The sequence below is a fragment of the Paenibacillus sp. FSL K6-1566 genome (assembly GCF_038050475.1).
Taxonomy (GTDB): Bacteria; Bacillota; Bacilli; order Paenibacillales; family Paenibacillaceae; genus Paenibacillus_AQ; species Paenibacillus_AQ lactis.
This window is the reverse complement of the sequence record NZ_JBBOSR010000001.1, coordinates 5,407,189-5,464,518: the sequence shown is the minus strand read 5'-3', so window position 1 is coordinate 5,464,518 and position 57,330 is coordinate 5,407,189. Positions and strand designations below refer to the sequence as shown.

Sequence of the window (57,330 nt, the reverse complement as noted above, 5' to 3'; positions counted from 1 at the left end):
CCTTGCCAAATCAGGAAAGGCTGTGTATTTTAAAGTTAACATAAAACCGAATAGGGAATACGGGTGCTTGAGTGAATCAGGCTGAGATTGCAGCTGCTATCCGCTGTTGACCGTTAATCTGAACTGGGTAATGCCAGCGTAGAGAATATCCGCCCCTGCTTATACTAGGGCCTAATTTCCGTCTGCGCGTTTTCCAGACGGTTTTTTGTTGTGTTTTTTTTTCATTTCAAAAAATAGCGATGGAGAGGGGAAGTTGTACGATGGAAACGATGAGGCAAGGCATAATGGGGGCTCAACCCAGAAAAGGGCTTAGACTGAGCGATATTTTGGTGACGGTGCTTGTATCGCTGGTGCTGGGCGTGGTGTATCACTTTTGGGGATCGGTATACAACCTGCTGAAGCCGCTCTTTTTCGAAGCGGACGAATTGCTGTACGGCATGTGGTTCGCCGCGGCGACGCTGGCCTATCTGCTGATCCGGAAACCTGGCGTGGCGATCATTGCAGAGGTTGCGGCCGCGCATGTCGAAGTGCTGTTCGGCAGCGGGTGGGGGCTTACGCTGCTGATGTACGGCTTGATTCAAGGCTTGGGTGCCGAGCTCGTATTTGCCGCAACCCGTTACCGCAGCTCTTCCGCCTTCACGGTGGCTCTGGCGGGGGCTGCTGCCGCCGTCGGCTCGATGCTGCTTGATTTCTTCTACAGCTACACGGACGATCTACAGACCTGGATGTTTCTGGCGAAATACGGCATGCGGATCTTCAGCGGCGCCGTCATTGCAGGCCTCCTGATGCTCATCCTCGCCAAAGCGCTGGAGCGTACCGGCGTAACCTCCCTGCTGCGCCCGGCATCGCAAAAAGACTATGAGGCGCTGGACGATTCGCGCCATGTCTAAAATGCAAACGGGCGTACACCTCGGAAACACGGTGGATGCGCCTAATGATCTCCAGGCGGAACCGGCGCTTTATGTAGAAGGGCTGCGCCTTAAATACCCGGGCGAGGAGCGGCTGATGTTCAAAGATCTTTCGTTCTCCGCCGCCCGCGGAGAAAAGGTGCTGCTGCTGGGTCCAAGCGGCTGCGGCAAATCGACGCTTCTTCAGGTGCTGAGCGGGATGATTCCCCGGGCGACGGAGGTGCCGATGAAATGCGAGGCGCAGAAGCTTCCCGTTTCCTGGGGATATGTGTTCCAGGATCCGGACACCCAGTTCTGCATGCCGTTCGTCGACGAGGAGCTGGCATTCGTCCTTGAAAACCAATGCGTTCCACGGGAGCAGATGGAAGAGCGGATGCAGGCAGCGCTGCAAGCCGTCGGCTTGGAGCTGGAGTCGCTCCATGTCAAAATCGCGCATTTATCGCAAGGGATGAAGCAGCGTCTTGCCCTGGCTTCTGCCCTATTGCTGGAGCCGGAGGTGCTGCTGCTGGATGAGCCGTCGGCGCTGCTCGATCCCGAGGGCCGCGAACAAATCTGGACGGCGGTGAAGGCCGTGTCCGCAGGGCGCACCTTGATCATTGTGGAGCACCGGATTGAGGAGATGGCTGAATATGCAGACCGGGTCGTGCTTTTTGGCCCGGATGGGACGATTCTGGGTGAAGGCACGCCGGCCGACGTATTCGCCCGCTATTCACGGGAGCTGAAGGAATTCGGCATCTGGTATCCCGGCGTATGGGACGACTATGCGCAGTCCCTATCCGGCAGGGAGGTATTTGCACCGCTCGGGGTATCCTCCGGCGGATCCCGCCAGGATGACTCCTTCGCCCGGGATTCGGGAAAAGCCGCTCAGCTACAGAACCGGGAGCGGCTCCATTCCGTTGAGGAGTCCGGACGGCTTACCGGAACGGACTTTACGTCGGCAGAACAGATCAAGCCTGCCGTTCAGCTGGCCCAGTTCTCAGGCAAGCGTTGGGACAAAGCCGTTATTACCGTCCAAGGGGCGGAGGTGTATCCGGGCGATTTTATTGCGATTGTGGGGCCGAACGGAGCGGGGAAGAGCTCGCTGCTTCTGAGCCTGATGGGGCTGCTGAATGCGGAAGGCACGTACCGCCTCAGCGGGGAGGAGGTTCCGTTAGGGAAAGGAAGACGAAACCGCAAACAAAGGGAGCGAATGCTCCGCCGAATCGGATTCGTATTTCAGAATCCCGAGCTGCAATTCGTGACGGAGCGCGTTACGGATGAGGTGGCGTACTCCTTGCTGGTGGACGGCATGTCCGCGGATGAGGCGGCTGAGCAGGCCCGCCGGACGCTGGAGCGATTCGGACTAGACGGCAAGGAGAGCCGGCATCCATACCAGCTATCCACGGGCCAGAAACGCCGCCTCAGCGTGGCCACAGCCATGGCCAGACAGCCGGCGGTGCTGCTGCTGGATGAGCCTACGTTTGGCCAGGATGCACGGAATACCTTTGCGATTCTTAAGATGTGCGAACGGCTGCGCCAGGCCGGGACGGCGATCGTGATGGTTACCCACGAGATGCGAATCGCCGAGCAGGCGGCCACCCATATTTGGGAGATCCGTCAAGGGCAGCTGGCTACCTGCATGGCATCGCCCAGGCTGACGGCAAGGAGAGCTCCTGGCTTCCAGGAGAACGGTTATCCGCCAATGAGGGCGGAGGACGAAGCCAAGGAATTTGGCGCCCGTGAGGACAACAAGGAATCTTCAGGCAGACCGTACGCGGAGGTGAGGTCATGAATATATGGAATCCGGTCCGCATCACGTGGCTGCACCGGGCAAATCCGGTGGTGAAGCTGTTTCTCGTCTGCTCCCTGTTCCTGATGACGGTGCTGACGCATGACATTGACTTTGTGGCGTATCAGGCGCTGATCTTTATGCTATGTCTCCTGGCGCTGTCCGGTGTCCGCACATGGAAGATGCTGCTGTTCTTCATTCCGTTTCTGCTCGCGTTCATCTCTTCCTCATCCTCCATGATGCTGTTCGGGAAGGGAGACACGGTTTGGTGGGAATGGGGGCTGTTCAAGGTATCGGAGGAAAGCTTTTATCGTGGATTGCATCTGGGGTTTAAAGGCATCGCTTTTGCCTGTGAAGGTCTTCTGCTGGTGACGACAACGTCGTCGGTCGATTTGTTCTACAGCCTGATGCAAAAGCTGAAGCTTGCTCCCAAGTATGCCTACAGCTTCATGGCATCCATCCGTCTTCTGCCGATGGTGTGGGAGGAATATGTAATCCGCCGGCAAGCGCTGAAGGTGCGGGGAGTGGTCCCGATCCGCGGTGTCCGCGGGGCGGTGAACCGGGCAGGGATGTATGTGGTGCCGCTTCTGGCACAGAGCATCCGCCGGGCGCACCGGGTTGCTGCGGCGATGGAAGCCAAGCGGTTTGACGGTGACCGGGGACGGCGCAGAACTTATTTTTACCCTTCGCGCTACTCCCGCTATGATCTGCTCACCATCGCACTTTTAGCGGCCGCAGCATATGGCGCTTATGCGGCTGCGGGGCATTTTCCATGGTTCGGCATCGGGGATGTGCGCTTTGATTAAATTCGAGGGCATTTTGCGTGAAAGCTCGTAATTTCGCGTAAGATGCCCTTTTTGCGTTTGGCTGGCGCTGCATGGGACCAGTGAAAAAAGAGATGGATTTTTCGTTCGAATGGTATATAATACGGTTGGTACCGAGTAGTTACTATTGGTACCAACCGTACATACCTGGATCGGTATGCGTTCCGCTTGGACGCTGCACCCATTTGAGGTGCCAACAACACAGAACAGCACTCTCTGATGTGACAAGAACAAAAACGACAACGTACGGTTTTGAGGCGACAAGAACAGAAACGACAAAGTACACGTTGAGGGGACAAGAACAGAAGAGACCAAGCACACGTTGAGGGATAAGAACAGGAAAGACAAAGCGCGCCTTGAGCGGACGACAACCCGGTCAGGGGCAAAGCGGAAGTGAAGCGCTGTATCCAAGTGGCTCAACGTAAGAAGAACAAGGAGGCTCGAATATGCGGGAGCGTATTTTGAAAGAAACGATGCGTTTGATCCAGCAGAAGGGATTTGCCTTTACCGTCAGTGATCTGGCGCAGGGGCTTGCGATCAGCAAGCGGACTATTTATGAGCATTTTTCCTCCAAGGAAGAGATCGTCGAGTCGATCGTTGATAGCTTAATTCAGCATATCCAGCAGCGGGAGCGGGAAATTGCGGAAGATGGACAGCTGGGCGTTCTGGAGAAAATCCATCAAATCCTGATCTGTTTGCCGCAAGAGCTTGAGAAGATGGATATGCGCCTTTTGACGGATCTCAAAAAGTTTCATTATAACCAATGGGAGAAGCTCGATACCTTTTTCAGAGAAGAGTGGGGCATCGTCAGCAAGCTGATGGAGCAGGGGATGGCGGAAGGCGTCATCAAGCCGATCTCGCTTCCGTTGTTTATCGATCTGTATCTGGGCGCAATCCAGCAAATGTACGACTCCCGGGCAACGGTGAAGCATCAGATGCCGCTTGGCGAGCTGCTGAAGTCGATCATGGATATCCTGCTGTTCGGCATCGCCGCGGGGCAGGGAAAGGAGAAATGAAACGATGCACTGGTTTTATTTAGCTCTGGCGATCTTGTTTGAAGTTGCCGGGACCATTAATATGAAAATGTCGGAGGGATTTACGAAGCTGCTGCCGAGCGTGCTGCTGGTCGTTTTTTATGTATGCAGCCTGAGCTTTCTGACGCTGAGCCTGAAGCAGATTGAAATTTCGGTGGCGTACGCGATCTGGTCTGGCCTCGGCATTATGATCATCACGCTGATCGGATATTCGTTCTTTTCGGAACAAATTAACGGTTTGAAGATATTCTCGATTCTGCTGATCATCGCAGGGGTTGTGCTGTTGAACCTGTCGGGCGGCGCCCATGCTCAGGAACAGCCGAAGGCGGAGCAAACGGACGTTCAGGCGGGTTGAAAAAGGCTTTGGATCCGGTCAATGGAGCATCAGAGCAGTTGTTTAACGCGCAATAATGTACTATACCCTTTTCGGCCGGCGGCTCTATAATGCAAGGGAATTCCTTGTGAGGAGATGCAGGTCATGAACTTTTCTTCATTCTTTATTTATTGCTTTATCGTTGCGTTCTCTCCGGGGCCGTCGAATATCGTCATTCTGGCATCAGTCCAGCAGTCGGGGATCAAACGAACGCTCCGCTATATCGCCGGGGCATCGATCGCTTTTTTCCTGTTGATTGCCTTATCTGTCGTCCTCGGCGAGACGCTGTCCTCCGGAATGCCGTTCATCCTGCCGGTGCTGCGGGTGGTAGGCTGTCTCTTCATGCTGTATCTGGCGTACCAGGTATACCATATGGACGTATCCAACGCGTCGACAAACCAGACGGCTTCCTTCACATCGGGGTTTCTGATGCAGTTTCTGAATCCGAAGGTCGTGTTGTTCACCCTTACGGTCATTCCGAGCTATGTCATGCCCTATTATACCGAGGGGCCGGTCATTTCCGCCTTCGTTGTCGCTGTTTCGCTGATCGGGCTGGCTGCATATATGACCTGGGCGGTGTGCGGCAATCTGTTTCAGGGTGTTTTGCAAAAATACCGGAGAACGACCAACACGGTTTTGGCTTTGTTCCTGCTGTATTCGGCCATCGTCGTGTCGGACCTACCGAATCTTCTGAGGGGGTGATGGAAGATGGAGCGGTTTATCTATAAAAAAGCGTGCGGCATCACGGCGCTGTCCGCGAGCTTTACCGATTTTAAATATAAGAAGCATTACCACGAGGAGTACGCCCTCGGCGTCACCCTGCGCGGAATTCAGAAGTATTCCCTCGACGGAAGCCAGCAAGCTTCCTATCAAAGCGGCGTGATGCTGTTTCATCCGGAGCAGAGCCATGACGGCTGGTCGCAGGAGCGCACGGGCATTGATTATGTGATGATCTACATTCATCCGCAGCTGTTTCATGAGCTGATCCAGAAGAGGGACATCATCCGCTTCCATACGCCGATCGTGTATCATGCCGGCCTAAGGCAGAGCATTCTGAATGTAACGAGGGCGATATTCACCGGCAAGCCGGAGGCGCTGTGCAGCGAGCTGCTGCTGCGGCTGGCGGGGCATTTTAATGAAGATATACTGAGGTTTGAAGGTAAGCGGGACAGCGGATTTGCCAAGAAGGCGAAGGCGCTGATGCAGGAGCATCTGGATCATGTGCTGCGATTGGATGAAATCAGCTTGGCTTTCGGCATGTCCAAATATCAGTTCATCCGTTCCTTTAAAGCGAACACCGGCATGTCGCCTTACCAATATTACTTAAACTGCAAGGTGGAGCGGGCCAAGCATCTCATCGAGGATAGCCGCGACGTATATCTCGCCGTTTCACAATGCGGATTTACGGATCTTGCGCATTTGAACCGGCATTTCAAAAATGTGTACGGCACGACGGCCTATGATTACATGTCCATTTGGAGCGATAATCTGTTTCTTGTCCGCATGGACAATATGCAGGGGAAAGAGGCGGTTAGCATCGGCGGCAGATGAGCGAATGAGGGACCGGTCGGGGCTTTAGCCCTTTGCTCGTCCGACCTAATGATCAAGTTAATGGGAGCAACCCTCAGGAGACCCGCGTGTCGGTTCGCCCTAGGGTTGCTTCTTTGGGCTGCGGGGAGGTAACGGCCGCATCGCTGCCTTGCTTGCTTCAAAGGGTTTGGAGATCCGGCGAATCGGTGTTAATCTTTAGTTGAATCTAATCAGGATAAGGATGCAGCTGCATGAATAGAGATGGAAGGAATTATGGCCATGGAATACCTATATGAATCGGCACCGCGCAGTTTCGAGGATTTTGCCAGCGGCCGGGTGCTATACAACGCTCGAGGCACAACCTCGTTTCCCGTAAGACTGGCAAGCGAGCTGGCTCAGCGATGCTTTCACCTTCTGGAACAAAAGGGGGCTGAGGGCCCCTACACGTTATATGATCCCTGCTGCGGAGGCGCGTATTTGCTGACCGTGGTCGGGATGCTCCATGGACGGCGGCTGGGCCGGATCATCGGCTCGGATATTCAGCCCGATGTGCTCCCCATCGCGGGAAAAAACCTGTCCCTGCTGCGTAAGGAGGGGCTCGAGCAGCGAGCCGAGCAGATCAAGTCGCTGTATGAACAATACGGAAAGCCGTCCCATCGGGATGCGCTGGAAAGCGCAACTCGCCTGAAGGAGCTGATCGCCGAATCCGCGATCGAAGAAGCGGCATGCTTCCAGAGCGATATTACGGATCCGAAGGGGGGGCTGGACCGAGCCAGAGGAACTCACATCGTTATGACGGATCTCCCTTACGGGGACTTGGTCAGCTGGAGCGGCGGAAGCGGAGAGCCGGTTCAGCGCTTTTTCGATCAGCTTCACCCGATTCTCGATCCCGCCTGCTCGGTGGTCGCAGTCATTTCCGACAAAGGCCAGAAATTAAAGCATGACCGTTTCAGAAGGCTCCAGTATATGAAGATTGGCAAGCGGCAGGCCGCGATCTTTGAACCGCTGGGGAATTGACGCGCTGAGCCGGTCGGCCGGATTGAGGGCTAGACATAGGGCAACAGGTCCAGGCGAAAGTATAAACGGCTAAGAGGGAGGGCAACAGCCCGTCAGCGGAACCATAATCCGCTAAGAGACGGCTCCCGTTTGCCGGTTTTAATACAGGCAAAATAGGGCCAGTTAGAGAGGGCCAAGCCCGGCCAAAAACTCTAAACAACTAAAAAGACGGCTTCCGTTTGTCGGTTACATACCGGCAGAGCGGAGGCTGTTTTTGTATGCAGTCAGTCGGTTGTTATAAAGCCATGCCTAAATCGCTCTTGATTATGAGAAGAAGGTGGGGTAAGATGGAAAACAAATAAACCAAATTGTTTTCCGTGATTTCTGCGTGAGGACTGAGAATGGATAATAGATCATGGACAAAGGAGGATGGGGATGAACCGAACATTAAAATCACTGATGCTCGCTACCGATATCGGATTTATTATATACTGGCTGCTCATCGGCTTGAGCCTGATTCCGAGGGAGTATCTGTATCAGGATTATGACAATCCGCTGCTGGTGGCGTGGAACTTATCGTTCCTTCCGCTGGATCTGCTGATCTCCGGAACCGGCTTATGGAGCATGTATCTCTACAGGAAAGGCCATTTTAAATGGCGGCCGTGGTGTCTGGTTTCACTCGTGCTAACGTTTTGCTCAGGGCTGCAGGCCATTGCATTTTGGAGCATCCGGCTTGATTTCGATCTCTTCTGGTGGCTGCCGAATCTGTTCCTGATGCTGTATCCGCTCTTCTTCCTGCCGAGGCTGATCGGAAGCGGACATTCTGTGAACGAGAAGGAGTCGGTGGCGCTATGAAGGACAAAATCGCCGAGGCCGCCGTTCAGGAGATTGCCCAGCGGGGCCTGAAGTTCTCCATTCGGGATGTTGCAGGCCGTCTCGGGATCAGCACGAAGACCCTGTATCAGCATTTTGAATCCAAGGAGGAATTGGTCGACCATATCGTGGTCCAGTCCATCGGGAATATGATGGCGGAGGAGGAGAAGCTGATGAAGGACGATTCGATTCCTTTAACGGATAAGCTATTCCTGGCATTAACGCTCCTTCCGCAAGGCGTCGCCTTCCACGATATTCGCGTGATGAAGGAATTGGAGCTCCGGTACCCGGAGCAGTGGAGGCAAATCGATGCCTACATGAATACAGGCTGGGAGAATATCCGGCTGATTATTCACGAGGGGGCTGCTGCAGGCATCTTTCGTCCTTTTGATGTCGAGCTGTTCATTCAGGTATATGTAGGGGCATTATATCAGCTGATCGACCAGTATGCTTCCGGTGGCCGGCTGACGCTGCAGCAAGCACTGGAGCAGATGGTCGGCTTCTTGATGGAAGGCATCCGTTCGCCCGCTAACCGGTAAGTCCCCTCCTGTATTCCGCCAAGCATACAAACGCCACGCAGATGTGGAGAATTGCGGCTGCTGTGCAGCCGCTTTTGGCTTTTCTACGAATGCGCCACTCACAGATTCGCGTGTCTGCCTCCCGTACATGATTGGATCATGATAGGTTAAAGGTTTCACTGAATCGGAACGTATGTTCGATTAGAGTCTAAAAAATAAAAGCATTTCCTGTGGAATGCCTGCCCGAAGGTAGAACTCATGCAGCGACTCTCCCGGGCCAATGGTCAAATCCGCCGTCAACAACGCAACCGCAAACCGATTCGCCTGACGTTCCAGCTTGCCTGGGCTGAAGTAGGAATGCTCCTCAAGGAAAAATCGGCTGATTCCCTTATGGAGCCGATCGTGACCGAGCTCATGGGCGCAGACGAAGCGCTGCCACTGCGGCGGCAGTTGACTATGAATGACGATAAACCTGCGTCTTAATTTGCGGAAGTACAGCCCCTTCGTTGTCTTGCCGAGGTCCGTGTACCGGACATGAATGCCGAGCGAAGCCGCAATTTCGAAGGGACAGTTGGTATGATGTTTTCTGACAAGCTGACGGATTAACGGTTGTAAAAGATCATCCATGCCGGTTCACCTGCAATATCGAGATTGTTATGGGTTGTCGTAGGGTTGTAATCGCTATGTACTCCTTCATGACATGCTATTTTTTCCGTTTGTTCATCTGCTTGGCTTCCCAGAATAAGCCGGTCAGCACATCCTTGATGCGCTGCTTGTCCTCCTGGTTTAACGGGATTCCGTCGAACATCAGCTCTCCGTCGTCCTCCAGCATTTTTTTGAAATCCCGTTTATCTTTGGCCGTGGCCCAGTCGGGAACGGTCAGGTCCTCATGCAGGGAAAGCTCCGAGTCCAAATAGCCGGCTTTGCTCATCAGTTCTTCATAGGGAATCTCAAGCGCGTCGGCGATTTTGCGAAGCGTCTGCGGCTTTGGAATGCCGCGCAGCCCGTTCTCGATTCTCGAGATTTGCGATCCGCTGATGTCAGCGGCTTGTGCGAGTTGATTGATGCTTAAGCCTTTGTCTTCCCTGATCTGCTTCAAGTATGCTCCAAATCTGTGATCCACGCTCCGGCCACTCCTCACCATAATCCATCTGTAACCTCTGTTTATAGTATAAACCCATTCGCCACCTTTGCCAACAGGTAAAATAAAAACAAAGGAATATTGCCAAAAGGCAAGAATTAGAGAGCGATAAGGCCCATTTCTGGAATTTAGCCGCCCATTTGAACGTTTACGAAGATCTCCAGATAGTGGTATTATTACGAAAAATACGAACAAATATACGAACAGTCGGCATGGCCTTGATTTTCTGCCAAATGGCAAAGGAAAGCCAGGATAAACCATCAATGGGGAGTGAAACGGTATGAATCATATGTTACCTGAATTGGATCGCAGAAAAACCCAATACGCGATTGAGGCGGTATTCGAGAAGTATCGAATTTATAAAACGATAACGTTTGAAATGAGGGAAGCGAGCGTGACGGCCTCTTACACCGAGCGGTTCCACGGACCGACGAATGTGACCTCGGATCAGACGGCAAAGGTAGCGATATATAATGTAGACATGCCTGCGGCAAGGAAGCACTACTGCGAAACGATCGAATCGATCGTGGAGCGGCTGGGAGAACGCGAGCAGCTGCTGATAAGGGAACGGTACATGAAGCAGGACGATGTGTACGACTACAAGGTGTACAACCATATTTTTGACCCGCCGGTCAGCAAAGACACGTATGTAAAAATCCGCACCCGAGCTTTTTATAAAATGGCGCTGGTTCTTGCCGATCTGGGCCTGTTATCGCTGGATACCCTCGTAAAGCCCTTAACCCGGCTGAAAAAGAATGAAGGGGCGCAGGCGGTAGGCGCCGTGCGATAAACGCGGCCCATGATCGGGGGAGTTCCGACGCGGGAATGCGGATCATGCAAGGTTGATTGGCTGGGCGATTGCTTGGAGGTTTTTTTAGTCAAGAGATGGATGACTTTTAGACAATGGATGGATGACTCTTATACAATAGATGGATGGCTGCGGGACTAAACCGACTCTGCTGAGGGTCGGTTTTTTTCGATACGTCCTGTGCGTTGACAAGGAGCTTGTTGAGAATATGAACGGAATAGACCCATGTCCCGCTCCCGAGCGCTGAATAGAACGGGGAGATTGACTAAACACGCTCACAGGCTGACGGCTCTTCAAAGCCAGGGCCCATACATAGGATGAGAGCTCCTAGCATTTCAGTAAACCGTAAACTGCATATAGAGTGTTTAGACGATGCTGCTAACGGGTCGCTGGTGCAAAGAAACGATATTAAATTAGGCAGTGAAAAAGTTTGCTACAGTGATTGGTGATGGTTATAGCCGTCGTTTAAATAAGGCGGTGACAGCATTATCGAAGGTATCGTCTTTTTACCGCCGCAAATCATCCCAAACTTCGCCGAATGTTCGCCGGTTCCCCGTCTTCGCTTGGTGCGAACCGGTGTAAGATTATAGCATCGGGAATGAAGCGAAAGGGCAGCACCGTTAACCTCACACAGGAAATGTGAACCGGCCATAGAGCCGGTTTTTTTATGCGGACAAGCTCCCTGGCCTCATTCCCGTTTTATTACAACACAGGAAGGAGGGGCCGTATGAATAGGCAAACGAACGATTTGATCGGCAAGCCGTTCTTTCAACGGATGCCGGATGAGCCTCGGCTGTGTTTTCGATGAGAGAGGCGATCAAACAGGCCGTTATGGAATTGGTGCCGGAGCTTGCGGGACGAATTTATGACGTGCATCCGCCCGAAATCGCTGTAGATGATTTTTTTGCGGTTCTGCTGCTTGGCGAGGATGTATGGAAATCACCCTGGGCCGGTTACCGGCAGGTGATTAGGCTGAAGCTGTACGCGGGCGAGGCTATCGTCTCCCGTCAGCTGGATTCGCAGGCGGAGCGGCTCATACAGGGACTGCATCGCAAGCGGGTAACAGGTCTGGAGAACCGCGCCTTCAAGCTTCATTATCTCGGCGTTCCGGAGGCGGATCAATGGGATTCCGGCCTGGGCCGCATGATCCGGGTTATCCGTTTCGGCGTTTATGTCCCGGAGGCGTCAGCCAGCGGCGGGGACTCCGGAAGCATCGGCGAACCGGATGAATGGCTTTCCGCGCTGATCGCGTGGACTTCGAAGCAGCTCGGAAGCAGCTGGAGCGTTTACCGGACGTCATGGCCGGCGGATCGGGAAGATCATGCCGTGCTGTGGCGATTGTCAGGGTGCGAGACGAAGATGGCGGGAGCCTCCGTCTACGAAATCAGCAAGAGCTTCACAGGTCATGTGGCATCTACTTCTTCTGAGCATGAACAGCTTACAGCATTTTCGCTGGTGGAGTCGCTCGGCTCCCAGGCTCAGCTACCGCTTGATTCCGAGGCTCGCCAGTATTTGACCGTCGCCGGTATTACCGGCAATTTGGAGGCCGATGCGATCTTGAACGGTCAGCTCAAGCTGACGCTCATCCAACGGCAAATGCGTTCGGCGCAGGAAGCCGCAAGGATTCGCCGCGTTCATGTTCAACCGATTTTAAATTAAGGGGGACTCGAGATGTCGGGTAAGAAATCAACCAAGACGGAAGGGAACAGCGGCAGCGAACCGCGTTACACATTGGCTGAGTTGACGGCTCATGCCAAGGAGCGGTTCAGCGTCCGGCCGGAAGTCATTGCCGGCGCAATGTACGGAGCAGCGGGCGAGCTGTTTACTGTGGCCGAGGTGCAGGATCAAATCAAACATTTTATGAAAGCGAAGGTGGATTAATCATGGCGGGAGGAACATGGGAGAGCACGAATAAACCGGTATTGCCGGGTTTGTATATGAATTTTAAAGCGGCGGCAGCCTCAGCGATTCAGGGCGGCGCACGCGGAACGGTCATCGTTCCCGTTAAAGCGAACTGGGGGCCGGTACGCGAGTTTGTCGAGATCGGAAGCGAGCATGCGATCGGCGAGTCGTTCTCCGCAGATCAAGATAATGGAGCAACCGCTTATCGGACGCTGTATCTGGCGATGCTGGGCGGTCCGAAAAAGCTGCTCGCGTACCGTCTTGCAGACAGTACGGCTTCGGCTGCATCCGTTACGCTGCAAAATGGCGAAGCGACGCCGTCCGATGTGCTGCAGCTTCAGGCTAAATACCCGGGCAGCCGCGGAAACGGCTTCTCGGTAACGATTCAGCCGTCGCTGATGGATCCGGCCGCTCGGGAGCTTCGGCTGTATGAAGGGGCCAAGCTGCTCGGCACCTATGTTGGCGCGGACGGTACGGCCGCATCGATCGCTGCGAAGGTGAATGAGGATGATGAGAACGTCTGGGTGAGCGCAACCGTGCTCGGCGATGGCAGCGCAGTGCCTGCCGACGTCAACGGCGCGGCATTCACCGGCGGAACCAGCGGCAACAGCGGAATTACCAATGCGGATTATCTTGAGTTTCAAGAAGCCGCCCAAGGCCAGCAATTCGATGTCGTGGCGCTGGACTACGCGGCCGACATGTCCTTGCTTCAGAGCTTTGCCGCTTGGGTGAAGCGTCTCCGCCAGGAAGGCCGCGGGGTTATGGCCGTATTCGGCGGAAGCGCGGCCGACGATGTGGCCAAGGATGCGCCGAAGACTGCTGCTGCCCGTTCGCTTGCGCTAAACCACGAAGGCGTTGTGAACGTCGGCACCGGCGTACGCTTGTCCGGCGTCGATTACAGCTCCGCGCAGACGGCCGCCTATGTGGCCGGTTTGATTGCAGGTCAGCGGCTGAACCAGTCCGCTACATACGCGGTGACGCCGTTTGAGGATGTCACCCGCCGCTGGAGCCGCTCGGAACAGGAGCTTGCGGTTCAAAACGGCGTTTTCCTGCTGATTTTTGACGGACGTCAGGTGAAAGCCCTGCGCGGCATCAATACGCTCGTGAATCCGGCGGAGGGCCAGAACAATGCGTGGAAGAAAATCCGTTCGATCCGCGTCATGGACGCCATTCATGCCGATCTGCAGGCGGCCGCCGAAGGCACGTACATCGGCAAGGTGAATAACACCGAGGAAGGAAGGCTTGCCCTGATCGGCGCCGTGAAAGAATATTTGGGCCAGCTGTCGCTGAGCAACGTCATCGAGCCGGACGGCTATGACGTCATTCTGGATCCTGCCTATTACGGCGATTCCGCCGTGAAGCAGCCGGAGCCGGATCAAGTGTTCCTGCAATGGAACGTGAAGCTGACCGATGTGATGGAGCAGCTGTTCGGCACGTTTTACGTGCAGTAAAGGAAGATGGCCTCCGGTAACCTAAAGAGCCGCGTCGCACGAGCTTAGGACGATTCGGGACGAAACGGGTGGGATCAGTCCGGACGGTTCGGCTTACTGTACCGTGAGGTCCAATCCATATCCAATCATTCAAAAATGCTGAGGAGGAATATCTATGTTGGATGCATCAAGAGTCATTATGGGAACGTATGGCCAGGCCTATATCGACGGGGTATGGCAGACGCATATTAACAAGCTGGAAGCGAGCGTGGAGCTTGAGAAGCGCGAGCTGAAGCTGGTCGGCAACGACTGGACGGTGCATAAGAGCGGGAGCAAAAAAGGCACCGGCACGATGAGCGGCTATAAGGTCACATCGGACATGATCGCCCGCGGCTTTACGAAGTTCGATATTATTTCCAAGCTGGACGATCCCGAATCGTACGGTCACGAGCGCGTGCGCCTGATCCGCTGCATGCCGGACAAGATCCAGCTCGCGAACTGGACTGCGGGTGAAGAAGTGCAGGAGGAGACATCGTTCACCTTTGAGGGGTACGAGCTGCTCGACCCGATTTCGGCGGATTAATGATTTTATCGTAAAAGTGAAAAAAAGATACATGCAGCATCGATCGATGATTCATGCCGTGAATGTTGGGAGATGCTGCTTTTTTTATGGGAAAAGAGATGAATGGTTCACACCTTGAATAATCGATGGAGTGAACGATTGAAAGGCTAAAGAATCGCGAAAGGGGACGACGATATGAGCTTGAACGAGCATTTGAGCGAAGAGCAAATTTTGGACAGCCTGTTCGAGGCGGCGGAGAAGCTGCCGGAGGAAACGGTGCGCATCAAGCGGCTCGATATGCAGATCGTGCTGCACGGTTTGACTTCGAGCAAGGTGGACAGCATCCGCGAGCGCTGCACGGTCCGCCGGAACGTGAAAGGCGTGGTGGATGAGAAGGTGGATACGGAGACGTTCAACGCGCTCCTGATTTCGGAAGCGACCGGGAGCTTGTCCGTCAAAGGGCTGACGCTGAACGGCTGGGGCGATCCGCGCATCACCAGCCGCTTGAAGCTGTCGGGCGGAGAGCAGGCGGTCCGCCGGATGCTGCTGGCCGGGGAGCTGGATGCCGTCGGCGATAAGGTGCTTGAGCTGTCCGGCTTCGGAGTCGAGATCGCCGACCTAAAAAACTGATCGGCTCCGGGGGAATGACTACGATGCTGTACCACTTATGGGCCCGGCATCACCTTCGCCCCGGAGAGTTTTGGCGGCTGCCGCGAGGCGAGCGCTTATTGCTGCTCGCTTTTTCCCAGGAGGAAATGGACCGGCTCGCTGATCAGAGCGAAATGTGAGGAGGTGAATCGATATGGCTGAAGCCATGAACTACCGGATGAATCTAGTCATTGATCCGAAAAACGTCATCAAGGCGAACCGCGAGCTGCGCGCCATGGAGCGCTACTTCGAACGCATCCAGGGCCGGGTGCTGCGAATCGGCAGAACCCGCATGGCACCGGAAATCGTGCTGAAGGACCGCGCCTCCAAAGGCCTGGACAACCTGCTGGCCAAGATCAACCGCGTGAAATCGCAGGTGATCAATGCTTCGGGGAACGTGAATATGAACGTGAATGTCAAGCATTCCGCCAAGCCGCTTAACTTTGATCCCTTAGTAAAGGCACTTAAAGAAAATACAGTTGCCTTGAAGGGCCTTGCCGACGCGCTTGCGAAACTGCAGCTTGGCGGCGGGGGCGGAGCTCAGAAGCCGAAATCCAAGCTTGATCATGCCATCGATATGTTTGGCGCAATGAAAACATTCGGCGGCGGTGCTAAAAGCGTAGGCGAGCTGCGCGATAAGACGAAAAAGGTAGGCGATGCCTGGCTTGGAAATGATACTAAAGCGAACAAAGACTCCTCCAATTCGGAGAGCTCCTACCCCAAAGAATCCAGAGTGGAGCGAGGGAGAAGGCAGCGAAAGGGAAGGGGATTTAGAACGATCGCTGCCGCGGGGGATTTGATTGAAACCGTAGGTAATGCAGGTACGGGGATTCTCGGAGGAGCCAGAGACTTCTGGAAAAGCGGAAGTGCGCTTTTTGGCGGTGGCAGCGGCGGTGGTGGCAGTAGCGCCCCTGCGACCAGCGGGATAAGCGCAGGAAGCAGTGCGGCTGCACAAGCAGTGGCGAATCCTGGCAGCAGGGCTGCCGCGACACCGGCCGATAAAATAGCGGACACTGGCAGTACGGGATCTGGAGCGGCTAAAGGCACGGACAACGGGGCAGCTTCGCAAGCGGCGAAAGCAGCAGATCCAAAGGTTGCTGCTTCCAAGGTGTCAGCAGGAGCAGCTCCAAGCAAGCTTGCTTCCGGCTTTTTAAAGGGAGCAGGCAAGCGAATTTTGGGGCCTTTAGGCTTCTTAGCTGACGTTAACGATATTGCGGCGGCCAAGCCCGGAAAAGAGCGTAATCAAGCGATCGGCTCTGCCGTTGGCGGTGGTATAGGCGCAACGATCGGCGGTGCGATCGGGTCCGTTATCCCGGTGGCCGGCACCTTGGTCGGTTCGACCGTCGGCGGCGCTGTCGGAAGCTTCGTGGGCGAAAAAATCGGCGGTGCAATTAACGGGATCACGAAAACGTTCAAATCGGGCGGGGATAAGGTATCGAAATGGTTCTCCAACACGTTCTCTTTCGGAAAAAAGAAAAAGGACGTTGTTGCCGAGGCCAAACCGGTTCCGAAGCCGGCAGCACCAGCCGTTTCTGCCCCAAGCTCCATGATTGCCAATCCGGCACCAGCAATACCTGCAGGTCCGGCAACCCCACGCCCGCCATCCGCCCCAGTCCTTCCATACTCCGGATCATCGTTTGGCCCACCGGCCATTGATCCCGCCCGGAGCCAGGCGTATGCCGCCGGCAAGCAGATGTCGCCGCAGATGGTTCAGATCAGTCCGGAGCAAATGAGCGCGCTGACGGGATATTTGCGGGATTCCAAAACGGAGGCGACAACCAACTATAATCTTCCGCCTGGAGCGGTGCAGGTTACGGTGCGTGAGGAGCATCCGGTGGATGTGGAGGGATTGATTCTGCAGGTCGGGCAGCGCCTGAGAGCGGAGTTGATGAAAGCATCCCAGAACCGGAAGCCGGCTGCGTCTATGCCATATTAACGGTTGGAGGCACTAGGCAGGCAAGAAACTTTAGCAGCATTTTAACGGAAAGGAGGGGCCGGCGATGGAGTTTATTTTGAAGAACGGCAAGGGGAAGGAATTTATATTTCCGGTTAATCCCGAGGAAGTGACCATTTCACGGCAAAAGGGCTTTGAAACGGCAACGATTCTAACCTTTGGCGAGTTTGATTTTCCGCAGGGAAACAAAATCAAGGAAATATCCTTCTCTTCTTTTTTTCCAAAAGAGTTCGACGAATCATACTGCAAAGGAAGCCGGGATTCGCACCCGAAACCGCAAACGGCCATGAATACGCTCAATGAGTTCCTGGTGTCCAAAACGCCGATTCAGTTTATCATTACCGAAACCGCGGTCAATGTACCGGTGTTCGTGGCTTCCCATCAAACGACGTTTCGCGGCGGGGAGCAGGGGGATGTGTATTTCGACCTGACCCTCCGGACGTGGAGTGAGATGAAAGTAGCGAAAACCGCCGGCGCATCGGGCATCAACAAAAAGCCGCGGGCCGACATGAAGGAGAAGAGCAAGACTTACACGGTCAAGCCGGGGGACTCCCTCTCCAAAATCGCCAAGCTGGAGCTCGGGGACAGCTCGAAATGGAACCAGATCTATACACTGAACCGGCAAGCGATCGGCAACAATCCAAATGCCATTAAACCCGGTCAAAAGCTGGTGCTGCCATGAGTTATAAAGTGATTTTGCAGGACAAATACGATTTGTCGCCTCTGGTGGAAGCTATCAACTTAAGGGATTCGCTGGAGCAGGTCGCCTATCAAGGCACGGTGAACCTGGTGGTGACGCCGGACTTGCCGCCGATTTCGCCCGGGATGGCGATTCGGATCAGCGGTATTCCCTATGGGAAGAAGGATTATGTTCCCCTGCTCCATCCGGCTGTGGTTTGGGAAGCGGAGACTACGAACAACGGCGTGAAGCGGATGACGCTGACGATCTATGACCGGACGGTCTATCTGGATAAATCCGAGGATGAATATTTGTTCCCGGCAAAACAGACGGCAACGCAGCGCTTCAAAAAGTACGCGGCCGACTGGAACATCAAGCTCGCCCATCTGCCCGATACCGAAAAACAGCTCGGACGCTCCGTTTACCGGACGCAGTCGATCTATGCCAGCATGTTCGCGGATTTGCGGGAAACGGCCAAGGCCGGCGGCAAGCTGTACCATCCGCGCATGATCCCTTCGGGACTTGAGCTGTATGAGCTGGGGTCAAACCGCGAGGTATATGTCTTAGAGACGTTAACCGATACGATTCAGCAGCGGACGCTCGAAGGGGCGGCGACCAAAGTCAAGGTGCTGGCAACATCGGCCAGCGAGACCGGGAAGGAGGTCCCTTCGAAGGTAATGGCCATCGAAGAGAAGGATATCGCCAAATACGGGCAGCTGCAGGCGATCATCCAGGACGATGAGGTGAAATCCGCCGCGGCCGCGCGTCAGCTGGCCCGAAGCAGGCTCCGAGGGATCCGGGAGACGATTACGGTAAACGCTCCTGATATCAACACGATTCGCGCAGGAGATGCCGTCATGCTCGGTTCGTCGAAGCTGCTTGTGATTTCGGTCAGCCGGGAGCTCGGCAATCCGGGAAGCATGATGCTGGAGCTTGGGAGCTATGATGATGTAAAAAGGAGGTTTTATCTTGAGTAAAGACCCCTATGGACAATTGGCATCCTCCTTGCTGTCTTCCTTCCATAAGCAGACCCGCCAAGCGATCGGCGGAGTGGGAGCCGTACTCGGCACGATAACCTCGACCGGACTCAAGCTGGATGATTTCAAGCATGAGCTGCAAGAGTATATGGTTGCCGAGCTTCCGGGCCAATTGTCGCTGCCTCGCCGAACCGTAGAAGGAACGATCAGCGGAGATGGCGGCAAGACGGCCGTCTCTTTGGAATTGGAGGAAACGGAAGTGGAGGAGGCACAGTGGAAGCTGAACCAAGGATTACGCCCCGGCGATCGAGTGCTGGCGGTTCGCGTCAACGGCGGCCATGACGTCGTCGTGGTGTGCAAGGTGGTGAGCGGCCATGGCTAATTTGTTTCCCGAAACGGAGGACATGATCTGGACCGATTCAGTTGGGCCTGAAACGTCCGAAGATCACGGGGCCGTGTTCGGGCGGAGCTGGCGGTTTGATTTTGAAGCAGGAGAATTTGTCATGACCCCAACCCGCAAATTGGTTGCCGCGGATGAGAAGGATGCATGGGTTATCTGGTGTGAAAAAACGATTCGAACCCCGCGCTACCGGCATTTGATCTATTCACGCGGCTATGGCAGTGAATTGGAGGAGCTGATCGGCAAGGGGCATGGCCGTCCGCTATTGGAGAGCGAAATCCGGCGGATGGTATCTGAAGCGCTGCTGGCGGATGCCCGCACGGAGAGCGTGGATCAATTCCAGTTTGAATGGGAAGGGGAAGCCTGCCGTTTCAGCTGCCGCATCACGAGCGTACGGGATGAGACGGAAATGATAGAAAGCGTGGTGATGACCTGATGGCCGATGTGCCGATGTATTTGCAGGAACAGACGGAAGAGAACATTTTGAACCGCATGTTGGCAAAAGTGCCTTCGGATATCGATAAATCCGAGGGCTCTTTTATTTGGGATGCGCAGGCGCCGGTGGCGTTCATGCTGTCCGAAGCGGCCCTGTGGGCGCAGGAGCTGCTTCGCCGAGGGTTTGCCAGCACGGCGGCCAGCGACTCCCCGGATATCCGCTCAGCCGAGCTGGATCTTCGGACCGCCGAGCATGGCGTGACAAGACGCGAGGCGGTAGCTTCATCGGGAAGTGTCGTGTTTACGGGGAAACCGGGCACGAACGTCCCGAAGGGAACGTATGTGGCAACGCCGGCCGACGAGACGACCGGGGAGTCTTCGGTAGAGTATGTCACGACTGCGAGTGTTACATTGGGACCGGACGGTACCGGAACGGCTCCGATCCGTGCCGTAACTCCAGGGAAGAGCGGCAATGTGCCGGCAGGGGTCATCCAGCTGATGATGACCTCCGTCAGCGGCGTCACGTCCGTGACGAATCCCGAGCCGACGCGAAGCGGCACTGATATTGAGACGGATCAGTCGCTATTGGAACGTTTTTACGCAAAGGTCAGAAGCCAGGGGACCAGCGGCAACAAAGCGCAGTATATGCAGTGGGCCAGCGAAATCCCCGGCGTCGGCGGCGTGGAGGTCGCCCCGCTGTGGGCCGGACCGGGGACGGTCGGCCTCTATCTGCTGGACACGGATAAGCGGGCGGCTAGCCAGGAGATCGTGGATGCCGTCCAGCAGCATATCGACCCAACGCAGGATGGACAAGGGGAGGGGACGGCCCCGGCAGGTCCTATCGTCACCGTCATGCCGGCCGAGGAAGTCGAGATTCATATCTCGGTCAAGGTGCAGCGCACCCAGGAGCAGCCGTCCACGATTGAGGAAATCCGGGCGCTGATCGAGGAAGGGGTCCGGGCTTACCTGCAGCAAATCGCGTTTAACCGGAAGGATCCGCTTGTCCGGTATACACGTATTGCAGCCGTGCTGCTGGATATCCCGATCATCGTCGACTATTCGGAGCTGACGATTAACGGCCATGCCGAGCAGCAAAACATCGAAATCGGCTCCGGCCAGGTGGCGGTGCTGGGGACGGTGAGCGTAAGTGAATAAGGCGAGGATCAACAGCTTGCGGGGACGCGAGCTGTTTTCATATCTGCCGGCTTACTACGAGACGTCCCGCGTCATGCAGTCGGACATGGAGGCCAAGGGGAGCGAGCTGGATGCGCTGTATCAAGCGCTCAATGAAGCCGCGGACCAGTTCTTCGTCCGTACCGCGACTTGGGGGCTCGACCGCTGGGAGGAGGAGCTCGGCATCCCGACGGACCGGGCGAAGCCGATGGAGCAGCGGCGGGCTGTGCTGGAGTCGAAGCTGCGCGGAGCCGGAACCTTCTCGGGCCGGCTTGTTAAGAATGTCGCAGAAGCTTACGACGGCGGGGCGGTCGAGGTTACGTTTCAACCGGGGGAATGGCGATTTACCGTCCAGTTCGTCGACACGCTCGGCATTCCGCCGAACCTGGAGGATCTGAAGGCGGCGATCGAGGAGATCAAGCCGGCGCATTTGGCGGTGGAGTATGCGTTCAATTACCTGCTCATCCGCGACATCCATGAGGTCATGACCTTGGACGAGCTGGGACAGATGCCTTTAAACAAATTTGCAGGAGGTGCCTGAATTGGCCAGTAACACACCGAATTTAGGACTGTTGAAAAAAGACCCGATGACGGATGGCAACGAGACATTCAACATCGAGACGATGCTGAACGAGAACTGGGACAAGATTGATACTGCCGTCGGTCAGGTACGGGAGGGTTTGGAAAATGTGAATGTCGACATTCCGGACGCATCTCTGACGGAGAAGGGGATCGTGCAGCTGTCGAGTGCCACCAACGGCACGCGGGAGAATGTGGCTGCGACGGAGAAGGCGGTGAAGGCGGCGTATGACGAGGCGCTCGCGGGAAAGCAGCTTGGAGTTGAGCAGAAAGCGAATGTGGTTGCCGCGCTCAATTCCATCGGCGTCTCGGCATCCACGAGTGAAACATGGGCGCAGTTGGTAGCTAAGATGGCAGGAGTCATTCGAGCGACAGGGAATGCGAATCCAGCCGATGTTCTGGCTGGAAAGACATTTAGTAATGCAAGTGGGAATGGATTGACGGGGACAATGCCGAATCGAGGGGCAGGGGGGAGTGTAATCCCCGGAACGATTAACCAAACAAAGGCAGAAGGATATTATTCATCGGCAATTACGATTTTAGGAGATCCGAATCTCATCCCAGGAAATATTCGCGCAGGCGTTAATATTTTCGGGATAAATGGTGAGCTAGTTGAGGGCAAAAGGACTTTTTCAGTTTCGGGTGTACAAGTGGTTTCGAGTGGACCAGTTGTATACGATGTAGGATTTCGACCAGGTGTATTAATGTATTTACATAAATACGAAGATATACCAGGTAAAATTTCAAATCTTACAAGGGTGGTGGGATTCTATATGCCAAATGGATCATTTTACACTGCTTCAGGCCCTTCCTCTGTAGGAGTTTCAGAATTTTTCGGTAATAGTGTCTCCATATATATGAGTGCTACTCAACCCGGAATTCGAGAGAATACCTATGATATTTTAGTGTACGAAAGATAATACTTACAGATCAAAACCAACGAAAGGAGCCCCCATGCTAACCCAACACATCACGGATGCACTAGCATCCCGACTAAACAGCTCCTTCCCCGGCATCCCCCTGATTTCCAGGGAGGATGCCGTTCCTATACCAGAACCACCTTACTTCCAAACTGAGCTGGCGCTAGCCGAATTCGAGCCGATATCGCAACGACGATATGCGGCTCGTTTTCGTTTCCGCATCTTTTATAAGCCTGCGGCGGGGCAGCCCGTGGCGGGGATCATGGACGAGATGCTGGAGAGCTTGACGGAGCTCGAAGTGGAAGGCCGACCATGCCGGGCGGCGGCGGTCGCATGGGAGCGGCCGGAGAGGGAAGGAGCTGCGGCGGAAGAAGGATACTTCCGCGCAGAGTATGTTATTCAGGTATCTTCGGATTCAGCCGAATCCGTTCCAAAGATGCAAACCTTACAACAAGGAGGCGGTTTGAAATGAGCAAGAAACAGGCAACACCGGCGTTTACGAAACACCAGCTGGTACAGTCCCAGCAATTCAGCAACCGGGAGAAGGATGTGCTGAACGCCATACTGGCAGAAGAGACGACGTACACGGTCCAGCAAGCGAAAGAACAGCTTACCACATTTTTGAAAAAGGAGGTCATTTAAATGGCCGGAGGAACATGGACAACACCTAACAAAGTAAGACCTGGGGTATACACCCAAATCACATCGCAGGAGCAGCCGATCGGACGCGTCGGCGAACGTGGGATCGCCGCGCTGGGACTCTCGCTTCCATGGGGAGAGCCGCATAAGCTCCTCGCCATCAACCCAGGCAGCAATCTGCTGGAGGTATTGGGCTACGATATCACATCCCCTCAGCTGCTGCTGGTAAAAGAAACGCTCAAGCGGGCAGGAACGCTTCTGCTGTACCGCCTGAACAGCGGCGTTCAAGCTGCAGGAGCCGTAGCAGGGCTTAGCGTGACCGCTCGGCATGGCGGGGAGCGCGGCAACGATATCCGCATCGTGATCGAGAACGCGGTCGATGATGCGGGCAAGTTCGTCGTCAGCACCCTGCTGAGCGGCAAAGCCGTGGACAAGCAGCTCGTTACGAACGCCGAGGAACTGCAGCCGAATCTGTATGTAACCTTCGCGCCGGATACCGGCGATTTGGCCGCAACGGCAGGATTTGCACTGACAGGCGGCGCGAACGGGACCGTGACGAACCAAGATCATGTCGATTTTCTGGCTGCGCTTGAGGTTCAAGACTTCCAGACGGTGGGGTTGGCTTCGGACGACGCTACCCTCAAATCGCTGTATACGGCGTTCATCAAGCGCTTGCGCGAGCAGGAAGGCAAGAAGGTGCAGGCCGTGCTTCCGGATTATCCGGCGGCGGATTACGAAGGCATTATCAGCGTGAAAAACGGCGTTGTCCTCACCGACGGCACCATCGTGGACAAGATTAAGGCGGTTGCCTGGGTGACGGGCGCCACGGCTGCTGCAGCCGTTAATGAGTCTCTGACGTATGCGGCTTATGATGAAGCGGTTGATACCGATATTCGTCTGAGCCATACGGAAATTGAAGAAGCTTTGACGAAGGGCGAATTCCTGTTCAGCTACAGCGGCGGTAAAGCCGTGGTAGAGCAGGACATTAACAGCTTTACGTCGATCGAGCCGGCCAAGGCGCGCCATTTTTCCAAAAACCGGGTGGTCCGCGTTCTGGACGGCATTGCGAACGATCTGAAGCTGATCTTCGAGCAATCCTACATCGGCAAAGTCGACAACAATGTGGACGGCCGAACGCTGTTCTGGGCAGAGTGCGCTGCGTATTTCGCTTCCCTGCAGAATATCGGGGCGATTCAGAACTTCAACGCGAATGAGGATATTGTGGTGACGCCAGGTACCGAGGGTGACGTGCTGTTCGTCGATATCAAGGTTCAACCGGTCGATGCAATTGAAAAAGTATACATGAAAGTGAAGGTGGTCTAAGATGGCATTTTTACGTGCAAGCGATACGATTTCGGGACAAGAGGGCAAGGCATTCGTCAAGATTGGCGACCGTATGGAGGAAATGTTTTATATCAAAACGCTGGAAGCTACGGTGGAGAAAGAGAAGGCTGAGCTGAAAACGATGGGCCAGCGCGCCGTCCAGCATAAGGCGATCGGCTGGAAGGGCAGCGGCACGATGACCATCTATTATGTCACCTCGCTGTTCCGCGAGCTGATGATGGAATATATCCAGACCGGACAGGACGCTTATTTCATGATCGAGGTCCGCAACGAGGATCCGGGCTCGTCCACCGGACGGCAGACGGTCATCCTGGAGGGGGTCAACCTCGACAGCGTCATCATGGCTTCCCTGGATACCGAAGCGGAGGCGCTGGAGGAAGAAGTGGCGTTTACGTTTGAGAACGTGCGGATCGAAACCCCGTTCAACCCATTGGCCTAATACGAACAAACAAGAGGAGGAAGGAAAATGAGCGATTTTAGCATGTTTTTTGCGGGTCAGTCGCCGGCGGAGATCACGGAGGAATTCGTGGTCTCCATTCGTTTCAAGGATGCGGAGGGCAAGCCCGTTCCGTGGAAGCTGCGCAGCATTACGGAGGAGGAGAACCAGGAGTGCCGCCGTGCCGCCACCCGCAAGGTGAAGGGCAAGAACGGCGTGTATACGCCGGAGATCGATCCCAATGACTACATGGCGAAGCTGATGGTGACGAGCGTCATTTACCCGGATTTGAAAAACAGCGAGCTCCAAAAATCGTACGGCGTGCTTGGCGCGGAGTCCCTGCTGCGCAAAATGCTGCTACCGGGCGAGTTTGCGGCGCTCGGGGAGCGCGTGCAGGCCCTTAACGGCTTTGACCGCGATATGAACGAGCTGGTGGATGAAGTAAAAAACTAATCAACGAGGGCGACGGCGACGCGAACTATGCGTACTACGCCCTCCACGAACTGCACATTCTTCCTCATGAGCTCATGGCGATGACGGTCCGGGAACGGGCCGCCATCTATGCCATGATCTCGATGCGGGTGGAGAAGGAGAAGAGGGAGCGGATCCGGAAGCGAAGATAGATTTTAGAAGAAGGGGGTGAGGGAATGGCGAGTGTGGGAAACCCTGCATTTTTTCTTAATCCAGCCCTAATCAGCCGAGTTACGGGACTTGTAAACGGTATGAATCAGGCTTTTAATCAGGTGAATAGTGCGATCACCGCTTCGACGAGCGCTATGCAGAATTTGAACAACCAAATTGTTAACGGTGCCCAGCAGGCAAGCCAGCTGAGCCAAGTAATGAATTCGATGAAAAAAGCGTATTCCCATATGCAGTTCGTAGTAGAGACCGTGATTGTTCCAGCGGCGGAAGATCAGGCGCTTAAGGATCTTTTCAAGATCAGGGTCGGCAATCCCGAGATCGGTACGGCGATGTTTGAAACATTCAAAAAGGATGCTCTATCTGCCGGTTTGGACGTCAAAGAATCATTGAATAATGCATTAACGTTCATGTCCATGACCAAAAATTCAGATCAGATTTCAGAGCTGAATAACTTTGCGGCAAGGCTTAGCAAGCTGTCTCCCGGGGAAAGCAGCTCAACAGACGCAGCATCGGCCATTATGAGCGCCATGCGGGGAGATACCGATGCATTGGCTGAACAATTTTTAATCCCTGAAGTCCACATGGATTCTTTCAAAAATGAGATTGAAGCGTCAAAAGGAAATTTTGACGCATTTCTCGTTTCCATGGATCAACTGCTCCAGAAAGCGGGAATGACCCAAGAAGGGTTGAACACTATGATGGATTCACCGGTAAATCAATGGCAGGCGCTGCTTGGGAACGTGAACAATTCATTTTCTCAGATGGGGACAGGTGCTCTGGAGTCGCTCTCCCCAATTCTTGATATGCTGAATGCGGCATTTGCATCAGGAAGTTTTGAGCCTTTTATTTTGATCATTTCGATGGGGCTGACCTTAATAGCACAGCTATTTTTATGGGTAGCTCAGATCGTGCCGCCGGCATGGGAATTCCTGAAGAATGCCATCTCATCCGTCGGATTTGTACTCTATCCGTTAATAGCTGGGATTTTATTATTGCTCAGCATTTTTACAATTGGAAAAGTCTTGACTACCGTATATTCGACGGTCGTTAATATCCTGTCTACAGCCTTTAAAGGTTTATGGGCCGTAATGAACGCGAATCCAATCATGCGGATTATTTCGTTGATTATTGGCATTGTCACGGTTATTTTGACTTTAATGTCGGCTTCGCAAGGCGTTAAACAAGCGTTTAGCAATGCTTTCGGATTTATTGTCGACTTGGCTCAGAATACGGTGAATACCGTTATCAAAATTATCAATGGCATCTTAAACTCGGTTAACAAAGTTACCGGGTTCTTCGCGAATCTGCTTGGGGTAGAAGCTAAAAAAATCGAATTAATTGAATTTCAGGCTGATTATTCTGGCTTTAAAGAAGCCGGTCAGGATGCCATCGAGGAATTCTCCATGGATAACCTCAAGAAGAAATTCATGCCGGAGCTTGATATGGGGCCAAGTTACGAGGACCTCCTCAAACAAAACAACGCCGGCAAAACCGGCTACGACGTCGCTTATCCTAAAGCTGCGCCGGCTCCAGCCATGCCCGCCACGCCTATGCCCGCGATGCCTGCCATGCCGGCGGCACCGGTGCCGGTTGCCCCTGCGGGTGGCAGCATTGATTCCATCGGCCAGGTGAACAACACGGTTGATGTAGCGAGCGAGGATCTCAAAGTGATGCGCGATTTGGCCGAAGTGAACGCGATCAGCAACATGATCACGTTAACGCCGACCGTGCAGATGACGACAGGGGATATTAATTCCGGCGCAGATCTCGATACGATTATGTCCCGAATTAACCGGACGCTGGAGGAGCAGTTCGTATCCAGCGCGGAGGGGGTGTATCTGTAGCATGAGCGATTATGGGCTGTTTCTGAGTTTTAATAATCAACAGGAAGTATTCCGCTTTCCGGTCAATCCGGAACGGATCGAGGTCAAGGACGGCAGCGAGGGGAAATCCTACACCGTGGCCGGACTTGGCGAGATCAACGCGATCCTGTATCCGAAGCTGACCGAAATATCGTTTGAAAGCTTTTTTCCGGGACGAACGTATCCTTTCGTCAATACAAGCAAGGACAAGCTGAAGCTCCCCATCGATTATGTAAACACCATCAAGGGATGGATGGAGAGCCGAAGACCAGTGCGATTTGTCATGACGGGTCTGGTCCCCGATCCGCTCAGCGGTACGGACAGCGGGAATGTGGTACGGGCGATGAAATCCTTCGGCATCAACATGGCGGCCTCCATCGAGAGCTTCAGCTGGAACACGATGTCCGGTTCGCCGGAGGATATAGAATTTTCGATCACCCTCAAGCGCTATGTATTCTATGGCGCCCGCAAGGTTGTGCCGGCCAAGGACAGCAAGGCGGCCGCGGTGAAGACCAAGGAGCGTCCGGATGACCGGAAGAAGCCGAACTCGTATACCGTAGCTAAGGGGGACACGCTCTGGAGCATCGCCCAAAAGCTGCTCGGCAGCGGCTCCCGCCATACCGAAATCCAAAAGCTGAACGGCATCAAGGATCATGAGGTCCGAAAGCTCGCCGTCAGCCGGGTGTTGAAAATCCCTTAAAGGAGGTGACGGCATGATCGAGCTGATGATAGACCGGAAGAACGGAAGCGTGTGGGATCTCGGGCAGGTCGTCACCGACATCACATGGAAGACAAGCCGTCAGGCGAAGCCGGCCAGTCTGGATATTCGCTTCGTGAACGACGGTTTGGCGCAGAGCCAGCAATTCCAGATTGAGAACGGCGACATCGTCCGGTTCCGCAAGGATGATAAGGACTTGTTTTACGGTTATGTTTTCTCCAAAGAGTGGGGCATGGATGCCGAGGTGAAGCTCATGGCCTACGACCAGCTGCGCTACCTGTCCAGCAACGACACCTACCGGTTTACGAACGCCAAGGTGGAGGACATTATCCGCAAGATCGCCAAGGACTTCAATCTGAAGACAGGGACGCTGGCCGATACGGGACATGTCATTCCGGCGATGCTGGAGGCCGACAAGAAGCTGATCGATATTATCTGCAAAGCGCTGGATGCGACGCTGATGGCAACCAAGCAGTACTATATGTTTTACGACGAGTTCGGAAAGCTGACGCTCAAGAACATCAAGGACATGCTGCTGATGCTGGCCGTTGGGGAAGACAGCCTGATGACGGATTTTTCCTATAAAAAGAGCATCGACAACGAGACGTACAATCGAATTAAGGTGGTTCGCGATAACAAGCAGACCGGGAAGCGGGACGTCTACCTCTATCAGCACGGAGAGAACATCGCCCAGTGGGGCCTTCTCCAGCTGTACGAGGTTGCCGATGAGAACATGAATCCGGCGCAGCTGAAGCAGCTTGCCCAAAATTTACTGGAGCTGAAGAACAGGGAGCTGCAGACGCTCTCCATCGAGGCGATCGGCGATCTGCGCGTCCGGGCAGGGAACACGATTTACGTCAATCTCCCCGGCGAAGGCTTGAAGCCTTATCTCATCGATGAGTGCTCGCACAAGTTCTCGGACGGAACGCATACGATGTCGCTGAATATGAAGGTGGTGTAAGTCATGATGCTGGATATTATCAAAAAAGCGAGCCTGAGCGCCGTGGGAAGCACGAATCCCGTAGCGGTGCTGTATGGCACGGTAACATCGGTGAATCCTCTGGAGGTGAACGTGGATCAGCGTTTCAGCCTGACGGAGGATTTTTTAGTGATCGGAGAGTCCATGACGGAGTACAAACTGAATATTGACGGTCAGGAAGTATTGATCCGCAAAGGGCTTGAGATCGGGGATACGGTGCTGCTGCTCCGTTACCAGGGCGGACAGACGTATCTTGTGCTGGATCGGCTGGTGAAGCCGTCATGATTCCGCAGGGAGGCACGATTCAACCGGATACCGAAGTGGTGGAGAGTCTGGACCAGCCGAGCTTGACCTACCGATTGAACCTGGAAGAGGGGACGTTGTCCGGTCAAATTGATGGACTGGAGGCGATCAAGCAGGCCGTTGCCAAGGTGCTCCAAACCCGCCGCTTCGAGCACCTGATCTACAGCAGCGACTACGGCCATGAGCTATATGATGTCATCGGGCGTGACCCGCTGTGGGCGTATGCCGAGATTGAGCGCCATATCAAGGAAGCGCTGCTTCAGGACGACCGGATTCTGTCGGTCGACGACATGAATATTTCTTTTGCCGGGGAGACGGCAATGGCGGAATTTACGGTCCGAACTGTGTATGGGTCGTTTGCGATGACGAAGGAGGTGAGGGAGGATGTATGAGGATCAGACCTATGAAGCGATCCTGGAACGGATGCTGGGCCGGGTGCCGGATGGACTGGACAAAAGAGAGGGAAGCATTATCTTCGATGCGCTTGCCCCAGCCGCCGCGGAGCTTGCGCAAGCTTACATTGAGCTGAGCTCCTCCATGAACTTCAAGTTTGCTGCCACGGCTTCCGGTGAGTTTTTGGACCGGAGCATCGCCTGGTCGGGACTGACGCGTAAGCAGGCCACGAAAGCGCGGCTGCGCGGACGTTTTATAGGAGAACAAAATTTACCGGCGGAGGTTCCGATAGGGAGCCGTTTTTCGCTGGATGCGTTAAACTACACGGTCATCGACCGGCTGGACGCGGGCGAATATATGCTGGAATGCGAAACGGTCGGCAAAGAGGGCAATCGGCGGTTTGGCACGCTGCTGCCGCTTGAGTATATCGAAGGCTTGGTGAAGGCGGAGCTGCTCGAATTGCTGGCGCCTGGGGAAGATACCGAGTCCGATGAGGCGTTGTATGATCGTTACCGGGAAAAAATCTCCCGACCCGTCACCAGCGCGAATCGAAATCAATATGAGCTGTGGGCGCGGGAGCAGGCCGGCGTTGGCAAAGCTAAAGCCTTTCCGCTATGGGACGGGCCGGGAACGGTCAAAGTCGTTCTGCTGGACAATGAGATGAGATCGCCCGCGCCATCTATTGTAGAAGCTGTGCAGCAGTACATCGATCCCACGATGGACGGGATGGGCGAGGGAGCTGCTCCAGTCGGATCCGTTGTGACGGTGACCGGGGCGGTTGAAGTACCTGTCAACATTGAAGTGCAGGTTACACTCCTGGATGGTGCGGGCTTGGACGGCGTCCAGCAAGCGATTGAGCAGGGCGTTCGGCAGTATTTGAAGGACCTCGCCATGACGGATCCACTGGTCCGGTATAACCGGATTGCCAACGTCATCCTGGATATTCCCGAAGTGATCGACTACGAGGTGCTGACCGTCAATGGAGGGACCGAGAGCGTCTTGATTGAACCGGAAGCGGTCGCCGTACTGGGGACGGTGACGGTGCGATGAGCAAGGCAGAGGTCTGGATGGGATATCTCCCGTCCTTTTATCACGGCATCCGGGACATGAAAGCCATCGCCAATGCGGAAGGAGCTGAGCTGGACAAGCTGGATGAGAGTCTGGTGGATCTGATCGATCAGTACTATCCGGAGACCGCGACCTGGGCGCTGTCCCGGTATGAGCAGGACCTGAGCATCCCGGTGAGCCCGTCCAAGCCGCTCGAGCAGCGGCGCTCGGTCGTCATTTCGAAGATGCGGGGAAGCGGCAAGGTGTCCGCTAGCATGCTCAAAAATGTCGCCCAAGCCTACGAGCGGGGCAGCATCGAGGTTTCTGTTCAGCCGGCCGAGTACAAGGTGACGATTCATTTCAGGGATACCCTCGGCATTCCGCCGAATCTGAGTGATCTTCAATCGGCGATTGAAGCGATCAAGCCCGCGCACATGGCCGTCGACTATGCGCTGCGTTACCTTACGATCGCCGAGGTGGAGGGCATGACGGTGGAGCAGTTATCGGCTACGACGCAAGACAGATTGTTGGGAGGAGGAGCATAAATGACGAATCCGGTAACACCGAATATCGGGTTGAACAAAATCGATCGGACGTCGCCGGCAACGACGTATTTCGATCTGGAGAAATATATCGACCAGAACGCGGACACGGTCGACCGCTTTGCCGGCGAAGCGAGCCAGGCCATCGAGGCGCTGCAGCAACGCCTGGACACCGAGGCGCGCCGGGAGGTCGTCCTGCAGCCGGGGCTGCAGATCGTGAACGCGGAGCGAAGCGCGCCCTTTTCGCTGAGCGGGATTAAGGGGCGGACGTTGGTGAATTTGTTGGGGCGGGATGGTAATTGCGAAAGTATCGACGGATGGTTGGAAAATACGTCGACTATAGCCTTAGATTCAGACAACAAAGTATACGGTTCTAATAGTCTTAAAGTGACTGTTGCTAGTGGGGGGAACGGTCAGGGGACAGTATGGCGACAAATAACGTCCCTTATAGATAAAACTAAATACTATGTTGCCATAGTAGATGTAAAATCGGATGCTGGCGGAAGAATTATTATTGAAATGGGTGGCGGTAAAAGTAATATCGACGGAAATCCAATTACGAATAAAGAAGAGTTTTCCCCTTCCTTTGTACGCTTAAAACCATCTGATCTGGAAGGTGCAGATTACATTGTATTACATGGGCTTATTAAAAGGTCGGTAGGCGATATAGCTTACTTTGATGGATTTCGTATTTACGAAGTTACACAATCAGAGTATGATTTGATCGGCACGATGACAGCTTCCCAAATAGCCGCGAAATATCCGTATGTGGACAGCATTCAGCCTGTGCGAAATCCGTATGCGATCCGTTACGGGGAGAATCTGCTTCCGCCGTTTTACGAATGGTTTGATTCCCCAATGGGTGGAAAGTACGAATACTCAACAACCGATAACACATTATCATTTGTTGGAGAAGCCGACAAGTCTCATTACAAATATTTAGATGTTCCATTAATGAGAAACGCTGTTTATCGATTAAGTGCTGAGCATAACGGCTATCTTTCAGTTACGGATCCTATTCGTAATACCATACTGGTTCCTAATACTTCTGAACAATTCAAAACGTTTAATTCTGGTGAGACGGAAGTCGCGAGAATTTATTTATCAAATGTTAGTGATGTTGGGCAGGCAGGCAAGTTCACATTTAAAAATCCGATGCTCACGCTCGGCTCCACGCCCAAACCATTCAAACCACGAGAAGACCTCATACTTGCACTGCAAACGGAATTATACGCTGATCCGCTGACAGGTGCGAAAGCTGACGAGATATTTGAGAAGGACGGGAAATACTTCAAACTGGCGAGGTGGAAAAGGGTTGACTTGGATGGCGAATTACCATATGAACTATGGGGGGCTGGCCTTGGCTTTAAGTGGATTAATGCATTGTTGCCAAGCCATTCTGCTGCAGATGGTTCTGGTTTATTGACCAAGTTTCAAGGCAAAATCATAAAGGAGACAGATTACTTTACCGTCAGCAGTATGGCTGATAATTTAAATCTTGGGTCTTCAGGATCCAATGGGGTTATTGATAACTTTCAAATTTCGATCTCAAATGCAGACAGCGGATGGGGTGACAACTACACGCCGACAACATATGAAATTAAGGCGTATTTTATGGGGTACAAAATGTATCCTGCTGGCGGAAGCGGTAGCGATATTTACACGGGTACGGGAACTAAGGCGTGGGTGTATCGAACGCCTTCAGGTTTAGACGGCTGGCAGGATGTTGGAACTACACTACCATCAATTCCTGCTCCCACGAACGTATATTGGCAGCCGTACAAACTCATATACCAACTCGAAACACCTACAGTCGAGCCGATTGTATTCGAAGGCATGCTGACGTTAAGTGAAGGCACCAATCAGGTCGAAGTAGGGACGGAGATTGTGGTTCGAGAGAGTGTAAAACCTTACAATGAGGTCAGGGATACAGGGAATAGAAAGTACAACATAAATAACGGATCGTGGCCTGTTCCAGAGAGTCATTTTACAAAAAAAGCTTATAGGGTACTGGCAGTATACCGAGAGGGTAAGTATGATCCCAGATGGGTTAAGTATTCATACTCAACTACATCACTAGGAGCTATGGCCCAGTTGCTGAATGTTCAGCAAGACGATGAGAAATATGCATATTCTGCGACATATCTGACGCTCGATAACTCCCCTGTCGTTCCTATCATCGGATCATACTCTGTCAATGAAAAGGCCATCATGAAGGACTTAACCGATACAGTGCAGCAGAATACATCCGCTGTGTCCGTACTAATTAATAAGAAGTTGGATAATGATATACCGGGATGGATTACGCCGACGTTATTGAATGGATGGGAACAATACGATTCAACATCTTATCTCGTTGGTTTCAAAAAGATAGGGAAGATTGTGATTTTAACAGGAACGATAAAGAATGGGGTTAGCGGCCACATTTGTGTTTTACCGGAAGGTTATCGTCCCCAAAAAATAGTTTCTGGGTTGGCAATATCTCGTAACGAAAACCAGTCATCAGCTGCTTCTAATGCCATCGAGGTTAGAAATGATGGAAGAGTTTATATAGGGATAGGTGATCAAGCATTAAATGCTGCGCTACAATTTACTGTTATTTTCGAAGCAGAACAATAAAGGAGGTATCCCATGAAAGCTGTACCTAAAGTAAATATTGACGGCCTCTATCTGGAGGACGAACTTGTGGACGATACCTTTACCGGTGTCGTCCCTTTTTATTCCCCGGCTCTACCCATTACCAATGGACCGGAGCATCTAGATACAGTTACCAATGCCTCCAATCCTAGCACCGTAGATGAACCTGTCGACCGGGAACCGGCAGGCTATATCGTCGGCATCCCAGTTCCACCCGGTTTCTTCCACCCACGCTTCGATCTTGAGGCGTGGCGGCAATACGAGGACTCGATCCAAGCAGCGGAAGCCGCCTATCAGGAGGCGATGAGGGCATGGAACTCCACTCCAGAGGAGGAGCGGGGCAACCGGCCGGTCTTGAACATTCCACCGATGCCCGCCCTATGGATCGAGGGGCTAACCCCCGAGGAGATTGAGCGAATCACTGCACCCCAGCCGCAAGCCCCAAGCGAGTTGGACTGGCTGGGCACAGAGCTGGTAGCACGGGAATTGGAGATGCTGGAGATTCGCCGGCAAAACGAAACACTCGGCGCGCAAGTCGTAGGTCTGGAGCTACGGCTGCTGTCGCTTGAAGGCAATCCATCCGAAGGAGGGGAGTTGCATGTTAGAGAACGATTTTGAACGCTTGAAATATTACTACGAAAAAAGGTGGGCGCAAAAGCCCCAGCTTCGACAGTACGTAGCGTTTGGCGTCATTACGCCAGAGGAGTACGAAGGCATTACAGGCGAGGCTTTCTGACCTCTCAAGAGCGATCAGAATCCAAAACCTTCAACGGAGAAGGCGGAATGCTGCTGAAGAAGCGGAGCGTTCGCCTTTGTCCCCGGATTTTAACCATGCTAATAAATCTTGATTAATAATCCGGGGACAACAGCGATCGGAAGCAGGATCCGCATGCGCAGTGCTGATAAGTCAACAAAGGTGAGGCAGAATCTGCATTCGCAGTGCTGATAAGCCAACAAAGGTGAGGCAGAATCTGCATGCGCAGTGCTGATAAGCCAACAAAGGTGAGGCAGGCTCCGCATACGCAGTGCTGAAACGCCAACAAAGGTGAGGCAGGCTCCGCATACGCAGTGCAGATACGCCAACATAGATGAGGCAGATCCGCATGCGCAGCGCTGATACGCCAACAAAGATGAGGCAGAATCCGCAAGCGCAGTGCAGACTAAGCCAACACAAGTTTCAAGCCCTCGGCCCGCCGAGGGCTTTTTCACCCCTTCAACCATAAAAAGGAGGAACGATTATGTATGAGCACATCGGTCAACTGTTTAAGATGCTGGTGGCTGGGACGGGTGCCGTAACCGGATATGTCTGGGGCGGCTGGTCGCTGCCGCTGCATTTGCTGCTGTGGTTCGTGGTGATCGACTGGCTGACCGGCTGGGGGGCGGCCTGGATGAATGGCGAGCTGCGGAGCCGAAAGGGCTACGCCGGCATCGCCCGGAAAATCACGATTTTTCTCATCATCGCGTTAATGCACCTGGTTGACCGGGTGCTCGGCGAGATGAACTATTTTCAAAACACGGTCATCTTCTTCTACCTGGCCAATGAGCTGTTGTCCATTCTTGAGAATGTTGGGCGGATGGGCGTACCGATTCCGCAATCGCTGCGTAATGTGGTACAGGTCTTCCAGATCAAATCGGAGGAGGGTGAGAAGAAAACCGCCGTGAAAGGAGACAAAAAGGATGAAGCCTCATGAGTTTATCGCCAAGCTTGCTCCAATTGCAACCGAGGACATGAGAAAATACGGCGTTCCCGCTTCGTTGACGCTGGCGCAAGCGATTTTGGAGTCAAACTGGGGGACGAGCGGGTTGACGCAAAAGGCCAATAATCTGTTCGGCATCAAAGGAACGGGTCCAGCTGGCAGCGTGACAATGCCGACAACGGAGTACCGGGGGAACACGCCATATACCGTCCAGGCCCAATTCCGCAAGTACAACGGCTGGCACGAATCGGTGGACGACCATACGAGACTGATTTTGAACGGAACGAGAGACAAGCCGAAGCGCTATCACGGGGTTTTATGGGCGGACTACAAGACGGCGGCCACGGAGATCTGGAAAGGCGGCTATGCGACAGATCCCAAGTATCCGCAGAAGCTGATCTCGATCATCGAACGATACTCACTGCACCGTTATGATCTGCCAAGTCCCGAGGAGGAGGAACGCATGAAAATCGAACAGTTAACGGCCGAGCTGCACAAAACACAAGAGGAACTGCGCCAGCTCGCCAACCAATACGCTTCGGCCTTGAATACATTGAGCGAGCAGGGGAGCACAATCAAGCAGTTGAATGTGAGGCTGAAGAAGCTGGAAGCCCAGCAGCCTGATCAGGTTCCGGCGTGGGCGGAGGATGCCGTGAAAGCAGCGCGGAAGGCGGGAGTGCTGAACGATCCTGACGGCAGCTTCGATTTTTATCGGATGCTCACCATCCTGCACCGCATGGGGATGTTTAGCGATTCGAAGAAGTGATCCCATCCCTGATGAGGATCGAGCTTGAGCGGCTTAAGAAGCGATATGAGGATGCTGTAATGCCATTGTGGATAGCTGCCCCTCCTGTCATGACGATGGGGGAGGCGGCTATTAAATCTTTTGAGGAGAGTTGGTTTTAGGCGCCGTAGCATAAGGAAGCACTCGAGACACAGGCGAAATCCTTCCTAATAAATTCGATACCCTGCCTGCCAATATACATACGTTCCTCTCTACCCATCCGTTATCCTACAACCTTCCCCCTAATGACCGTAGCCCGTTCAATATATTGAATATCCTGTACAAAAATTCCTTTGGGTTCCATTGGTTCCATACTCCTCCATATCCCATTCCTTACTCATTAAAAGAGTCCGTTTCGCTCCTTCAAGTTCAAAAAGACAAATAGCCCTCCTTTATGTAAGTTTATCTAACCTTCCTGAACGGGATATTTAGTTATTTTTGTAAATTTGGTCGCTCCGAGGAGATAGTATTTTTCTTTCCGATGCCGGATGGCATATAATCGGAAGTACATATCGCGTTAGAACGACTACAAATAGATAAACAGGAGTGAGGAAACATGACGCTGAAGGAGCTTAGAGAGCATCGCCAATATCCGGAGCAGACGAAGTCCGATGCCTCCCGCGCGGTGTACGAACGGGATTATTCCCGTTTGATCCATTCGCCGACGTTCCGACGGCTTCAAGGGAAATCGCAAGTGTTCGGCGCAGGAACCGGCGATTACTACCGGACACGGCTGACGCATTCGTTGGAAGTGGCGCAGATTGCCAGGGAGGCCGCAAGGAGCCTTGCCCGCAGCTACCCAGAAGTGCTGCCGGAAGCGGCAGAGAATGCAGGGCTGATGATTGACCCCGAGGTGGTGGAATGCGCGGCGATTGCCCATGATTTTGGACACCCCCCCTTCGGGCATAAAGGAGAGGAAGTGCTCCAGGGCATACTGGAAAAGCTGATTGATCGGAAGACCGAGGAGGCGCTGACGCGTCAGCCGGGAATCCCGTCGCCGGAGCAGGCGGCACAGGTGCAGCAGGCGATGCGGCGGAAATATGAGCATTTTGAAGGCAATGCGCATAATTTCCGGCTGATCATGTTCCTGGAAAAAAGAGAAAACGTAAACGGGCTCAACCTGTCCGACGCGGTGCTGCTGGGGATTAACAAGTATCCCTTCTCCGGCTTGGAGAATCCGAAGGGGATGTACCGGCACGAATGGGAGTATATCTCGCACATCCGGAAGGAGTGGGGCATTCCCGGTACCCAGCGGACGCTGGAGGCGCAGCTGATGGATTTATGCGATGACATCGCCTATTCTGCCCATGATCTGGAGGATGGGATTAAGGCAGGCAAGATTGAGGTGCATGAGCATTTTCTTCGGGACAGCCATTTGAACAAGCTGATCGTGCAGAAAATCATGACCTTGGAAGACGAGGTGTGGAAGGGCTGGACCAAGGAGCGGATCCATCCGAAGGTGGAGTCGGTGCTGGACGAGTTCCTGCGCGTCTGGAACGAGAAAATGCCGACCTGCGAGAATGATTACTCCCGCACCCGGCGCGAGGTGAAGGCTTATTGGGTCAGCCTCTTCGTAGGCAGTCTCGGTGTCATCCCGAACGGGAACTGGAAGAAGGTCACCTTCGTCAAAGACGGGGCCGAGGACGAGGACATGCTGCGGACGGTTAGTGTGCTGAAGAGCTTTGCCTGGGTGACGATGATTCGCGATCTTCGGGTGCAGCGGTTGCAAAAGCGCAGCGAGTGGATCATCAAGCGGCTGTGGGACGCCTTTCTCGATCCTGTAGCTTCGCAAGCTATTATTCCGTCCGACTGGCTCCAGCGCTATGAGGCCGACCAGAAGCGGGAGAATCCTATCTGGACGTGGGAGCATATGGTTATCGATTATATTGCGGGCATGACCGATGCCTTTGCGGAAAAAATATACAATGAGCTGTACGGGCTGAAGGTGGGATCCATCTACGACCTGGATTAAAATCGGATCGTGTGACAACCCCGATTTAATGAAGGGAAAGCGACGTGCTAAACCCTTGGAGGTGGACTTATTGAATCAATCATTGAAGCTTGGCGTCCTCGATCTCGTTCCGCGTCTTGGGGAAGGCACGTTTGAAGACGCCTTGGAGCAGGCTGCGGAATTAGCACGCTGCGCCGAAGCATGGGGCTATCATCGGTATTGGGCGGCGGAGCACCACGATCTGGAGCATTTGTCCTGTGCTTCTCCCGAAATATTGCTGTCCCATATCGGGGCGCGGACCGAGCGCATCCGGCTTGGCTCCGGCGCCGTTCTGCTGCCGCATTACAGCCCGCTCAAAGTTGCGGAAAACTTCCGCATGCTGGCAGCATTATATCCCGGCCGGATTGATCTTGGCGTCGGCCGGGCTCCCGGCGGCTCGGCCCATACGAGCATGGCGCTAAGCGGCAACTTCCTCGGCCATGTCGCCGATCTGCCGAACCGGATCCGGGCGCTGACCGAGCTGCTGGAGGACCGTTACCGGTATGAGGACGTGCCGGTTGCAGCCAAGCCGGTGCCGGGGATTGCCCCTGCGCTTTGGATGCTGGGGACCAATACGAAGAGTGCCGGCTATGCGGCCGAGTTCGGGACGGGCTACGTCTTCGGGCAGTTCATGAGCGATACGGACGGCGCCGAAGTGCTTCGATCCTACAGGGAAGCATTCAGGCAGTCGGCTCATCTGAAGAAGCCGCAAACGATCGTGGCCGTGAGCGTTATTTGCGCGGAAACGGAGGAGTTGGCCCGTGAAATGGCTACGACTGCCGCGCGTCTCGGGCAGCAGCGCAGCGGGCAGCTGGAGCGAGAGAACGTTGCTCGGCTTGGTCAAGACGGGCGTGACGGGCAGAACGAATTCGGAATGCCCGAAATAGCGGTAACTGGGAACGCAACAGCGCACAGTAGCGACAGCGGGGCAGCAGATGATGCTGGCCCGAAATCGAGGACAGCAGTTGATGGCCGGGTTGATCCGATATCCGACCGGGCCATGGAAGACCATTCGGGTGCCGGAGGATCCTTCCCTCGGATTCTAACGGGTACCGCTGAAAGCGTAAAATCGGTGCTGAAGGAAATGGCCGAGAAGTATGCGTGCGAGGAATTTCTCATCGTCACCCCGGTGGCCGATTATGCCGCGCGGCTGAAGTCGTACCGGCTCTTGATGGGGATGTAGGCATTACGGATTCTTGAATGCCGCTAAGCATTACCATGGGGGCTGATTTTCAAGAAACAAGCGGTTAAACATATATAATAGAAGAGATGATATTGTGATACGAAAAACGAACGATCGAAAGAATGAATCGGGGATATTCCCGGCGGTGGATAAGCCGACCTATATTTACATCTTCGCTTCCCATGAGACGGAGCAGGAGCTGTGCAGAATGGAGCTGCGGGCGCTGTTCGGGCACGAGCCGGATGGCGCTGACTGGTTGGAAAGTGATACCTGGATTGACCCGGACCGAAGCCCGTTCCTGACGGCTTGCGTCGAGGTTATAGCGACAGACAGCTCCATCGAGCGGCTTGCGGAACGAGCAGCGGACATCCCTCTTAACGGCGGAACTTTTAAGGTAATCGCTCTGCAGGCAGGGAATCATCATTCCTACGAAGAACTCAGGGCTATGGAGCGGATTGTAGGTGGAAGCATGAAGGGCCGGGCTGACATGAAGACGCCCGAGCATCGGTTCGGCCTGTTGACTGTTCAAGGAAGCTGGAAGCTTGGGCTGCTCCATTTTCCGCCGCGTGTCTGGCACAAGCATAAGCAGAAGCCGCAAAATTACTCGACCGGCCTCGCTTCACGGCTCGCGCGCGCTCTTGTCAATATAGCTGCGCCGGATCCACGTGCCAAGCTGCTTGACCCATGCTGCGGGATGGGCAATGTGCTGATCGAGGCGCTGTCGATGGGCATCCGCTGCGAGGGCTGTGACATCAATCCGCTTGCGGTGCGGGGAGCCAGAGTCAATCTGGCTCATTACGGGTACGATGACAGCATCGTAGCCATACGGGACATGAACACGCTGCAAGGGCATTATGAGACCGCGGTTTTGGATCTTCCCTACAATGTGTGCTCGGTATTTCCGGAAGAGGAACAACGTCGTATGCTGAACAGCCTGCGCCGCCTGGCAGACCGGGCGGTAATCGTGAGCACCGAGCCGCTGGCAGAGCAGCTGGAGGAGGCTGGATGGCAGGTGCTCGGCAGCTGCACGACCCGCAAAGCAACCTTCGTCCGAAGCATCTGGCTGTGTGAGTAGCCAGTCACCGAAGTGAAGGACCCTTACAGGCGTTGTGCTAAAGGGCAAGGGTGCTTGTCCTAAGCATTAGCTGTAACCGCGTCATCGACCGGCAGAGCTGGTTGAGCGGCGGCGGGACTAAGGCTGCTTGGAAGGGGAGCGGCGGCATCCCATTCTTCGGGAACGAAACGAAATGCTATTCCTCGGGAACGTAGCGGTATTTATCCAAATCGATCATGCCGCGATGGTTCACGCTGACCCCTTCTCCTTGAAGATACAGCTCCTGCATCATTCTGGACTCGTCATCCTGGATTGCAATTTCTCCCTTGGCATTGACGACCCGGTGCCACGGCAGCTTATGGATACGGCTGAGGGAGTGAAGGATCCGGACGACCTGCCGCGCGCCCCTCGGACTGCCAGCCAATCGGGCCACTTGCCCGTAGGTCATGACATGGCCTTCGGGAATGCTCTTAATGATCTCAATTACACGCTGCGTAAAGGGCTGCATGGGTGATCATCTAACTCCTTTTTTTAAAACATGATATCCAAAAATAAAGGACGCTGCCCGGCGGAAATCCCGCCCTGAGCGTCCTTTCGCCTTGTGCTAAAGAGAGCTGCCTTTCCGGAAGTTTCACCAGGAAAGACTAATAGGATCTGCTGTAATCAATGACATTGCGGATCAGAGTCCCGTCCTTGACGTACGATTTCAGATTGTCCAGAAAAATCTCCACAGCGCGTTCCCCGTACCGGTCGGTGTCGCCAGCCATATGCGGCGTAATAATGACGTTGTCCATCGTCCACAGCGGATGCTCGGGCGGAAGCGGCTCCTCCTCGAACACATCGAGGCCGGCTCCGGCAAGCGCGCCGGATTGGAGGGCCTGGATCATATCGCTAGTAATCACCGTTGCGCCCCGTCCCACATTAACGAAGAACGCGGAGGTCTTCATTGCGGAGAAACGCTCGTGATTAAAAATATCCTTGGTTTGGGCCGTCAGCGGTAAAATGTTGACGACGTAGTCGCCTTGGGCCAATGCCTCATCGATTTGACCTACCGTATACATCACGTCCACATGCGGATCCGGCTTGCCGGAATTCCGAACGCCGATCGTCCGCATGCCGAAAGCCTGCGCAATGCGTGCGGTATGGCTGCCGATCTGGCCGACGCCGACGATCACGATCGTTTTTCCCGCGAGCTCGGTGAAGGTTCCGGACGTATCCCAGCGCTTGTTCGTTTGCTGGCGGACGGCGAGGTGGAGATTGCGGTTGAAGGCGAGAATCATCGCAAAGATATGCTCCGTAATCGGAACGCTATGTACTCCGCTGGCGTTCGACAGCAGGATTGCTCTTTCTTCGAATTTTTTCAGGGGCAATTTATCCACGCCTGCCGACCATGCCTGAATCCATTTCAGCTTGCTGTCTTGGGCTAGTGCTTCCTCCTCGATCGTACGCGACCAGCCGACCAGAATGTCGGCGTTACGGATCATTCCCGGAGCAAGATCCTTCGCTTTGGTGACGGTCAGCTCGTAACTGGGGGCGATTTCCTTGATTTTTTGCCGCTGCTGGGGTGTAATGTCATGTAAGGCAATGATTTTAGGCATGGTACTACCTCCTTGGAATGTAATGAGAGCCTGGGCATAAATTACATCTATTTCGTTCATCTTATCAGATATTGCGGTTTTCCGCATAGCCGCTGACAATCGAAAGGAAGTGAACAGGTTTGACACACACGGATTCGAATGCGATGGATCGTCTGTTTGTTGCCGTCCATTTGTCGCCGGATGCCTCTGCAAGTCTGGCTGCATGGGCGGACAAGCTGAAGCCGCAAGCGTCGTTCCGCAAATGGGTGCATCCGCAGGATTATCATATCACCGTTCAATTTCTGGGCGATACGCCGAGGGAGCGTATTCCCGAGCTGACGGCCGGGCTTGCGGCGGCAGCTGCAGAGCATAAGCCGTTTTCCTTAGGGGTACACGATGCTGGGGTTTTTGGCGCAAGCGCATCGCCGCGAATTTTATGGGCTGGAATCCGAGGCGATCTGAACGCCCTGGCGAAGCTTCAACGCTCCGTCGTATCGAGGATGGAATCGTACGGTTTCGTACCGGAGGATCGCCCTTATCGCCCGCACATTACAATTGCCCGCAAATTTCAAGGGGATGAAAAATTTTCAATGGACATTATTGGAAGCCTTCCTGTAAACATCCAGTGGGACGTTCATGAACTGGTTCTTTTCCGAACAAATTTACATGCGGCCCCGATGTACGAAATCGTTGGAGTGGCGCGGCTTTCAACAAATTTCTGAAATTAAAAATAAAATGTTCATAAAATTACCATGTTTTCAATGCCCAAAAATGTGGTTACATAGTGTAGGAATGTGCCGACATTATAGGAGGAAAAATATGGTTATTAAACTGCTACGGCAAAATCGCTGGGTTGCGCTGCTTCTTGGTGCGCTCTTGGTGAGTTTGTCTCTTATAAGCTTGCTTGGTATGCAAACAACAGAAGGGGAGCAGCTGGAAGCGAAGCCAGGGTTTGCGATGACAGCGTTGGCTGCGGAAGGCGTCCCCAATCCTGCTGGGAATAAAGCTAAGATCATAAGTAATGGGGAACCTGTCAACATTTTATCTTCAATTGTTTACCAACCATGGAATATGAAGGGCGAAGATATGCTCTCCTTTCCTAATATAGAGCGTGGCACCACCGCCACCGGGAACCCGAATTCACAGTCTAAAGCGAAGACGGCTAAAGCGCCGAAGGCCAAGACTGCCGAGGATACAACGGGGAACAAGAAGGGGACGCATGTCGCCAAGTCACAGGCCGAAAGCCTAAAACCCCCCACAACTTTATTCTTCACGAGAACAAAGACGTTGACCCAGGATCAGAAAGACCAAGCAACCTGGACCTACGATTTGTCAGCTGAAGAACTGCTTCTGCTCCAGAAGATTGTCATGGCGGAAGCGGAAGGCGAACCGTACGAAGGCAAAGTGGCAGTTGCCAATGTTGTCTTAAACCGGCTGCGGTCAGCCAATTTTCCCGATACCATTACTGAAGTCATCTATCAAAAGCATCAATTCAGTCCTGTTGCGAACGGGCGTCTTAAGCGTGTCAACCCGAACGAAGAGACGATCAAATCCGTCAATGCGGCGCTTCATGGCCATAAGGCGGTTCAGGATGACACGTATTTTTTTCTGTCTTTAAAGCTTGCTCAGGATTTGACCGTGCATCATTCCCGAACGTTTGTGAAAAAAATAGGAAACCACTCTTTTTACAAGTAGTCCCCGAACGGGTAAACTAGGTTGTAGGAGGTGTGTTTAACGATGAAAATAACGTACTACGGCCATTCTAGCATTCTAGTGGAAGCGGGCGGAAAGAGCGTCATCATTGACCCGTTCCTATCCGGAAATCCCGGCTCCGGCATCTCGCCCAGCGATGTAAAGGTGGATGCGGTGGTGCTCACCCATGGGCATTCCGACCACTTTGGTGACTGCATTGAAATTGCCAAGAACAACGATTGTCCCATCATTGCGGTCTATGAGCTTGCCGTATATTGCGGGAACCAGGGGGTCAAATCCCATGGTATGAACATCGGGGGAAGTGCGCAGTTTGACGGCTTCAAGGTGAAGTACACCCCTGCGTTTCACTCCTCATCCATCTCGGTGGGAGACACCTGGATTTATGCAGGTCAGCCAGGCGGCGTCATCCTTACGATGGGAGGCAAACAGTTCTATCATGCGGGCGATACGAGCCTATTCGGCGATATGAAGCTGATCGGCGAGATGAATAACATCGATGCAGCCGCGCTTCCGATCGGCGATTTGCTGACGATGGGACCGGAGGATGCTCTCCTCGCGGCGCAGTGGATTCGGACCAAGCACGTCATTCCGGTGCATTACGATACGTTCCCGGGCATTCGCCAGGATGCGCAGGCATTCTGCGAGGAGCTGGCCAAAACCGGCGTATCCGGGCATCCGCTGAAGGCGGGAGAAAGCCTGGAGATTTAGATTCATTGAAGAATAGATTCATAGCAGCAAAGATTCAATATCTTAGCTATCTATAACAAAAGCTTCCCCGTCTGAATAGCGACAGGGAAGCTTTTTTATTATGCGGTCGATCGGGAATGAATCTATTAGAATAAAGCAGTTGAACATCGTGAGAATAACGATCAACCCTAAGGCTGATCCGAGACTCGTGGAGCCTCGTCGCCTATCGCTGGCAGCTGCTCATCCGTCAACAGCTCCATGACCTCCGCGGCGCAATGCTTCGGCGCCAGATGCGAGGAACGCGACTGGGCGGTGGAGGTGCGATGTTCCTGCACCTGCTCATAGTGATTGGACAGCAGATCCAGCCATTTGTCGATCACGGATGCGGAATCCAATATTTCGGCATATCCCTTGCTGACAAAGAAATTGGAGTTCTCCTCCTCCTGTCCCGGAATCGGCTCATAGAACAGCATGGGGATGCCTTTTGCCACGCCTTCCGTACAGGTCATGCCGCCCGGCTTCGTAATCAGGAGGTCGGATACGTCCATCAGCTTATGTATATCGTCACGGTAGCCCCAAACGTGGATGTTGGGGTGCTGAAAGATCGGGTCCTCGCGCATGCTTGCTACCAGCTTCTCGTTCTGGCCCATACAGAAGACGAGTTGGATATCGTCCGCTCTCGCAGCCAGCTTGCTCAGAAGCTCCTTATTGAATACGAGTCCCCAGCCCCCTCCCATGATCAGCACGGTAGGCATGCTGTTGATGCCCAGCTCCGCCTCCAGCGCCTTCCTGTCGCCGCTCTCCCAGAATTTCGGATGCACGGGTATGCCGGTCACGCGGATGAACTCCGAAGGAACTCCCCGGTGCATCAGCATCTTTTTCACATGAGGGGTAGATACCAGATATTCATCCACCTCCGAATTGACCCAGGTGCCGTGGGCATCATAATCGGTAATCAGCGTATAAAGCGGAACAGAGAGCCCTTGGCGCTTCAAACGGGAGACGACCGCGTTCGGAAACGGATGGGTGCAGATGATCAAATTCGGCTTCAGCTGCTCGATCACGCGCTCGGCCTGTGCGTAGAAAATGCGATGCAGCGCCAGCCTCGTCAAACGGTTTAACGATTTCTTATATTGCGAACGGTACAGCATCCCGACAAGGCGCGGACGGGTGCTGACGGTTTTGCGGTAAGCGGACAGAATCAACGGGCCCACCGTCGGGTTCAGAAAATTACCCAGCTCGATGACGCGGCAGTGGATCCCGGGATTCATCCGCCGGATGCCTTCAGCCAGCGCATAAGCTGCTTGCGTATGCCCCGTACCGAATCCTTCGGAAAAAAGGAGCACTCTTGGATATCGCATGATTTCACCTACTTCTTTCTCCCTCTATCTTACAGAACAGGAATCATTTTTTGAAGAGCGCTTGGAAAAAAAGAGCATGCGTCCTATATATACGCGCCGATGTGGGAAAGCATTTCAATTATTTCGTCCATCCACCACGGGGATGCGTCCTTGCCCAGACCTTTTTCTTCTATAATATAGAGATGGTTGAATAGAGCTCCCGAGGACTCTATGATCTAAATATGAAATAAACCTATTGCAAACCGGATGACAATCTGGTAAAGTAAATTTTGACCAAATGACCAAAAGTGTATTTCGGTCAGTTTTGAGAAATCGGACGAAGTGCGCTTATTACAGGAGGAGGGGTTGGCATGTCAGCTGTGGACCGTCGGAAGCAAGTGCTTGATGCGGCCTCCAAATCGTTTGCCTTGTTCGGCTACAAGGCGACGACGATGGAACAGGTGGCGAAGATCGCGAATGTGGGGAAGGGCACGATTTATACGTTTTTTACGAATAAGGATGAGCTGTTTGACGAGATTTTGCACTCGGCGATCATGGAGATGAAGCGGATGGCCGAGCGGGAAATCCGGGAGGACAGGGAATTCTTCGACAATCTGTATCGTGTGCTGGATGTCCTTCTGGAGTTCCGGAGCGAGCATGAGCTCTTCATTAAGCTCTCGCAAGAGGTCAGAGACATCGGGACCCCTAAGGCGCATGAGGGATTGACCAAGGTAGAGAATGGGATTGTCGGCTATTTGAAGGGGATTGTGGAACGCGCCATGGCAAGCGGCGAGATCAAACCGCTGGATGCCCAGGTGGTATCCTTCGTCATGCTGAAGCTGTACATTGCCCTTACAACCGATCTCAACCAGCTGCATGCCCCCCTGAGCAAAGAGCAGATCAAGGAATATATGATGGTGTTTCTGGCTGACGGGTTAAAGACCTCGAAGTAAGAAATAGAAAGGGACTCCTTTCTTGGTCTGCCGCATTTAGGAGACCTTCCGTTCACGGATAAGATCATAAGATCAGCGGGTGAATGAGGAGGTCTTCTTGGATCGGTCATTTTTTTTCGTCTCGACTGACCAAATGAGCATATTGGTCATTATGTACTGGCTTGCCATGTAATACCTCCACGAATGTGGAGCATGTCGGCATGCAACACCGTTATTTAGAGAAAAAGGGGAGAGACTCCGATGAAGTCATTATCTGTATTTGCAAAAGACATCGGCGCGGCGCTTCGTAATCCGAAAATTCTGATTCCGATCATCGCCGTGCTGTTCATACCGGTGATGTACAGCGGTATGTTTCTTGGGGCCTTCTGGGATCCATACGGGAAGATGGATGATCTTCCTGTCGCGGTCGTGAACAACGACCAGGGAGCCGTATTTGAAGGCAAGGAGCTTCAGGCAGGTAAGGACCTGGTAGCCGAGCTCAAGAAGGGTAAAGATTTTAACTGGCAGTTCGTGAACAAGAGCGAAGCCGAACAAGGAATGAAAGACAATAAGTATTACATGACGATCACCATTCCTGAGAACTTCTCGCAGCAGGCGACGACGTTAATGGATGAACACCCTCAGCCGGCCCAGATCGTATTCGAGCCGAATGAGGGCTACAACTTCCTCGCCGCCCAGATCGGCGGTACGGCAGTGAAGGAAATCCAGTCCAAGGTATCCCAGAAAGTGACGGAGGCCTATACGGAAACGCTGTTTGACCAGATCGGCAAAGTGTCGGATGGTTTGGGTGAAGCCGGAGACGGCGCATCCAAGCTGTCGGAAGGCGCGATCAAGCTTGATGACGGAGCCGTGAAGCTGAAGGAGAACCTGGCGAAGCTCGTTAGCGGAACCCAGGAGCTCCAAAACGGCTTGGCCCCTCTGACGAAAGGCGTCCAGGAGCTGAACAGCGGCGCCGGCAAGCTTAGCACGGGGGCAGGAACCCTGTCCTCGGGCTTGGAGCAGCTGAAGAGCGCTCACGGCCAGCTTACAGCCGGCGCCGAGCAAGCGAGCAAGGGCGGCGCGAAGCTGCAGGCCGGGATTGAAGCTGCAGCAACGGGCAGCGCGAAGCTGAACGAAGGCCTGCAGGCCAACCAGGCCGGTGCCGCGCAGCTGGCGGCCGGTGCGAACAGCGCTGCGGAGGGCAGCGGCAATTTGAAGGCAGGGCTTCAACAATCGCTTGAAGCTACGGCTTCCCTTGAGCAAGGGGCTAACGCGGTCGCAGACGGCCTGAAGCAGCTTGCGGAAGGGAACCCTGAGCTTGCGCAAAGTCCGGAGATGCAGAAGCTGCTGGCTGCCAGCCAATCCGTTGCTTCCGGTACTTCACAGCTGAATGCAGGCCAGAAGAAGCTGGCCGAAGGCGCAGCAGCCCTGGATCAAGGGGTGCAGCAGCTGAATGCGGGAGCGGGCAAGCTCAGCAGCGGTGCTTCGGAGCTTGCCGCAGGCGGCAAACAGCTGGCATCCGGCGGTAAGGAGCTGCTGGCCGGCGCGAAGCAGCTGAATGCAGGACAGACGCAGCTGGTTGACGGCATGAAGCTGTTTGGCACGAAGCTTGGCGAAGCGGCAGCCGGAGGCAAAGAGCTCGCAAGCGGCGCCGCAACGCTGGCACAAGGCACGCAGCAGCTGGCAGGCGGAGCAGGCAAGCTTGGCAGCGGCGTAGGCGCGCTGGCCGACGGCTCGAAGCAGCTGGACTCCGGCGCTGGTCAGCTGGTCAGCGGCATGAGCGAATTGAAGGACGGCAGCGGAGAGCTGGCCGGCAAGCTGAACGAAGCTGCCGACAAGACGGGCGATATCAAGACGACGGACGAGACCGTCACGATGTTTGCCGGACCGGTGCAGATCGATGAGCACAAGGTGAACGAAGTGCCGAACTACGGCACGGGCTTCGCGCCTTACTTCCTGTCGCTCGGCTTGTTCGTCGGGGCCTTGATCTCGACGATCATCCTGCCGATTCGCAACTCCTCCGTGCCGGATGCATCCGGCTGGAATCGATTCGTTAGCCGCACGCTTTCATTTGCCGGCATGGGCATGCTTCAGGCGCTGCTGGCGGTCATCGTCATGCTCTATGGGCTGAAGCTTGATGTACAGAACGTACCGCTATTCTACCTGTTCTCCTTCGTGACGAGCCTGTCCTTCATGTTCCTGGTTCAGGCGTTTGTCACTTGGCTGGATCAACCGGGACGCTTCGTTGTCATCGTGATTCTGATTTTCCAATTGACGACGAGCGCAGGTACCTTCCCGCTGGAGCTTATTCCGGACTGGATGAAGGTGCTGAACCCGCTGCTGCCGATGACGTACAGCGTGAAGGGGTACAAGGACGTCATATCGACGGGCAATTTCGACGGCATGTGGAGCAATACGGGCGTGCTGGCCGGATTCGGCCTCGTATTCCTGGCATTGACCGCCATTTACTTCCTGTCGAATCGCGGTGTTAAGAAATCGGTAAATACCGAGAACGCAGTATCGGCATAAGATGAAAGCAGTCACGCAGGCTTAGCAAGCTTGAAGGCCATCCAAACGATGCGCTAAAAGCGCGATAAGCAGTATCCACAAGGGGCTTTCCAAGGTCATAGGACCTGGGGAGCCTCTTTTCTGTGCTTATGATTTCACCGGGCGTCTATGGTCTGAACGCCAAGTGAGGCAGGGCAAACGGGTATGGAGGGTATTCGGAATGTTATATTTGCATTATTTTTTGCACTATTATACATGATTTCGAACATCTATCTATCACGCATTTTCTTAAAAGTAATTCTTATCATCTTCATAAAAAGTTTGAATTGCCCCCATCGTATGACGGTGATACAATAATCTGTACTAATTAAACTAACGTATCAGGTAAGGAATAACCTTTGTCCATTTTGCACTAAACTGCATCATTTCTAATCGGTGTTCTTGCTTCAGCATGGGGATCGATGCAGGGTCGTATGCTTTTAGTTCATTCAGCCGCATTTTATTCTATTACAAGAAAGGTTGCATTCTATGAAACATACCGATTTTCCCCAGAAACAGGGCCTTTATGATCCGCAGTTTGAAAAAGATGCGTGCGGTATGGGTTTCATCGCCCATATCAAGGGCAAACCGTCCCATGCAATCGTCAGCAATGCGCTTACGATGCTTGCCAACATGGAGCATCGCGGCGGTCAGGGCAGCGAGCCGAACTCCGGCGACGGCGCGGGCATCATGCTGCAAATCCCTCATGCCTTCTTCGCCGAGGAAGCGGCGAAGCTGGGCTTCGAGCTTCCTGAAGCCGGACATTACGGTGTTGGGATGCTGTTCCAGTCCCATGACCCTGAAGTTCGTGCCGCGCATGAAGACCGGCTGGCAGCGATTATTGCCGAGGAAGGCCAGGCGCTGCTCGGCTTCCGGGATGTTCCGACCAACGACGAGATGCTCGGCAAATCCGCGAAATCGGCAAAGCCGTATGTCCGTCAGGTGTTCATCGGACGGAGCGAGGACATTTCGGATGATCTTGCTTTTGAACGAAAGCTCTATATTATTCGCCGCCGAGCTGAGCTGGCGATCCGTTACAGCGGCAAGCCCGAGGGCGACAGCTTCTATGTGTCCAGCCTGTCCTGCCGCAAAATCGTTTACAAAGGCATGCTGACGACGGAGCAGGTGGGCCAGTTCTACCTCGACCTGCAGGAGGAACGCCTCGAATCGGCCATCGCGCTGATTCACTCCCGGTTCAGCACCAACACCTTCCCAAGCTGGGAGCGTGCGCATCCATACCGCTTCATGATCCATAACGGCGAGATCAACACGCTGCGCGGCAACGTGAACTGGATGCATGCCCGCCAATCTCTGTTCGAGCACGAGCTGTTCGGCAGCGATCTGGAGAAAATCAAGCCGATTATCAACCCCGACGGGTCCGATACCGGCATGTTCGACAATACGTTTGAATTCCTGTATCTCAGTGGACGCTCCCTGCCGCATGTAGCCATGATGATGGTTCCTGAGCCTTGGAGCAACCATGAGAGCATGGATGAGACGAAAAAAGCATTCTACAAATACCACAGCACCCTGATGGAGCCATGGGACGGCCCGGCGGCGATGGCCTTTACGGACGGCGTCCAGATCGGCGCAACGCTGGACCGCAACGGTCTGCGTCCGTCCCGTTATTATGTAACGAAGGACGATCTGATCATCCTCTCCTCCGAAGCGGGGGTATTGGATATTCCGCCGGAGAACGTCCTGTACAAGGACCGTCTGCGTCCGGGACGGATGCTGCTTGTAGACACCAAGGAAGGCCGCATCATCTCCGACGAGGAGGTCAAGGCGGCGATCGCGGCCGAGCTGCCGTACGGGGATTGGCTGGAGGAGCATCTGGTCGAGCTTCATGATCTTCCGGATGCGCCGGAGGCTCCGGAGCCGAAGCACGAGAACGTGCGCCAGCTTCAGCAAGCCTTCGGCTACACGTACGAGGAGCTGCGCAAAGTTCTGGAGCCGATGGCGATTACCGGTGCCGAAGCCATCGCTTCCATGGGATACGATGCGCCTCTGGCGGTGTTGTCCGAGCGCCCGCAGCGCTTGTTCAATTACTTCAAGCAAATGTTCGCCCAGGTTACGAATCCGCCGATTGACGCCATCCGGGAGGAGCTGATTACCTCGACCGCCACGACGATCGGGCCGGAGCGGAACCTGCTGAAGCCGGAGCCGGAGAGCTGCCGCCATATCCTTCTCGATTCGCCGGTGCTGTCCAATGAGGACTTCGCGAAGCTGCGCCATGTTCGCCGTCCGGGCTTTAAATCGATGACGATTCCGATCTTCTTCCCGGCGGCCGAAGGGGCCGAGGGGCTTCGGAGAGCGATCGATACGATGTGCGAAGCGGCGGACCGTGTCATCTCGAAGGGCCATAATATTCTGATTCTGTCCGACCGCGGCGTCGACAAGGACAATGCGGCCATTCCTTCGCTGCTTGCCGTCTCGGCGCTGCATCATCACCTGATCCGTCAAGGGACGCGGACCAAGGTTGCGATTATGCTGGAATCCGGCGAGCCGCGGGAAGTGCACCATTACGCGCTCCTGCTCGGCTACGGCGTGAGCGCCGTCAATCCGTACCTCGCGTTCCAAACGCTGGACGATATGATCCGGGAGGGCATGCTTCGCGGCATTTCCCATGAGAAGGCCGTGAAGAACTATATTAAAGCGGCAAGCAAGGGCGTCGTGAAGGTTCTGTCCAAAATGGGGATCTCGACCATCCAGTCCTACCGCGGCGCACAGATTTTCGAGGCGGTCGGCCTGAAGGAAGACTTTGTCGAGAAATACTTTACCCGCACGCCTTCCCGCATCGGCGGAATCGGGCTTGAGGAGGTCGCGCTCGAGGCGCTGGCCCATCATGAACGCGCCTTTAGCGATAAGGACGGCAATGATAAAGTGCTGGATTCGGCCGGTGAATACCAGTGGCGGGCTGACGGGGAAGAGCATCTGTTCAATCCGAGAACGATTCATTTGCTGCAGCAGGCGGTACGTACGGGCGATTACGCCACCTACAAGAAGTATGCCGAGCTGGTGCAGGGCGAGAACGAAGCGCATCTGACGCTGCGGGCTCTTCTGAAGCTCAAGCCAGCGGGCGCACCGGTTCCGCTTGATGAGGTAGAGTCGGCTGCGTCGATCATGCGTCGCTTCAAGACCGGCGCGATGTCGTTCGGTTCCATCAGCAAGGAGGCCCACGAAAGCCTGGCCATCGGGATGAACCGCATCGGCGGCAAGAGCAATACCGGCGAGGGCGGTGAAGATCCTGCACGCTTCGTGCCGGATGCAAACGGCGATTCCCGCCGCAGCGCGATCAAGCAGGTGGCATCGGGCCGCTTCGGGGTAACGTCCAACTACCTGGTGAACGCGGACGAGATCCAGATCAAGATGGCTCAAGGCGCGAAGCCGGGTGAGGGAGGACAGCTGCCTGGGCGTAAAGTATATCCTTGGGTGGCTGAGGTTCGCGGCTCCACGCCGGGGGTTGGCCTCATTTCGCCGCCGCCGCATCATGATATTTATTCGATCGAGGATTTGGCGGAGCTCATCTATGATTTGAAGAACGCGAACCCGCGTGCGGACATCAACGTGAAGCTGGTGTCGGAGGTCGGGGTCGGCACGATCGCTGCAGGTGTGGCGAAGGGCCGGGCGGATATCATTCTGATCAGCGGTTACGACGGCGGCACAGGCGCTTCGCCGCAGGGCTCCATTCGCCATGCCGGCATGCCGTGGGAGCTGGGGCTGGCGGAAACCCACCAGACGCTGATCATGAACAACCTGCGCGACCGTGTCGTGCTGGAGACGGACGGCAAGATGCTGAACGGACGCGACCTCGTTGTGGCCGCTTTGCTCGGGGCTGAGGAATACGGGTTCTCGACGGCGCCGCTCGTGGCGATCGGCTGCATTATGATGCGGGTATGTCAGATGGACACCTGCCCGGTCGGCGTAGCGACCCAAAATCCGGAGCTGCGCAAGAACTTTACGGGAGACCCGGAGCATGTCGCCAACTTTATGCGCTTTGTCGCTGAAGATATGCGTGAAATTATGGCGGAGCTCGGCTTCCGCACCGTGGATGAAATGATTGGGCGCACCGATTGCCTGGATGCCGTGAAGGCCGATGATCATTGGAAGAAGAAGGGCGTCGACATCTCGGCGTTGCTGTATACGCCGGAGCTTCCGGAAGGCAGCACGCGATATCGCTCCCAAAGGCAGAACCATGGGCTAGAGCAGACGCTCGATATGCGTTCCCTTCTGGAAGCCGCCCAGCCTGCGCTGGAAAGCGGCACTCCGGTGGAAGGCACGTTCCCGATCACGAACGTGGATCGCGCCGTAGGCACCATTCTGGGCAGCGAGGTCACGCGCAAATACGGAGCTGCCGGATTGCCGGAGGACACGATCCGATTCAGCTTTACCGGATCGGCTGGTCAAAGCTTCGGCGCATTCGTGCCGAAGGGAATGACGCTGACGGTAGAGGGCGATGCCAATGACTACATCGGCAAAGGCCTGTCCGGAGGCAAGCTCATCGTGAAGCCTTCTCCGAAAGCGACCTTTAAAGCGGAGGAGAACATCATAGCCGGAAATACCGCATTTTACGGAGCCACCGGCGGCGAAGCTTATATCCGGGGAATTGCAGGCGAACGCTTCGCGGTTCGTAACTCCGGCGCTAGCATCGTCGTAGAGGGCGTAGGCGACCACGGCTGCGAATATATGACCGGCGGCCGGGTGGTCGTGCTTGGCGAGACGGGACGCAACTTCGCGGCCGGGATGTCGGGCGGCGTCGCTTACGTCTATGATCCGGAAGGAGCCTTCGTCCAGCGCTGCAACCTGGAGATGGTGCTGCTTGAGCGGGTGGAGGAGCCGAAGGAGAAGGACATTCTGTTCCGTATGATTCAGCAGCACTCCATCCACACGGACAGCGTGCCTGCCCAGCAGATTCTCGGGGAATGGGATGAGGCGGTTCAGCGCTTTGTCCGGGTCATTCCGAAGGATTACAAGCGGATGCTGCAGCAGATCGAGAAGGCGGAAGCCCAAGGCTTGGCGGGCGAAGCCGCGCTGCTTGCTGCGTTCGAAGCGAATATGAAAGAGTTGGCTCGCTCCGGCAGCTAAAAGGCCTATAAGACTTTTTACGTATAAAAAAGCTGCATTGTGTTCTTTAATCAGAATACAATGCGGCTTTTTTCATATATAAGAAAACGGTAAGGCTGCACTGCACACTAGTACATGACGAAGGGGCGGCGAACCTCAATATTCGACAAAAATAGAAGCTTTGTCGGAGGACAATGCTTCCACCAGACGACACCATCATAAGGAAGGGTCCGCTATAATATTGGTAAGTAAGTTGTTTGTCGGTGAATCGTACATAACAACGTTGAAGAGCAGTAAGGGATGGATTAGGGAATATAGTAGATAGGAGAGTCGTTTAAGAAAATGAGTATGGACAAGGAGAGAAGCTCAGGAAGCACCGAGCAGAAGCTTGACCGACCGAAGACGGATCTGGACATTCACAAGCTCATGATCCAATTAGGAATCCATCCTGAAAAATGGCTGCAGGCAAAGGAGCGTCAACAAGGACAATAACACGGTCAACATATGTGAATACTGTTGCACAAAAATCCCCGGCGGACGGATCGATAGGATCAAATCCGCCGGGGATTTCGTTGATTTGCCGTGCAGGCGGCAAATGGGAATGGAAGAATAAAGCCGGGAAACCCCTTATTTCATGGAGCGCTCCATTCGCACAAAAGCGATGAACCGCTTGGCTTCTTCCTCCGTCAGCTTGCGACCATCGATCGTGAGATTAAAGCGCTCCAGCAGATCGTCGTCGGAAAGCTCCAACTGGTCGACAAACTCACGTACCTCCGGCTCCAGGACTGCTTTGGGCAGTGCCGTTCGTCCGATGAGATAATCTATCGATACGTCAAAGAGGTCTGCAAGGCGGGTCAATGTTTCAAAATCCGGTTTGCGCCGGTTTTTTTCATAATGGGATAGTGCCGCACGAGTGATTCCGACAGAAGCAGCAAGCTCTTCTTGGGTCCATCCCCGCTGTTCGCGTAATTCAGAGATTCGTTCTCCGTAGTTCATATGCATTGATCCCCCTTTCGATGGAGTGTTTGTATCTATAGAAGCTGATTGCATCGATCTGTCATCTAGATGCCTGTGACCGAAATTATGGGAAAATCGGTATTATGCGGTTGACTAGATACAATATGTATCGTATTATGTTGAGTAGTAATGACAGATACGATTCGTATCTGCAAATCGGTCAATGGGTGACATTTAGTATCATTTTATCCAGCAAGGAAACGTCCCATACCAAAAAAATCGATAAGGGATGGCGGAGATATCTTATCATGTTACACGAACGGCAGCACCAAATCACCGTTAGCATTCGCCTGCTGCGAATCGGAGAGATGACCATTCATGGGAAAAGCCACCCGGTTACTCCGCTTGAGCTGGTTCCGAATGGGCTGGTATTCCTATGTCCGTGGAAAATCCCAATACAATCTAATGTTTTACTCGGTTATGTGATTGACGATCGGGTGGACCATCTTCTGTTAACAGGAACTCTTGAGGATCGGGGGCTCTTTCAAGGTCATTATATGTACCGGTTGGAGTTTGAAGCGGACCGCGAACAGAAAAGCCGGATCATCGGTATGCTGAACAGAATGATGCTCCAAGAACTCCAGCCAAGCAGGCTAAAATTGTACAGCTGAAAAAATACCGGACATCCCAGACATGACCGCTGACAAAAAAACTTATGACTTAAGATGTGATATACGAACTTCGGCTCATTGTTATTCTACTATATTTACGATGCCCGGTCATTAGTTCTTTTACCTTAAATCAGAGCGTCCTATATGGCGAAAACCTTGACGATTTAGCTCGTAACGGCATTTACATGACCCATGCGAACTACTCTCCCGATACCCCTTTTTGGCGTGAATCATGATTGATTCAGCTATAATCCACGCAATGCTCCTCCTCATAATACGACAGAATAAGTTGCAAATCGACAGATTTCGAGCGAGGCATTTTGTTATTGTATGTTGGCCTTATAATCGTGGTGATTTATTAGGAGGGCAGCTTCGAATGAGAATATGGAGAAAATGGTGGGTGTGGCTGCTCATCGTTCTTGTGGTTGTCCCTGCGGGTTATATGACGTATGTGTACCAGTCCATCAAATCGACAGCGAATCAAATTTACGAGGAACGAGAGGAAGGATTGCCGCCGGTAGTGCCAGTGTCTACTGTCGAGCAGAATGTCCCCGTCAAGCCGGATAAATTGAAGAATGCGGATCAGCCGGTCCCGTTTACGGTGCTTATGCTTGGGGTGGATGAACGACCGAACGACAGGGGGCGCTCGGATACGTTGATGCTGATGGCCGTGAACCCTGCCAAGGGCTCGATCATGATGTTCAATGTTCCGAGGGATACCCGAACGAGCATCGTCGGCCATGGCAAGGTTGACAAAATCAATCATGCATACGCCTTTGGCGGTGTAGATATGTCGATTCGTTCGGTCGAGAACTTCCTTCAGTATCCGATTGATTATTACGTTAAAGTCAATATGGAAGGCTTCTCGCAGATCATTGATTCCCTCGGCGGCGTAACGGTACGCAACCAAATGGAATTTGATTATGCGGGCTATCATTTCGGCGAAGGCATTCTGAAGCTGAGCGGGGAGGAGGCTTTGGCCTATTCACGGATGCGTTTCGAAGACCCCAAGGGAGATCTGGGGAGAAACGCTAGGCAGCGGGAGATCATCAAAGGAATCCTCGATAACGCGATGAGGATAACGACGGTGTTCAAGCTCGAGGCACTGCTGGATGATGTCGGGGGCAGTGTCAAAACGGATATATCCTTTGATGAGATGA

Annotated in this window: 60 protein-coding genes and 1 riboswitch (1 of these 61 only partly in view); of the genes, 54 read left to right on the top strand and 6 right to left on the bottom strand. The window is 54.0% G+C overall.

Translation table 11 applies throughout. From position 1 onward, the window contains the following. Positions 1-49 precede the first annotated feature (49 nt). Positions 50-162, top strand: a riboswitch (TPP riboswitch). A 107-nt stretch (positions 163-269) separates the two neighbouring features. The 10 genes from NST08_RS24355 to NST08_RS24310 all read left to right on the top strand — a co-directional run bounded on the left by NST08_RS24355 (position 270) and on the right by NST08_RS24310 (position 8,845). Then, on the top strand, positions 270-890 hold the full coding sequence (locus NST08_RS24355) for an ECF transporter S component (protein ID WP_208604312.1): 621 nt from the start codon (positions 270-272) through the stop codon (positions 888-890). Beyond that, a complete protein-coding gene (locus NST08_RS24350; RefSeq protein WP_341342374.1) occupies positions 883-2,679 on the top strand; it encodes an ABC transporter ATP-binding protein in 1,797 nt (598 codons plus the stop codon). The genes NST08_RS24355 and NST08_RS24350 overlap by 8 nt, the downstream gene beginning before the upstream one ends. Further along, positions 2,676-3,482 carry an energy-coupling factor transporter transmembrane component T family protein gene (locus NST08_RS24345; protein ID WP_007132031.1) on the top strand — a complete coding sequence of 269 codons (807 nt, stop codon included), beginning with the start codon at positions 2,676-2,678 and terminating at the stop codon, positions 3,480-3,482. Before NST08_RS24350 ends, NST08_RS24345 begins: the two co-directional genes overlap by 4 nt. A 464-nt stretch (positions 3,483-3,946) precedes the next feature. Beyond that, positions 3,947-4,516, top strand: a complete 570-nt coding sequence (locus NST08_RS24340; RefSeq protein ID WP_007132032.1) for a TetR/AcrR family transcriptional regulator — start codon at positions 3,947-3,949, stop codon at positions 4,514-4,516. Positions 4,517-4,520: 4 nt separating this feature from the next. Continuing rightward, positions 4,521-4,889, top strand: coding sequence for a DMT family transporter (locus NST08_RS24335; RefSeq protein WP_007132033.1), 369 nt, complete (start codon positions 4,521-4,523; stop codon positions 4,887-4,889). Between the two features lie 123 nt (positions 4,890-5,012). Further along, a complete protein-coding gene (locus NST08_RS24330) occupies positions 5,013-5,609 on the top strand; it encodes a LysE family translocator (RefSeq protein ID WP_341342373.1) in 597 nt (198 codons plus the stop codon). Between the two features lie 6 nt (positions 5,610-5,615). Further along, positions 5,616-6,458: an AraC family transcriptional regulator gene (locus NST08_RS24325; protein ID WP_341342372.1), complete on the top strand. Its 843-nt coding sequence runs from the start codon at positions 5,616-5,618 to the stop codon at positions 6,456-6,458. 258 nt (positions 6,459-6,716) lie between these two features. Beyond that, positions 6,717-7,454 (top strand): hypothetical protein, encoded by a 738-nt coding sequence (locus NST08_RS24320; protein WP_341342371.1) that lies wholly within the window; start codon positions 6,717-6,719, stop codon positions 7,452-7,454. A 414-nt stretch (positions 7,455-7,868) separates the two neighbouring features. Beyond that, entirely contained in the window at positions 7,869-8,288 is a 420-nt protein-coding gene (locus NST08_RS24315) for a YvaD family protein (RefSeq protein WP_210094542.1), read from the top strand. Further along, positions 8,285-8,845 carry a TetR/AcrR family transcriptional regulator gene (locus tag NST08_RS24310; RefSeq protein WP_210094541.1) on the top strand — a complete coding sequence of 187 codons (561 nt, stop codon included), beginning with the start codon at positions 8,285-8,287 and terminating at the stop codon, positions 8,843-8,845. The genes NST08_RS24315 and NST08_RS24310 overlap by 4 nt, the downstream gene beginning before the upstream one ends. A gap of 180 nt (positions 8,846-9,025) precedes the next feature. On the opposite strand, the gene NST08_RS24305 is transcribed toward NST08_RS24310, so the two are convergent. Together NST08_RS24305 and NST08_RS24300 are read right to left on the bottom strand one after the other, a co-directional pair. Next, on the bottom strand, positions 9,026-9,451 hold the full coding sequence (locus tag NST08_RS24305) for an ImmA/IrrE family metallo-endopeptidase (protein WP_210094540.1): 426 nt from the start codon (positions 9,449-9,451) through the stop codon (positions 9,026-9,028). Between the two features lie 76 nt (positions 9,452-9,527). Beyond that, positions 9,528-9,968: a helix-turn-helix domain-containing protein gene (locus NST08_RS24300; RefSeq protein ID WP_245255885.1), complete on the bottom strand. Its 441-nt coding sequence runs from the start codon at positions 9,966-9,968 to the stop codon at positions 9,528-9,530. Between the two features lie 277 nt (positions 9,969-10,245). Between NST08_RS24300 and NST08_RS24295 the strand changes: the two genes are divergently transcribed. From NST08_RS24295 to NST08_RS24125, 35 genes are all read left to right on the top strand, one after another. Further along, the gene (locus tag NST08_RS24295) at positions 10,246-10,755 is read left to right on the top strand and encodes an ArpU family phage packaging/lysis transcriptional regulator (protein WP_210094538.1); all 510 of its coding nucleotides are present in this window, start codon (positions 10,246-10,248) and stop codon (positions 10,753-10,755) included. Between the two features lie 822 nt (positions 10,756-11,577). Further along, entirely contained in the window at positions 11,578-12,432 is an 855-nt protein-coding gene (locus NST08_RS24290) for a hypothetical protein (RefSeq protein ID WP_210094592.1), read from the top strand. A gap of 12 nt (positions 12,433-12,444) precedes the next feature. After that, the gene (locus NST08_RS24285; protein ID WP_210094537.1) at positions 12,445-12,654 is read left to right on the top strand and encodes a hypothetical protein; all 210 of its coding nucleotides are present in this window, start codon (positions 12,445-12,447) and stop codon (positions 12,652-12,654) included. 2 nt (positions 12,655-12,656) lie between these two features. Further along, positions 12,657-14,126: a phage tail sheath family protein gene (locus NST08_RS24280; RefSeq protein WP_210094536.1), complete on the top strand. Its 1,470-nt coding sequence runs from the start codon at positions 12,657-12,659 to the stop codon at positions 14,124-14,126. A gap of 154 nt (positions 14,127-14,280) precedes the next feature. Then, positions 14,281-14,688 carry a phage tail tube protein gene (locus NST08_RS24275; protein WP_007132045.1) on the top strand — a complete coding sequence of 136 codons (408 nt, stop codon included), beginning with the start codon at positions 14,281-14,283 and terminating at the stop codon, positions 14,686-14,688. 174 nt (positions 14,689-14,862) lie between these two features. Continuing rightward, positions 14,863-15,297 (top strand): phage tail assembly chaperone, encoded by a 435-nt coding sequence (locus NST08_RS24270; RefSeq protein WP_210094535.1) that lies wholly within the window; start codon positions 14,863-14,865, stop codon positions 15,295-15,297. Positions 15,298-15,320: 23 nt separating this feature from the next. Continuing rightward, positions 15,321-15,455 carry a hypothetical protein gene (locus NST08_RS24265; RefSeq protein ID WP_260842859.1) on the top strand — a complete coding sequence of 45 codons (135 nt, stop codon included), beginning with the start codon at positions 15,321-15,323 and terminating at the stop codon, positions 15,453-15,455. Between the two features lie 14 nt (positions 15,456-15,469). After that, a complete protein-coding gene (locus NST08_RS24260) occupies positions 15,470-17,251 on the top strand; it encodes a hypothetical protein (RefSeq protein WP_210094534.1) in 1,782 nt (593 codons plus the stop codon). A 64-nt stretch (positions 17,252-17,315) separates the two neighbouring features. Further along, positions 17,316-17,951 (top strand): LysM peptidoglycan-binding domain-containing protein, encoded by a 636-nt coding sequence (locus NST08_RS24255; protein ID WP_210094533.1) that lies wholly within the window; start codon positions 17,316-17,318, stop codon positions 17,949-17,951. Then, positions 17,948-18,925, top strand: a complete 978-nt coding sequence (locus tag NST08_RS24250; protein WP_210094532.1) for an XkdQ/YqbQ family protein — start codon at positions 17,948-17,950, stop codon at positions 18,923-18,925. The genes NST08_RS24255 and NST08_RS24250 overlap by 4 nt, the downstream gene beginning before the upstream one ends. Beyond that, positions 18,918-19,307 carry a hypothetical protein gene (locus tag NST08_RS24245; RefSeq protein ID WP_007132050.1) on the top strand — a complete coding sequence of 130 codons (390 nt, stop codon included), beginning with the start codon at positions 18,918-18,920 and terminating at the stop codon, positions 19,305-19,307. The genes NST08_RS24250 and NST08_RS24245 overlap by 8 nt, the downstream gene beginning before the upstream one ends. Further along, positions 19,300-19,761 (top strand): DUF2634 domain-containing protein, encoded by a 462-nt coding sequence (locus NST08_RS24240; RefSeq protein ID WP_007132051.1) that lies wholly within the window; start codon positions 19,300-19,302, stop codon positions 19,759-19,761. Before NST08_RS24245 ends, NST08_RS24240 begins: the two co-directional genes overlap by 8 nt. Further along, positions 19,761-20,915: a baseplate J/gp47 family protein gene (locus NST08_RS24235; protein ID WP_210094531.1), complete on the top strand. Its 1,155-nt coding sequence runs from the start codon at positions 19,761-19,763 to the stop codon at positions 20,913-20,915. The genes NST08_RS24240 and NST08_RS24235 overlap by 1 nt, the downstream gene beginning before the upstream one ends. Continuing rightward, positions 20,908-21,474, top strand: a complete 567-nt coding sequence (locus NST08_RS24230; protein ID WP_210094530.1) for a YmfQ family protein — start codon at positions 20,908-20,910, stop codon at positions 21,472-21,474. The genes NST08_RS24235 and NST08_RS24230 overlap by 8 nt, the downstream gene beginning before the upstream one ends. A gap of 1 nt (position 21,475) precedes the next feature. After that, positions 21,476-22,432, top strand: coding sequence for a phage tail protein (locus tag NST08_RS24225; protein ID WP_245255884.1), 957 nt, complete (start codon positions 21,476-21,478; stop codon positions 22,430-22,432). Between the two features lie 34 nt (positions 22,433-22,466). Continuing rightward, positions 22,467-22,904: a phage tail terminator family protein gene (locus NST08_RS24220; protein WP_210094529.1), complete on the top strand. Its 438-nt coding sequence runs from the start codon at positions 22,467-22,469 to the stop codon at positions 22,902-22,904. Further along, positions 22,901-23,074 carry a hypothetical protein gene (locus tag NST08_RS24215; RefSeq protein WP_210094528.1) on the top strand — a complete coding sequence of 58 codons (174 nt, stop codon included), beginning with the start codon at positions 22,901-22,903 and terminating at the stop codon, positions 23,072-23,074. Before NST08_RS24220 ends, NST08_RS24215 begins: the two co-directional genes overlap by 4 nt. Beyond that, positions 23,075-24,394: a phage tail sheath family protein gene (locus tag NST08_RS24210; RefSeq protein ID WP_099478488.1), complete on the top strand. Its 1,320-nt coding sequence runs from the start codon at positions 23,075-23,077 to the stop codon at positions 24,392-24,394. A gap of 1 nt (position 24,395) precedes the next feature. After that, on the top strand, positions 24,396-24,854 hold the full coding sequence (locus NST08_RS24205; RefSeq protein WP_007132058.1) for a phage tail tube protein: 459 nt from the start codon (positions 24,396-24,398) through the stop codon (positions 24,852-24,854). A 27-nt stretch (positions 24,855-24,881) separates the two neighbouring features. Continuing rightward, positions 24,882-25,304 (top strand): phage tail assembly chaperone, encoded by a 423-nt coding sequence (locus tag NST08_RS24200; RefSeq protein ID WP_007132059.1) that lies wholly within the window; start codon positions 24,882-24,884, stop codon positions 25,302-25,304. A gap of 194 nt (positions 25,305-25,498) precedes the next feature. Continuing rightward, entirely contained in the window at positions 25,499-27,337 is a 1,839-nt protein-coding gene (locus NST08_RS24195; RefSeq protein WP_210094527.1) for a hypothetical protein, read from the top strand. 1 nt (position 27,338) lies between these two features. Next, positions 27,339-28,055 carry a LysM peptidoglycan-binding domain-containing protein gene (locus NST08_RS24190; RefSeq protein ID WP_210094526.1) on the top strand — a complete coding sequence of 239 codons (717 nt, stop codon included), beginning with the start codon at positions 27,339-27,341 and terminating at the stop codon, positions 28,053-28,055. Positions 28,056-28,068: 13 nt separating this feature from the next. Continuing rightward, complete coding sequence (locus NST08_RS24185; RefSeq protein ID WP_210094525.1) at positions 28,069-29,034, top strand: XkdQ/YqbQ family protein; 966 nt, start codon at positions 28,069-28,071, stop codon at positions 29,032-29,034. Positions 29,035-29,040: 6 nt separating this feature from the next. Beyond that, positions 29,041-29,337 (top strand): DUF2577 domain-containing protein, encoded by a 297-nt coding sequence (locus NST08_RS24180; protein ID WP_210094590.1) that lies wholly within the window; start codon positions 29,041-29,043, stop codon positions 29,335-29,337. After that, a complete protein-coding gene (locus tag NST08_RS24175) occupies positions 29,334-29,747 on the top strand; it encodes a DUF2634 domain-containing protein (protein WP_210094524.1) in 414 nt (137 codons plus the stop codon). Before NST08_RS24180 ends, NST08_RS24175 begins: the two co-directional genes overlap by 4 nt. Further along, positions 29,740-30,798 (top strand): baseplate J/gp47 family protein, encoded by a 1,059-nt coding sequence (locus tag NST08_RS24170; RefSeq protein WP_210094523.1) that lies wholly within the window; start codon positions 29,740-29,742, stop codon positions 30,796-30,798. Before NST08_RS24175 ends, NST08_RS24170 begins: the two co-directional genes overlap by 8 nt. After that, positions 30,795-31,340 carry a YmfQ family protein gene (locus NST08_RS24165; protein WP_210094522.1) on the top strand — a complete coding sequence of 182 codons (546 nt, stop codon included), beginning with the start codon at positions 30,795-30,797 and terminating at the stop codon, positions 31,338-31,340. The genes NST08_RS24170 and NST08_RS24165 overlap by 4 nt, the downstream gene beginning before the upstream one ends. Continuing rightward, complete coding sequence (locus tag NST08_RS24160) at positions 31,341-33,956, top strand: hypothetical protein (protein ID WP_210094521.1); 2,616 nt, start codon at positions 31,341-31,343, stop codon at positions 33,954-33,956. A 12-nt stretch (positions 33,957-33,968) separates the two neighbouring features. After that, on the top strand, positions 33,969-34,592 hold the full coding sequence (locus NST08_RS24155) for a hypothetical protein (RefSeq protein WP_210094520.1): 624 nt from the start codon (positions 33,969-33,971) through the stop codon (positions 34,590-34,592). Then, positions 34,573-34,710 carry an XkdX family protein gene (locus NST08_RS24150; protein WP_210094519.1) on the top strand — a complete coding sequence of 46 codons (138 nt, stop codon included), beginning with the start codon at positions 34,573-34,575 and terminating at the stop codon, positions 34,708-34,710. The genes NST08_RS24155 and NST08_RS24150 overlap by 20 nt, the downstream gene beginning before the upstream one ends. 502 nt (positions 34,711-35,212) lie before the next feature. Further along, positions 35,213-35,665, top strand: coding sequence for a phage holin family protein (locus NST08_RS24145; RefSeq protein WP_007132069.1), 453 nt, complete (start codon positions 35,213-35,215; stop codon positions 35,663-35,665). Continuing rightward, positions 35,652-36,437, top strand: coding sequence for a glycoside hydrolase family 73 protein (locus tag NST08_RS24140; protein ID WP_341342370.1), 786 nt, complete (start codon positions 35,652-35,654; stop codon positions 36,435-36,437). Before NST08_RS24145 ends, NST08_RS24140 begins: the two co-directional genes overlap by 14 nt. Positions 36,438-37,011: 574 nt before the next feature. Then, the gene (locus NST08_RS24135; RefSeq protein ID WP_077568024.1) at positions 37,012-38,427 is read left to right on the top strand and encodes a deoxyguanosinetriphosphate triphosphohydrolase family protein; all 1,416 of its coding nucleotides are present in this window, start codon (positions 37,012-37,014) and stop codon (positions 38,425-38,427) included. 70 nt (positions 38,428-38,497) lie between these two features. Beyond that, entirely contained in the window at positions 38,498-39,628 is a 1,131-nt protein-coding gene (locus tag NST08_RS24130; RefSeq protein ID WP_341342369.1) for an MsnO8 family LLM class oxidoreductase, read from the top strand. A 97-nt stretch (positions 39,629-39,725) separates the two neighbouring features. Continuing rightward, positions 39,726-40,703 (top strand): TRM11 family SAM-dependent methyltransferase, encoded by a 978-nt coding sequence (locus tag NST08_RS24125; RefSeq protein WP_341342654.1) that lies wholly within the window; start codon positions 39,726-39,728, stop codon positions 40,701-40,703. 175 nt (positions 40,704-40,878) lie between these two features. On the opposite strand, the gene NST08_RS24120 is transcribed toward NST08_RS24125, so the two are convergent. Both NST08_RS24120 and NST08_RS24115 read right to left on the bottom strand, forming a co-directional pair. Beyond that, positions 40,879-41,190 (bottom strand): MGMT family protein, encoded by a 312-nt coding sequence (locus NST08_RS24120; protein ID WP_007132074.1) that lies wholly within the window; start codon positions 41,188-41,190, stop codon positions 40,879-40,881. A gap of 136 nt (positions 41,191-41,326) precedes the next feature. Next, entirely contained in the window at positions 41,327-42,280 is a 954-nt protein-coding gene (locus NST08_RS24115; protein WP_341342368.1) for a D-2-hydroxyacid dehydrogenase, read from the bottom strand. A gap of 119 nt (positions 42,281-42,399) precedes the next feature. Between NST08_RS24115 and thpR the strand changes: the two genes are divergently transcribed. The 3 genes from thpR (at position 42,400) to NST08_RS24100 (ending at position 44,680) form a co-directional block, all read left to right on the top strand. Beyond that, positions 42,400-42,981 (top strand): RNA 2',3'-cyclic phosphodiesterase, encoded by a 582-nt coding sequence (thpR, locus tag NST08_RS24110; protein WP_210094513.1) that lies wholly within the window; start codon positions 42,400-42,402, stop codon positions 42,979-42,981. Positions 42,982-43,078: 97 nt separating this feature from the next. Then, complete coding sequence (locus tag NST08_RS24105) at positions 43,079-43,954, top strand: cell wall hydrolase (RefSeq protein WP_007132077.1); 876 nt, start codon at positions 43,079-43,081, stop codon at positions 43,952-43,954. 42 nt (positions 43,955-43,996) lie between these two features. Next, complete coding sequence (locus NST08_RS24100; protein WP_210094512.1) at positions 43,997-44,680, top strand: metal-dependent hydrolase; 684 nt, start codon at positions 43,997-43,999, stop codon at positions 44,678-44,680. A gap of 167 nt (positions 44,681-44,847) precedes the next feature. Here NST08_RS24100 and NST08_RS24095 read toward each other — a convergent pair whose 3' ends face one another. Then, entirely contained in the window at positions 44,848-46,020 is a 1,173-nt protein-coding gene (locus tag NST08_RS24095; protein WP_210094511.1) for an MGDG synthase family glycosyltransferase, read from the bottom strand. Positions 46,021-46,370: 350 nt separating this feature from the next. On the opposite strand from NST08_RS24095, the gene NST08_RS24090 reads away from it, so the two are divergent. From NST08_RS24090 to NST08_RS24075, 4 genes are all read left to right on the top strand, one after another. Next, positions 46,371-46,952: a TetR/AcrR family transcriptional regulator gene (locus NST08_RS24090; RefSeq protein ID WP_028405882.1), complete on the top strand. Its 582-nt coding sequence runs from the start codon at positions 46,371-46,373 to the stop codon at positions 46,950-46,952. A 240-nt stretch (positions 46,953-47,192) separates the two neighbouring features. Beyond that, positions 47,193-49,460, top strand: coding sequence for a YhgE/Pip domain-containing protein (locus NST08_RS24085; protein WP_341342367.1), 2,268 nt, complete (start codon positions 47,193-47,195; stop codon positions 49,458-49,460). 507 nt (positions 49,461-49,967) lie between these two features. Further along, positions 49,968-54,563: a glutamate synthase large subunit gene (gene gltB / locus NST08_RS24080; protein WP_007132314.1), complete on the top strand. Its 4,596-nt coding sequence runs from the start codon at positions 49,968-49,970 to the stop codon at positions 54,561-54,563. Positions 54,564-54,884: 321 nt separating this feature from the next. After that, positions 54,885-55,034: a hypothetical protein gene (locus tag NST08_RS24075; protein WP_007132315.1), complete on the top strand. Its 150-nt coding sequence runs from the start codon at positions 54,885-54,887 to the stop codon at positions 55,032-55,034. Positions 55,035-55,169: 135 nt separating this feature from the next. Here the strand turns inward: NST08_RS24075 and NST08_RS24070 are convergent, their stop codons facing one another. Beyond that, the gene (locus tag NST08_RS24070; protein WP_007132316.1) at positions 55,170-55,538 is read right to left on the bottom strand and encodes a helix-turn-helix domain-containing protein; all 369 of its coding nucleotides are present in this window, start codon (positions 55,536-55,538) and stop codon (positions 55,170-55,172) included. A 269-nt stretch (positions 55,539-55,807) separates the two neighbouring features. Here NST08_RS24070 and NST08_RS24065 point away from each other — a divergent pair, with 269 nt between their 5' ends. Beyond that, on the top strand, positions 55,808-56,170 hold the full coding sequence (locus NST08_RS24065; protein ID WP_138919355.1) for a YceI family protein: 363 nt from the start codon (positions 55,808-55,810) through the stop codon (positions 56,168-56,170). A gap of 376 nt (positions 56,171-56,546) precedes the next feature. Then, positions 56,547-57,330, top strand: partial view of an LCP family glycopolymer transferase gene (locus tag NST08_RS24060; protein ID WP_028405885.1) — the 5' portion only. 158 nt of this gene lie beyond the right edge of the window; 784 of the gene's 942 nt are visible here — the first part of the coding sequence; it begins with the start codon at positions 56,547-56,549; its stop codon lies off the right edge, out of view.

Coding starts and splice junctions, on each gene's coding strand:
- NST08_RS24270 (WP_210094535.1), top strand. CDS start 14,863: ATGAGCTTGAACGAGCATTTGAGCGAAGAGCAAATTTTGGACAGCCTG.
- NST08_RS24180 (WP_210094590.1), top strand. CDS start 29,041: ATGCTGGATATTATCAAAAAAGCGAGCCTGAGCGCCGTGGGAAGCACG.
- NST08_RS24285 (WP_210094537.1), top strand. CDS start 12,445: ATGTCGGGTAAGAAATCAACCAAGACGGAAGGGAACAGCGGCAGCGAA.
- NST08_RS24320 (WP_341342371.1), top strand. CDS start 6,717: ATGGAATACCTATATGAATCGGCACCGCGCAGTTTCGAGGATTTTGCC.
- NST08_RS24330 (WP_341342373.1), top strand. CDS start 5,013: ATGAACTTTTCTTCATTCTTTATTTATTGCTTTATCGTTGCGTTCTCT.
- NST08_RS24335 (WP_007132033.1), top strand. CDS start 4,521: ATGCACTGGTTTTATTTAGCTCTGGCGATCTTGTTTGAAGTTGCCGGG.
- NST08_RS24350 (WP_341342374.1), top strand. CDS start 883: ATGTCTAAAATGCAAACGGGCGTACACCTCGGAAACACGGTGGATGCG.
- NST08_RS24070 (WP_007132316.1), bottom strand. CDS start 55,538: ATGAACTACGGAGAACGAATCTCTGAATTACGCGAACAGCGGGGATGG.
- NST08_RS24210 (WP_099478488.1), top strand. CDS start 23,075: ATGGCCGGAGGAACATGGACAACACCTAACAAAGTAAGACCTGGGGTA.
- NST08_RS24265 (WP_260842859.1), top strand. CDS start 15,321: ATGCTGTACCACTTATGGGCCCGGCATCACCTTCGCCCCGGAGAGTTT.
- NST08_RS24325 (WP_341342372.1), top strand. CDS start 5,616: ATGGAGCGGTTTATCTATAAAAAAGCGTGCGGCATCACGGCGCTGTCC.
- NST08_RS24355 (WP_208604312.1), top strand. CDS start 270: ATGAGGCAAGGCATAATGGGGGCTCAACCCAGAAAAGGGCTTAGACTG.
- NST08_RS24135 (WP_077568024.1), top strand. CDS start 37,012: ATGACGCTGAAGGAGCTTAGAGAGCATCGCCAATATCCGGAGCAGACG.
- NST08_RS24140 (WP_341342370.1), top strand. CDS start 35,652: ATGAAGCCTCATGAGTTTATCGCCAAGCTTGCTCCAATTGCAACCGAG.
- NST08_RS24115 (WP_341342368.1), bottom strand. CDS start 42,280: ATGCCTAAAATCATTGCCTTACATGACATTACACCCCAGCAGCGGCAA.
- NST08_RS24290 (WP_210094592.1), top strand. CDS start 11,578: ATGAGAGAGGCGATCAAACAGGCCGTTATGGAATTGGTGCCGGAGCTT.
- NST08_RS24075 (WP_007132315.1), top strand. CDS start 54,885: ATGAGTATGGACAAGGAGAGAAGCTCAGGAAGCACCGAGCAGAAGCTT.
- NST08_RS24260 (WP_210094534.1), top strand. CDS start 15,470: ATGGCTGAAGCCATGAACTACCGGATGAATCTAGTCATTGATCCGAAA.
- NST08_RS24310 (WP_210094541.1), top strand. CDS start 8,285: ATGAAGGACAAAATCGCCGAGGCCGCCGTTCAGGAGATTGCCCAGCGG.
- NST08_RS24205 (WP_007132058.1), top strand. CDS start 24,396: ATGGCATTTTTACGTGCAAGCGATACGATTTCGGGACAAGAGGGCAAG.
- NST08_RS24250 (WP_210094532.1), top strand. CDS start 17,948: ATGAGTTATAAAGTGATTTTGCAGGACAAATACGATTTGTCGCCTCTG.
- NST08_RS24090 (WP_028405882.1), top strand. CDS start 46,371: ATGTCAGCTGTGGACCGTCGGAAGCAAGTGCTTGATGCGGCCTCCAAA.
- NST08_RS24275 (WP_007132045.1), top strand. CDS start 14,281: ATGTTGGATGCATCAAGAGTCATTATGGGAACGTATGGCCAGGCCTAT.
- NST08_RS24280 (WP_210094536.1), top strand. CDS start 12,657: ATGGCGGGAGGAACATGGGAGAGCACGAATAAACCGGTATTGCCGGGT.
- NST08_RS24100 (WP_210094512.1), top strand. CDS start 43,997: ATGAAAATAACGTACTACGGCCATTCTAGCATTCTAGTGGAAGCGGGC.
- NST08_RS24240 (WP_007132051.1), top strand. CDS start 19,300: ATGGCTAATTTGTTTCCCGAAACGGAGGACATGATCTGGACCGATTCA.
- NST08_RS24300 (WP_245255885.1), bottom strand. CDS start 9,968: ATGGTGAGGAGTGGCCGGAGCGTGGATCACAGATTTGGAGCATACTTG.
- NST08_RS24065 (WP_138919355.1), top strand. CDS start 55,808: ATGTTACACGAACGGCAGCACCAAATCACCGTTAGCATTCGCCTGCTG.
- NST08_RS24295 (WP_210094538.1), top strand. CDS start 10,246: ATGAATCATATGTTACCTGAATTGGATCGCAGAAAAACCCAATACGCG.
- NST08_RS24175 (WP_210094524.1), top strand. CDS start 29,334: ATGATTCCGCAGGGAGGCACGATTCAACCGGATACCGAAGTGGTGGAG.
- NST08_RS24200 (WP_007132059.1), top strand. CDS start 24,882: ATGAGCGATTTTAGCATGTTTTTTGCGGGTCAGTCGCCGGCGGAGATC.
- NST08_RS24160 (WP_210094521.1), top strand. CDS start 31,341: ATGACGAATCCGGTAACACCGAATATCGGGTTGAACAAAATCGATCGG.
- NST08_RS24185 (WP_210094525.1), top strand. CDS start 28,069: ATGATCGAGCTGATGATAGACCGGAAGAACGGAAGCGTGTGGGATCTC.
- NST08_RS24315 (WP_210094542.1), top strand. CDS start 7,869: ATGAACCGAACATTAAAATCACTGATGCTCGCTACCGATATCGGATTT.
- NST08_RS24145 (WP_007132069.1), top strand. CDS start 35,213: ATGTATGAGCACATCGGTCAACTGTTTAAGATGCTGGTGGCTGGGACG.
- gltB (WP_007132314.1), top strand. CDS start 49,968: ATGAAACATACCGATTTTCCCCAGAAACAGGGCCTTTATGATCCGCAG.
- NST08_RS24170 (WP_210094523.1), top strand. CDS start 29,740: ATGTATGAGGATCAGACCTATGAAGCGATCCTGGAACGGATGCTGGGC.
- NST08_RS24195 (WP_210094527.1), top strand. CDS start 25,499: ATGGCGAGTGTGGGAAACCCTGCATTTTTTCTTAATCCAGCCCTAATC.
- NST08_RS24095 (WP_210094511.1), bottom strand. CDS start 46,020: ATGCGATATCCAAGAGTGCTCCTTTTTTCCGAAGGATTCGGTACGGGG.
- NST08_RS24190 (WP_210094526.1), top strand. CDS start 27,339: ATGAGCGATTATGGGCTGTTTCTGAGTTTTAATAATCAACAGGAAGTA.
- NST08_RS24120 (WP_007132074.1), bottom strand. CDS start 41,190: ATGCAGCCCTTTACGCAGCGTGTAATTGAGATCATTAAGAGCATTCCC.
- NST08_RS24165 (WP_210094522.1), top strand. CDS start 30,795: ATGAGCAAGGCAGAGGTCTGGATGGGATATCTCCCGTCCTTTTATCAC.
- NST08_RS24345 (WP_007132031.1), top strand. CDS start 2,676: ATGAATATATGGAATCCGGTCCGCATCACGTGGCTGCACCGGGCAAAT.
- NST08_RS24105 (WP_007132077.1), top strand. CDS start 43,079: ATGGTTATTAAACTGCTACGGCAAAATCGCTGGGTTGCGCTGCTTCTT.
- NST08_RS24305 (WP_210094540.1), bottom strand. CDS start 9,451: ATGGATGATCTTTTACAACCGTTAATCCGTCAGCTTGTCAGAAAACAT.
- NST08_RS24215 (WP_210094528.1), top strand. CDS start 22,901: ATGAGCAAGAAACAGGCAACACCGGCGTTTACGAAACACCAGCTGGTA.
- NST08_RS24340 (WP_007132032.1), top strand. CDS start 3,947: ATGCGGGAGCGTATTTTGAAAGAAACGATGCGTTTGATCCAGCAGAAG.
- NST08_RS24220 (WP_210094529.1), top strand. CDS start 22,467: ATGCTAACCCAACACATCACGGATGCACTAGCATCCCGACTAAACAGC.
- NST08_RS24085 (WP_341342367.1), top strand. CDS start 47,193: ATGAAGTCATTATCTGTATTTGCAAAAGACATCGGCGCGGCGCTTCGT.
- NST08_RS24255 (WP_210094533.1), top strand. CDS start 17,316: ATGGAGTTTATTTTGAAGAACGGCAAGGGGAAGGAATTTATATTTCCG.
- NST08_RS24155 (WP_210094520.1), top strand. CDS start 33,969: ATGAAAGCTGTACCTAAAGTAAATATTGACGGCCTCTATCTGGAGGAC.
- NST08_RS24150 (WP_210094519.1), top strand. CDS start 34,573: ATGTTAGAGAACGATTTTGAACGCTTGAAATATTACTACGAAAAAAGG.
- NST08_RS24235 (WP_210094531.1), top strand. CDS start 19,761: ATGGCCGATGTGCCGATGTATTTGCAGGAACAGACGGAAGAGAACATT.